Genomic DNA, 57671 nt, shown 5'->3' with positions numbered 1-57671 from the left:
GCCCCCGCACGGTCGCCGCGAACATCGTCGGCGAGACCCCCGAGGCGTACGACCCCGTGCCGTACTTCTGGTCCGAGCAGTTCGGCCGCTTCGTCCAGTACGCCGGGGACCACGCCTCGGCCGACACCACCCTCTGGCGCGGTGACCCCACCGGCGCCGCCTGGTCGGTGTGCTGGCTCCGGGAGGGCCGGCTGGTCGCCCTGCTGGCGGTGGGCCGCCCCCGGGACCTGGCCCAGGGGCGCCGGCTGATCGAGGCGGGCACCCCGATGGACCCGGAGCTGCTGATGGACCCGGCGAGGCCCCTGAAGGCGGCGACGGCGTAGACCGGGCGCCTCGGCTACCCACTGTCAGTCCCAGATGGCAGTCTTGGAGATGTGACCGAGATTGACGCAAAGATCGATGCTCTCGTCCCCGCGTGGCTGACCCTCCCCGACATCGCAGAGATGCTGGACGTCGAGGTGACCCGGGTACGGCAGCTGGTGAAGGAAGGCCAGCTCATCGCCGTACGCCGTGGTGAGAACCGCGCGCTGCACGTCCCCGCCGCCTTCATCGACGAGGACAAGGTGGTCAAGGGCCTCACCGGCACCCTGACCCTGCTGAGGGACGACGGCTTCACCGACGAAGAGATGCTGGAGTGGCTCTTCACTCCGGACCCCAGCCTGCCCGGCACCCCGGCCCAGGCCCTGAGCGAGAATCGCGGCACGGAGGTGAAGCGCCGCGCCCAGGCGCTCGCCGTCTGACCCGACCTGCCTGAACACCCGCAACAGGTGCGAGACCTGTAGATCCGCACCGCAGCCGCCTGTGCGGCGCACGGGAGCCGGGGCCCGCGAGGGGCGCCGCTCCGTGCGCCGTATCGACCACGCACCGTCAACGGGGGATCCACGCATGCCCGACGCCGCCGCACAGCTCGCCGACGCCCGGCTCTACCTCTGCACGGACGCCCGCAAGCGCCAGGGCGACCTGCCGGAGTTCCTGGACGCCGTCCTGGCCGGCGGCGTGGACATCGTGCAGCTCCGCGACAAGGGCATGGAGGCCGCCGAGGAGCTGGACCACCTCCGGGTCCTCGCGGACGCCTGCCGCCGGCACGGAAAGCTGCTCGCGGTCAACGACCGCGCGGACGTCGCGCACGCCATCGGCGCGGACGTGCTGCACCTAGGCCAGGGCGACCTCCCCGTCCCCGCCGCCCGCGCCATCCTCGGCCCGGACGTCCTCATCGGCCGCTCCACGCATGCCGAGGAGGAGGCCGCCGCGGCGGCCGTCCAGGAGGGCGTGGACTACTTCTGCACCGGCCCCTGCTGGCCCACCCCCACCAAGCCCGGCCGCCACGCCCCCGGCCTGGACCTCGTGCGGTACACCGCCGCCCTCGGCACCGACCGCCCCTGGTTCGCCATCGGCGGCATCGACCTCGGAACCCTCGACGAGGTCGTCGAGGCGGGCGCCCGCCGGGCCGTCGTCGTCCGGGCGATCACCGAGGCCGACGACCCCGGAGCCGCCGCGGCGGAGTTCGCCAAACGCCTGCGTGCCCTCTAGGGGCGTTTCGGGAGTCCCGCACCGGCCGCGCACCCGCCGCGCACCGGCCCCGTCCGTCCAAGGCGTGGACAACAGATCGGCAAAACGGACAAAAAGCCCGGGTCTGGTTGGGGGACGGCCCCGACCTGACTAACCTGCCGGTATGGCCCTAGGAACCGCCTCCACCAGGACGGATCGCGCGCGCACCGTGCGCGACATGCTCGCCACGGGCAGGACCACGTACTCCTTCGAGTTCTGGGCGCCCAAGACGGAGAAGGGCGAGCGGAACCTGTGGAACGCCCTCCGCAGGATCGAGGCGGTCGCCCCGAGCTTCGTCTCCGTGACGTACGGCGCGGGCGGCTCCACCCGGGCCGGCACGGTGAGGGCGACCGAGCAGATCGCCGCCGACACCACCCTCACCCCTGTCGCCCACCTCACCGCGGTCAGCCACTCCATCGCCGAACTGCGCAACATCATCGGGCAGTACGCGGACGCCGGGATCCGCAACATGCTCGCGGTCCGCGGCGACCCACCCGGCGACCCCATGGCCGAGTGGGTCGCGCACCCGGAGGGCCTGACGTACGCCGCCGAACTCGTGCGGCTCATCAAGGAGTCGGGCGACTTCTGCGTGGGCGTCGCGGCCTTCCCGGAGATGCACCCGCGCTCCCCGGACTGGGACAGCGACGTGGCCCGCTTCGTCGACAAGTGCCGGGCCGGCGCCGACTACGCGATCACGCAGATGTTCTTCCACCCGGACTCGTACCTGCGTCTGAGGGACGCCGTAGCCAAGGCCGGCTGTGAAACCCCTGTCATTCCCGAGGTCATGCCCGTCACCAGCGTGAAGATGCTGGAACGGTTGCCGCAACTCAGCAACGCCGCCATCCCGAACGCCCTGAAAGAGCGGATCGTCACAGCCAAAGACGATCCGGCCGCTGTACGCTCCATTGGCATCGAGTTCGCCACGGAGTTCTGCGCGAGGTTGCTGGACGAAGGAGTCCCCGGACTTCACTTCATCACCCTGAACAACTCCACCGCGACTCTGGAAATCTACGAGAACCTGGGCCCGCACCATCCACCTCGGGCCTAGACCGGTCGCACTCGCGTACGACACACTGCGTAGCGGCCACAGGGAGAGGGGCGTACATGGGCTGGACGGTCCTCTACATCGCGTTCGGCGTCGTCGCGTTGTGGCTGCTGGGTGAGGTGCTGCTGCAGTACAAGGCACGCCTGCGCTGGCGGCTGCTCGCCTTCGCCGGATTCCTGTGCGTCGTCCTCGGGGTGCTCATCCCCAATGTGATCGTCATCGCGCTGGGCGCGATCGCGTTCGCCGTCGGACAGACCTATGTGACCCTCTCCTTCCGCCGCGGCTTCGAGGCGGGCTGGGCGGTCCGCCCGCGTTCCGGTGAGGACGAGGACGGCGGCAGGCTCCCCAGACTCCCCAAGGCCGGCAAGAAGCGGCGGCGCGGCGAACCGGACCGCCAGGACCCGACCCTGGAGGTCACGGACCTGGAGTCCACGGCCGGCGGCACGTACCGCCGGGACGACGACCGGCTCGACGACGACCGCGACGACGACGTGTTCGTCCGCCCGCAGTCCACGCCCGCCGCGGCCACCGTCTACTCGCCGGAGCCCATGCCGGACGACACCAACACCTACGGCGTCTACAGCGAGGACAACGCCTCCGCGGGCACGGCGGCCGGCCAGCCCTACGCGACCGCCGACCAGCAGTCCGCGCAGGACGAGGCCTTCGCCTACTACGGCTACGACCAGCAGGGTTACGGCTACGACCCGAACCAGCAGCAGTACGCCGCCTACTCCGACCCGTACATCGGCACCCAGACGTACGACGCCACGGCCTCCTACGACCAGTCGTACGGCCAGCAGGGGTACGGGCAGCAGGGCTATGGCCAGGACCAGTACGGCAACGCCGGGTACGGCGCCGAGACCCCGCCCGGCGGTGTCTGGGTGCCGCAGCAGCGCAGCACCGACGACTCCTTCGACCCGTTCGGCAACGACCAGCCGGCCGACCAGCAGTACCCGTACCAGGGCCATGGCAACGGCAATGGCCAGAACGGTTACGACGAGCAGCAGTACCGTTTCTGAAGGCTCACCCGGGCCTCGGTGAGCCTCACTGCGAGCCGCGGAAGCCCGGGCCCTCCACGATCAGTCCGGCCACCAGCGCGCCCGACATCCCCGCGTGCGGGAGGCCGCCGCCGGGGTGGGACCAGCCGCCGACGGTGAACAGGCCTGGGATCGCGGTGGAGTTGGCCGGGTGCAGCCAGCGCCCGTCGGCCGCGGCGAGCGCCGGGGCCGGGATCGCGCCGCCCTGCGCACCGGTCGTCCGCGCGATGTCGGCAGGGGTGCGGACCTCACGCCACAGCAGGCGGTCCCGCAGGTCGGGCACGGCCCGCTCGGCGGCGTCGATCAGCTGCTCCACCTGTCGCTCGCTCGCCTCCGACCCGGCCCCGCTGCCGCCGGAACCGGCCGGAACCGCGCAGCTGACCGTGACCGCCTCGTGCCCGGAGTCCGGCACCAGCGCCGGATCGTCGGGGCGCAGCACCGTGACCGTGGGCCCCGCGACCGTCCCTGCGGACGGCCCGAACAGCGCGTCCAGCTCGGCGTCGCGGTCCTCCGCGTGCACCACCGTCCGGTGCGCCGTGCCCTGAGGACGGCCACCGCGCAGCGCCAGCAGCACGGTCAGCCGGCTCGTGGCCCCCCGCCGGGCCGGGACGTCGCCCTCACCCCGGACGGCCGGACGCCGCGCCAGGCGGCCCAGCACCTCGGGCACGACCCCGGCGACCACGAAGTCGGCGTCGGCCACCGAGCCGTCCGCCAGCTCCACCCCGGCCGCCCGGCCGTCCTTCTCGACGATCCCCGTGACCTCGGCACCGAAGACGAACCCGACCTTCCGGGCCAGACACCGCTCGTACAGCGCCCGCGCCAACTCCCGTGTCCCGCCCCGGACGTACCAGACGCCGAAAGCGTGCTCCATGTACGGCAGCACCGCCGCGCTCGCCGGGACCGTCCTCGGGTCCAGGCCGTACGCGAGGGCGTGGCTCTCCAGCAGGGCCGTCAGCCGGGGGTCGCGCAGCTCCCAGGCGCCGACCTCGGTGAGGGTGGCGGCGCGACGGGTGCGCAGCAGGCGCTTGTGGGGCACCGAGGGGTACGGCTCGCGCTCGGCGAGGACCTTCCAGTCGGACCACAGCGGCTCCTCCAGGAGGGGCCGGCGGGTGCGGTCCCAGGCCTCGCGGGCCCGCACCAGGAAGTCGCCCCAGCGGTCGCCGGCGCCCGAGCCGAGCGCGGAGTTCAGCGTGGCGACCACGCCCGCACGCGAGGCGCCCGGCAGCGGGAGGTCGGTGCCGTCCGCGAAGACGTGCCGGGCGGCCGGGTCCACCTGGACCAGGTCGACGCACTTCTCCAGCGGTTCCCTGCCGGTCTTGAGGAACAGATCGCGGTAGACGGCGGGCAGGGGCAGCAGCCCCGGGCCCGTGTCGAACACGAAGCCGTCGCGCTCGAAGCGGCCCACGGCTCCGCCGTAGGTCGCCGTGCTCTCGTGCACCACCACGCGGTGGCCCGCGACGGCCAGCCGGGCGGCGGCCGCCATCGCGCCGAGGCCGGCGCCGATCACCGCGATCTCTGCCATGTGAGCGACCTTATCGGCCGCCGCTGACATCTCTTGTTTCGCGGTCGGGCACGGGGGGTTCGGTCGGTTCGGCGGGTGCGGGTCGGTGGGGGCTGGTCGCGCAGTTCCCCGCGCCCCTGAGTGGCGGCTGCGCCGCCGACCAGGGGAGTACGAACGCGGGCGTGGTTGTCACCAGTCGGCAACAGGGTGGGGTGGGGCTGAGTGCGCAGGGCTGAGTACGCGTACCTATGCGGTGAGTTGAGTATCCGTACGGATGGGCTCCCACCTGCGTGAACGGGAGAGTGGAGGTACGGGAAGGGGCGCGGATCCGGTACCGCCGACACGGGGCGGCGGAACGGTTCCCGCTCTTACCGCTCCTTCCGTCGACGGCAGTCGGCGGGAGCGAGGCACGGGGGAGTACGGGGGAGTACGGGGGAACAGGGAAGCGCCGGTTCGAGGTGGCCCGCGGGGGACGCGGCCAGTTCGGACCGGCGCTCCCGTGTGTCAGCGGTGGCCGCTCACGCGGCCCTGGAGCAGCCGGGACAGTGCCGCGTGGACGTCGTCCAGGGTGCGGTGCGGCTGGAAGGCCTTCCAGTCCAGGGCGGCCACCAGGACCATGCCGACCAGGGCCGCCGCCGTCAGGCCGACATCGATCTCGTCGCTCAGCTCGCCCCCTTCGACGCCCTCGCGCAGTACGCCCTCGACGACCGCGACCGCCTCCTTCCGGACGACCATCAGCGTGGACTGCCAGGCCCGGTTGGTGCGCCACAGTTCGGCGACGTAGAGCTGGGTGAAGGACGGATAGCGGTCGATGAAGACGAGTCCGGCCCGGATCATCGCGTCCAGGGAGTCGACCCGGCTGCCGCCCTCCTTCGCCGTCCGCTCGGCGGCCTCGCGGAGGGAGGCGGTGAGGAGGCCCACGCCGTGCCGCAGCAGCTCCTCGAAGAGGACGGACTTGCTCGCGAAGTTGTAGTAGACCGTGCCCTTGGCGACACCGGCCCGCTCGGCGATCTCGTCCACCGTGGTCGCGGAGAACCCCTGCTCCGCGATGAGGGTGACGGCCGCTTCGTAGAGTTTCTGCCGGGTCGCCTCACGGCGGCCCCCGCCTGCGCCGCCGGGGGCGTTGCTGCTTTCCATGGCCTTGATTGTCACAGGAACCGCGCGGTGCGCGGGAACCATCCGGTGCGCGGTCACAGACTCAGCTCCGGGTGCAGCCGGTCCAGGGTCCACACCTGCTTGCGGCGGGCCGACAGGGCGGTCAGCGCGAGGGCGCCGGCGGTGAAGGCCACCAGCACCGCGCACGCCTGCCACACCGGGCCGAGGCCACCGCCCGTGATGAGCCGGCGCAGCGCGTCGACGACATGGCTCATCGGCAGGAAGGGGTGCACCGCGTTGAAGAAGTCCGGGCTGGTCTGCACGGGGTACGTGCCGCCCGCCGACGTCAACTGCAGCATCAGGAAGGCCAGGACGAGGATGCGGCCCGCTGCCCCGAAGCGCGCGTTGAGCCACTGCACGATCGCCGCGAAGCATGCCGTCACCAGGAACAGGAAGCCCACCGTCCCGGCCGCCCGCGCCATCTCCAGGCCGACCGCCCAGTGCAGTACGGCCATCAGCGCGACCGTCTGCAGCACGCCCAGCGCGGCCACCGGCAGCCAGCCCGCCAGCGCGATCCGCCACGCCGAGGCGCCCGCGGCGAGGGCCCGCCGGTTGAGCGGCTGGATCAGCATGTACGCCACCATCGCGCCCACCCACAGGGACAGCGGGATGAAGTACGGGGCGAACCCGGTGCCGTAGTTGGGCGCCTTGTGCAGGTCCCTGGTCGCCAACTCCACCGGGTCGGCCATCACTTCGGTGCGCCGGTCGCGGTCCTGCTCGTCGTAGTCGGGGATCTGCTCGGCCCCGTCGTGCAGCCCGCCCGCGAGCTTCCCGGAGCCGTCGGCCAGCTGGTACATACCGCCCTTGAGGTCGACCGCGCCGGTCCTGAGGTCGCCGACGCCCGTGTCCAGGTCCTCCGCGCCGGTCTTCGCGGTGCCGAGGCCCGTGTGCAGCGTCCTGGCGCCCTTGGCGACCTTCTCGGCGCCCTTGTCGAGGGCGTTCACCTTGGCGACGGCGTTGTCGAGGTCCGTGGAGAGGGTGGGCGCCGCCTTCGCCAGGGCGCGGGCCTGCTGCTCCAGGGTCTGGAGGTCCTTGTCGAATGCCTTCAGATCACCGTCGTAGTTCTTCACCACGGTGTTCACGTCCTCGGCGAGCACGGCCGCCTCCGCCGCCGCGTCCTTCGCCTTCTTCAGGTCGGTGCAGGCCGCGTCGGGCAGTACGGCCTCCTCACAGCGCCTCTTGTGGACGTCGTCCAGCGTGTCCGAGGCGGCACGGGTGCCGGTCGCGGCGGCCGGCGCCGTCGTCACGAACGCGTCGAGGTGGTCCCGGATCGTGGCCGCCGAGTCGGCGACCAGGGTGGCGGTGTCGGCGATCGTGCCGCCGTTCTCCTTCAGGAAGGGCCGCACCTGGTCCGCCGCCGCGCCGACCTTGTCGGCGAGCTTGCCGGTGCCGTCCGCGACCTGCCGGGCGCCGTCCTCCAGATCGCCCGCGCCCTCGTCCAGGTCCTTCAGCCCGCCGGACAGCTTCCCGCTGCCCTTCTTGGCCTCCTTCAGCCCGTCCGCGAGGTCCTTGGAACCCTGTTCCGCCTTGTCGATACCGCCCTTGAGGTCGTCGGCGCCGTCCGCCGCCTCCTCGGTCTTCCCGTGGATGTCCGAGAAGGAGATGAAGATCCGGTCCAGGAACGACCGCGACGCCTTCGTGGACGCCGCCGTCCGCACCTCCGAGAACACCGTCCGCGAGATCTGCCCGACGATGTAGTTGTTGGCGTCGTTCGTCCGCACCTGGAGGGCGCCCGTCTCCGGCACGTCCCCCGAACTGGACGCGATCCGCTCGCTGAAGTCCTCCGGCATCGTCAGCGACAGGTAGTACGTGCCGTCCTCTACGCCCGCACGGGCCTCGGCGGCGCTCACCGGGTGCCACTCGAAGGTGTCGCTGTCCCGCAGCCCCTTCGCGATGTCGTCCCCCGCCGTCAGCCGCTCCTTGCCGACGGACGCCCCCTTGTCGTCGTTCACCAGGGCCACGGGGATACGGTCCAGACGGCCGTACGGGTCCCAGAAGGACCACAGGTACAGGGCGCCGTACAGCAACGGCAGCAGCAGGAGCGAGATCAGCGCGGCGCGCGGCAGCTTCCCCCGCCCGAACCGCCTCAGCTCAAGCGCGGCGAGTCGCGGCGAGCGCATCGGCCGTCTCCTTGTCGTCGTCGGAGTTCTTGTCGTCCGCCGGTTCTCCGGGCGCCGTCGACACCACGACGGCGTCATCCGGGGCCTCGCTGCACACCGCCACCACCGTGATCCCGGACTCGGTGAGGGAGCGCAACAGGGCCCACATCGCGGCCCGTTCGGTGTCGGAGAGCTTCAGGTCGCAGTCGTCCACGCCGAGCAGACGGGGGCGGCCGACGAGGGCGAGGGCGACGGACAGCCGCAGGGCCTCCATCCGGTCCAGGTCGCGTACGGCGGTCCGGGAACCCTTCGGCAGGGCCTCGCGGTCGAGCCCGGCGGCGGTCAGCGCGGCCTCGATCCGGTCCTTCGCCTCGGCGGCGCGCTCGGCCCGGGGCCGCAGCAGCCCGCGCAGGGTGCCGTCGAACCGCCGCTGCAGCAGCGCCCGTTCCCGCAGATGCTCCCCGACGGTCAGGGCCGGGTCGAGGTCGGTCACGCCGGGGACATGAGCGAGGGCGCTGATGCGGCGGACGGCGGCCATCCGCTTCGGCAGCGGGAGCGAACCGACCGTGGCACGGCCCTCGCTCGGCTTCATCCGCCCGGTGAGCGCGAGCAGCAGAGAGGTCCGGCCCGACCCCGACGGCCCCTCGACCGCGACCAGCGAGCCGGCCTCCGCCTCGAAGCCGACACCCCGGAACGCCCAGCCGCGCGGCCCCTTCAGCCCGAACCCCTCGGCGCCGAGGGCGACCCCACGGGCCGCACCCCGCCCCGCGCCCGCCTCCTCTGGCTCCGCCATGCCCCCGACCCCTCTGGACTCACTGCCGTTTTTGAACTGACTGGTCAGTGCAAAAACTACTCCGAACCTCTGATCGAAGCAAAAGTGCAGGTCAGAACGGATTGTCAGTGGCATACCGCACGATGGGCACATACGGCACTTCGCGTCAGCGCGTGCCGTCCGCAGACGACAGGAGGTTCGTCATGGCCAGCTACCACGCAGCAGCCGCAGGCCGGCGCCGCGCCCCCGGCCCTGCCCCCTCACTGACCGGCCCGGCGAGCGATGTGCACCCCGTGCTGCGCCGGGCCACGGCCCCGCCCGCCGCCCTCGACCTGCTCGCCCAGGCCCGCTCCGGACTCGACGAGGCGACCGCCCTCGCGATGCCCAACGAGCGGTACGCCACCGCCCACCTCGCCGCCCTGCGCACCGCCGCCGCGGTGCTCGCCGCCCGGGGTCGCCCCGAACTCACCCCGAAGCGCCGCGCCAAGATCCGGAGCGCCTGGGAAGTGCTCCCCGAGATAGCGCCCGAACTCGCCGAGTGGAGCGCGCTGTTCGCCTCCGGCGCCGCCCGCCGCGCGCGGGCCGAGGCCGGCATCCAGGGCGCGGCGAGCGTGCGCGACGCCGACGACCTCATACGCGACGTGGCGATGTTCCTGCGCCTGGTCGAACGGATGCTGGTGCTCCAGCCGGTGCTGCCCCAGCCCCGGCAGGACGGCGACCCCGGAGTCCCGGACGCGGGCTGACCGAGCGCCCCGGCGGCGCCCATTAGGGTTGGGGGCATCAGCACCCTCCGTCACGGCCACCCGGCCCGGCGGAGACGCAAGCCCATCGCTCCGCCGCACACCAGGCGGTGCCGCGCCGAGGAGTTACTGCCGTGTCGGACCCGATGCGACCCCGCGCCGCCCTCCGTACCGCCGTGGTCTGGGAGGTCCTCCAGGACGCCCTCGACCGCCGGGTGAAGGCCACCGGGCGCGAGTCGCTCGATGTGCTGGACACCGGGGGCGGCAGCGGCCGGTTCGCGGTGCCCGCCGCCCGTCTCGGCCACCGCGTCACCGTCGTCGACCCCAGCCCGAACGCGCTGTTCGCGCTGGAGCGCCGGGCCGCCGAAGCCGGTGTCGCCGACCGCGTGCGCGGCGTCCAGGGCGACGCGCACGGCCTCTTCGACGTCGTCGAGCGCGGCGGGTACGACGCCGTGCTCTGCCACGGCGTCCTGGAGTACGTGGACGACCCCGCCGAGGGCATCGGCAACGCGGTCGCCGCGCTGCGTGCCGAGGGCGTCCTCAGCCTGCTCGCCGCCGGCCTGGGCGGCGCGGTGCTCGCACGGGCCCTCGCCGGGCACTTCAAGGAGGCCCGGCAGGCCCTCGACGACCCGAACGGACGCTGGGGCGAGGGTGATCCGGTTCCCCACCGCTTCACCGCCGAGCAGCTCACCGCGCTCGTCGAGGGCGCGGGCCTCGCGGTCGCCGCCGTGCACGGCGTCCGGGTCTTCGCCGACCTGGTCCCCGGGGTCCTCGTCGACACCGAGCCCGGCGCCCTGGAGGCCCTGATCCAGCTGGAGGCGGCGGTCGCCGAACTGCCCGCCTTCCACTCCGTGGCCACGCAACTTCATGTGCTGGGCGAGACGCGAGGGACCACCGAGTCCTGAGTCGTCCCCCGGTGCGGAGGGGGTGACCCGCTGATCAGGGGCTCGGCGGCGGATGGAGTACGCCACAGGCCCCCCGATCGGGCGCTCGGAGCCGTATGATCGAGGGAGACCGTTCCGGCATGACGGGCCGTCCGCTGGGGAATTCACACCTCAGCGGATCGGAGTGCCATGGCGGGTTCCGGTTGGCGAATTGGCGTAGAGGGGCGGGTTTCAAGGGGGCGATTCCCTGCCTATCCTGAAGAGGACCCCCCGGGTCGCTCCGGCGACCGCACAATGAGGAGGACTCCGTGCCGCTCTCAGAGCACGAGCAGCGCATGCTCGAGCAGATGGAGCGAGCGCTGTACGCCGAAGATCCCAAGTTCGCGTCAGCGCTTGAGGGAAGCGGGCTGCGTACGTACACCCGGCGGCGGGTCTACCAGGCGGTCGCGGGCTTTCTGGTGGGTATCGCGCTCCTCATGGCCGGAATGGTCGCACAGCAGATCTGGGTCAGTGTGGTGGGATTCCTCGTCATGCTGGGCTGCGCCGTGCTCGCCGTCACCGGTTGGCGCAAGGCCCCCAAGCCGGGTGAGCAGCCCACCGGTGCCGCAGGCTCCGCCGGTGCGCGTCGTCAGACACGGCAGCGCCGCTCCATGATGGACCGAATCGAACAGCGCTGGCAGCGCCGTCGTGACGAGCAAGGCGGCCACTGAGCTCTCCGGACCGCCGATTCGACAGCCACAGCTGAACAGCTGAAGACGGACGAAGGGTGACCACCTGAGCGGCGGTCACCCTTCAGTCATGCCCCCAATCAGACCTGCCCGCAAATCGAACAGCCGCGTCTCGCGGAACGGCCGCGTCTCACGGAACGCCGGGCTTCGCCGGGTGGCTGCGTCTCGCGGAAGGGCTGGGCTCGCTGAGTGGCCGCGTCTTGTCGAAGGGCTGGGCTTTGCCGGGCGGCGTCTTGCCGAAGGGCCGGGCTTTGTCGGGCGGCGTCTTGCCGAAGGGCCGGGCTCGCTGGGTGGCCGCGTCTCGCCGAGAGGGCTGGGCTTTTCCGGGTGGCTGCGTCTCGCCGAGAGGCTGGGCTTCGTCGAACGGCTGCGTCTCGCCGAGGGCCGGGCTTTACCGAACGGCCGTGTCTCGCCGAAGGGCCGTGCGAGAGCCTGGGCCCCGCGTACGCCGAGCACCCCGAGCACTGGCCCCCGCGCGCTGCGTCGGTGCACCCCCGCGTCCGCGCACCCCCGGCGTCCGCGCGGCACCCGTCCGCGCGGCACCCGTCCACGCACGCGTCTGCCCCCGCCGGGCGAACCCGGCGGGGGCAGACGCGTGCGCAAGCCGCAGCCGCAGCCGCTAGCCGTTCTGGCCCGGTGAGGGGCGTCGCCAGGGCAGCCGTGGTGTCGGGAGCCGGGAGAGCAGCTCGTCCCTCGTGTCCGACCAGCGGGCGGCGAGCGCCCAGGCCACCCGGACGGTGGAACGCGGCAGCAGCAGCGCCCGCAGCTTCGTCCGGCGCCCGGCGTGCGCCCGCAGGCCGACCTCGACCTGGTGCGCGTCCCGGGCGAGACCCGCCGGGACCTGCGGACGCGGAGCGTAGAGGACTTGCTCCACCGCCGCCGCCACCCGGTGCACCGCCTCCGCGGCCGACGGTTCCAGCTCGCCGAGCCGCACGATCCGCGCGGCGGCCTTGCGGGGCGTCTGCGACTCGTCCGGCGCGATCCCGTAGTCCCACGCCGTGTCGGCCACCTCCTGCCACGCGGCCAGCGCATGGGCCGCCGCGGCCTCCGTACGGCCGTACCCGGCGGCTCTGCCCGCTGGGGCCGGGGCGCCGTCGAACCCGCCGCCCTCTGCCTCGTCGGTCACGTCCCGGGCGAGAGCCGCCTCGCGGGCCCCCTTGGGCACCGTGCCGTCGTGCGCGCCCAGCCGTACGGACCGGACCCGCAGCCGCCACAGCATCGGCAGCAGAGGGATCGCCAGGACCAGGAGCGCTCCCGGGAGGATCAGCAGAGTCCAGGGCGAGAAGAACAGCAGGCCCCAGAACGAGCGCGGGTCGTCGTCCGACCCCGCGACCGCCGCCGCGGACTCGCTCGCGCAGGCGCCGAGCTTCGCCTCCTGCGGAGTGCAGCTCGCGCTCGCCGACGGCTCCGCAGGCGCATCCGTGGGCGCCGACTGCGAGGGCCGGGGCACCTCGGGCAGACCGCCCGTGCCGGTGTCCTCGGGCACCGTGTACGGGGGAGTCGAGCCCCGGTTGGGGGTCGGCTCGAAGCGGGTCCAGCCCACACCCTCGAAGTACAGCTCCGGCCAGGCGTGCGCGTCGCGCAGCCCCACCGACATCGTGCCGTTCGTCTGCGGGGTGCCGGGAGTGAAGCCGACGGCCACCCGGGCCGGTATGCCCAGCGTGCGGGCCATGGACGCCATGGCGAAGGAGAAGTGGACGCAGAAGCCCTCCTTCTCCTCCAGGAACCGGGCTATCGCCCGAGCGCCCGTACCGGACCGCACCTCGGTGTCGTACGTGAACTCGCCGCTGAACGCGAACCAGTCCTGCAGCTTCACCGCCCGCTCGTAGTCGTTCGTCGCGCCCTTGGTGACCTCCCGCGCGGTCTGCGCCACCACCGGCGGCAGCGAGGCCGGCACCTTGGTGTACTCCCGTCGCAGCGACGGCGGGGGCTCCGGCGCCGAGGAGAGCTGCTCCGCGGTGGGCTGCACGATCAGGCTCTCGACCGTGTACTGGGCACCCTTGGTGTCCTGGTCGTGATCGCCGACGAGGGTGCGCCCCACCGGCTCGTACCGCCAGTCGCCGTCGATGTCCACGCCGGTCACCGGGTACGGCATCGGAAGCCAGTCCTGCGAGTAGTTCTCCGCCGCGACGATCCGGGTCGTGATCGTCGTCCGCTTGACGTCGGTGCTGAGGCCGGTCGGAGTGCCGAAGTCGTCCGGCACCTCGGTGATGGAGCGCTCGGTCGGCGTCCACGCGGTGCCGTCGAACTTGTCCAGGGAGACGATCCGCAGATACATCTCCTGCACGTTGTCCGTGTTGGTGCGGTACGACAGGACCTGGCGGTCCTCGTCCACGTTCAGGCTGTCGCCCAGCTGCACCACGGGGTTCACCGCGGAGATCGTGCCGCCGCCCCCCGAGCCCCGGCCGATACCGGCGCCCGTGGCGTCCAGCAGCCCGCCGTCGAGGGAGGGCAGCCCGAGCGGCACCACCAGGGCGATGCCCAGCGCGACCGCGCCGATGCGCCGCCCCGTGCGCACCGGGGCCACGGCGCCGCCCGCGGACTCCGGGCGCGGGCCGCCCGGCGCGCCGCCGAAGACCCGGCCCCACTGCGAGAGCCGGTCCCGGCTTTCGGTCAGGAGCAGCAGCAGATAGCCGGCGGAGGCCAGCACGAACCACAGCCACGCGGCGCCGTCGGAGAGCCCCGCGGCGACCGAGTACAGCGCGAGCAGCGGCAGACCGGCCGGGGCCGCGCTGCGGAACGTCACCGCGAGCGCGTCCACCAGCAGACCTATCACCAGCACACCGCCGATGATCATCAGCCGGATGCCGTCGCTCAGCGGCGCCGGGATGGCGTACCGGCCGATGTCCTCGGCGCCCGTCTGCAGCAGCGTCCCGAAGTACTGGAACGCCTCCGGGCCGGGCACGATCCCGGCCACCGCCTGCTCCCGGGCGAAGACCAGTGTCAGCATCATCAGCGTGACCAGCGCCTGCGCGGCCACGGTCAGCGGCCGGGCCAGCGGCACCCGCCGGGTGAGCGCTCCCACGCCGGTCTGCACACCCAGCATCAGGGCCGCCTGGAAGATCCAGGTCGCCGGGGCGACCAGGGGCAGCAGTGCGCACGCCGCCATGATCGTGGCGGCCCAGGCGCACAGCGCCAGCCTCGCCCGCCCGCTCATGACCGTCCCTCCATGCCGCTCCCGGACATCACGCCCGTGCGCTGCTGGTCCGCCTGGCGCCACAGGTCCGTCAGCGAGGCGCCGCGCGGCACCGCCAGCGCCGTCCAGCCCGCCTCGTGCAGCAGCCGCAGCGACTCCTCGCTCGCGCTCCCGGCACCGGGCACCTCGCCCGGCTCGGTCGTCCACGCCTCGCTGTCCAGCAGGAAGGCGACCGCCCCGCCGCTGCGCTGACGCATCTTGCCGATCACCGTCGCCTGCTCCTCGTCGAGGTCGCCGAGGAAGGCGACCAGCAGCCCCTCGTTCCCGCCGCGCAGCACGTCGTACGCGGGCGACAGACCCGTGCCGTCGGAGTGGTCGATCACCGCCAGGGTGTCCATCATCAGCCCGGCCGCGTCGGCGGACCCCTGGCTGGCGCCCGCGAACCCGTCCGCGCCCTCACCGGGCACCGAACTGCCGGTGTCCGTCAACAGCCGTACGGAGAAGCCCCGTTCGAGCATGTGGACCAGCATGGAGGCGGCGCCGGAGACGGCCCACTCGAAGGCCGAGTCGGGGCCCGCGCCGAGGAAGGCCTCGCCCCGGGTGTCCAGCAGCACCGTGCAGCGGGCGCGCTGCGGCTGCTCCTCGCGGCGCACCATCAGCTCGCCGTAGCGCGCGGTCGAACGCCAGTGCACCCGGCGCAGATCGTCGCCGTGCCGGTAGCCGCGCGGGATCACGTCGTCGTCGCCGGCCAGCGCCAGCGAGCGCTGCCGCCCGTCGCCGTACCCCTTCGCCTCCCCGCCCAGCCGCACCGACGGGAGCGCCTCCACGCGCGGGACGACCGTCAGGGTGTCGTACGTCGAGAAGGACCGGGTCAGCTCGCACATGCCGAACGGGTCGGTCAGGCGCAGCTGCAGCGGGCCCAGCGGATAGCGGCCGCGCAGATCGGAGCGGACGCGGTACGACACCTCGCGGCGCCCGCCCGCCTCCACCCGGTCGAGGACGAACCTCGGGCGCGGACCGAGCACGTACGGCACCCGGTCCTGGAGCATCAGCAGCCCGGTGGGCAGCCGGGAGACGTTGTCCATCCGCAGATGGACGCGGGCCTCGCTGCCGGCGGGCACACGCGCGGGGGAGAGGCGGCGGCTGCCCGCGACCCGGTAGCGGGTGCGGTACAGCACGGTCGCGCAGACCAGCGGCAGCACGGCCAGCAGCAGGCCCACCCGCAGCAGATCGCTCTGCCCGAGGACGTACGCGCAGACGGCCGCGGCCACGCCGGCGGCCAGGAAGGACCGCCCGCGCGTGGTGAGGCCGGCGAGGGCCGTGCGCAGCCCGCCCTTGTCCTGCTCCGGGGCCGGTGCCGGCCCGGCGGTGCTCATCCAAGCCTCCGCGGCGGCTGCTGCGGATACGCGGGCGCGGAGTGCACCGAGCCGAAGCCGCTCTGCGCCTGCGGTGCCTGCGGTACCGGCGTGCGCTGCAGGATCTCCTGCACGACCTGCTCCGGCGTACGCCGGTTGAGCTGGGCCTGGGCGGTGGGCAGCAGCCGGTGGGCGAGGATCGCCACGGCCAGCGATTGGATGTCGTCCGGCAGGGCGTACTCCCGGCCGCTCAGGGCGGCGGTCGCCCTCGCCGCGCGCAGCAGATGCAGCGTCGCGCGCGGCGAGGCGCCGAGTCTGAGATCCGGGTGGCTGCGGGTGGCACCGACCAGGTCCACCGCGTACCGCCGGACCGTTTCCGCGACGTGCACATTGCGGACGGCCTCGATCAGCTTCACGATCTCGTGCGCGTGCGCCACCGGCTGCATGTCCTCCAGCGGCGAGACGCCGCCGTGGACGTCGAGCATCTGCAGCTCGGCCTCCGGGCTCGGGTAACCGACGGAGACGCGGGCCATGAAGCGGTCGCGCTGGGCCTCCGGCAGCGGGTAGGTGCCCTCCATCTCCACCGGGTTCTGCGTGGCCACCACCATGAAGGGGCTCGGCAGCTCGTACGTCGTGCCGTCGATCGTGACCTGGCGCTCCTCCAGGGACTCCAGGAGCGCGGACTGCGTCTTCGGCGAGGCACGGTTGATCTCGTCGCCGATCACGATCTGCGAGAAGATCGCGCCCGGCTTGAACTCGAACTCCTTGCGCTGCTGGTCCCAGATGGACACACCCGTGATGTCCGACGGCAGCAGGTCCGGCGTGAACTGGATACGCCGCACCGAGCAGTCGATGGACCGCGCCAGTGCCTTGGCCAGCATGGTCTTGCCGACGCCGGGCACATCCTCGATCAGAAGATGTCCCTCGGCGAGCAGCACTGTCAGCGAAAGCCGTACGACCTCAGGCTTGCCCTCGATCACTCCTTCGACCGAACTGCGGACTCGCTCCACAGTGCTGGTCAGATCAGTGAGGCTCGCTCGATCGTCATAGGTCGTCACCCGGCCCTCCTCGGCCCGTTCTTTCTCCGGGCCGTCGCTCTGCGATGCGGACCGGCCCACCCCGAAACACGGACACCACGCGCGAACTGCTCAGCGTGACGTCACACCAGCATTCTTGCTGCCGTTACCAATCCGTGTCACTCGCCTGTGGATAACAGTCCGCGATATGCCGGTTTTGCTGTGTTTTGAAGGGCGAGATGCCAGCAGATTGACAGGAAACCAGGGCTGCGCGGGACCGCCCCGGGGCGGTAGGAAGGCGGTCCCGAAGGCGCGGTTCGACGGGGGTCAGGCCGGGTCGATCTCCCGGAGCAGGCCCGTCTTCACATCGAAGACGAAGCCGCGGACGTCGTCGGAGTGCAGCAGGAACGGGTTGGTGCGCACCCGCTGCATGGACTGCCGTACGTCCTGGTCCACGTCCCGGAACGACTCCACCGCCCAGGCCGGGCGCTGGCCGACCTCGGCCTCCAGCTCGGTGCGGAAGTCCTCGGTGAGGGCCTCCAGGCCGCAGCCGGTGTGGTGGATGAGGACGACGCTGCGGGTGCCGAGCTTGCGCTGGCTGATGGTGAGGGAACGGATCACGTCGTCGGTGACCACGCCGCCCGCGTTGCGGATCGTGTGGCAGTCGCCCAGCTCCAGGCCGAGCGCGTCGTGCAGGTCGAGGCGGGCGTCCATACAGGCCACGACCGCGACCCGGAGGACGGGGCGGGCGTCCATCCCGGGGTCGGTGAACGCGGCGGCGTACCGCTCGTTCGCCTCGACGAGGCGGTCGGTGACGGTGCCGTCGGATATGGCGCCTTCGGGCCCGGTGGGAACTGCTGCGGAGGTCGTCATGGCAAAGACGGTACTGGTCACGGGCGCCGGGGGCGCTCTGTGAGAGAGGACAAAGAACTCCATTGAGGCTTGTTGTGAGGTAACCCACAGGAGTGGCGGGATCACGGCCGTACGGGTGATTTCTCCGGATTCGCGGCATCGACCCGGGCGGGCGTCGCGACGCGCAGGCCGGTTGATTGACCGCGCGGGGCCGTGGACTAAAGTGACGCCGAGCGGGGGCCAGGTCCTGTCGGCCCGACCCCCTGCTGGACCGAAACCCCAAGGAGAACCGGCGAGAGCCCGGCGTCTCCCCGCGTGCGCGGCGCGTACGTGCGGCTCGCGCCGGACCTGAGAGGGCCCCTTGAGCAACAGCCGCCACGTCCCCGTCATGCTCCAGCGGTGTCTGGACATGCTGGCCCCGGCCCTCTCGGAGCCCGGCGCGGTGGTGGTCGACTGCACCCTCGGCCTCGGCGGCCACAGCGAGGCCCTCCTCACCCGGTTCCCCGACGCACGGCTCGTCGCCCTCGACCGCGACAAGGAGGCCCTGCGCCTCTCCGGCGAGCGGCTCGCCCCCTTCGGCGAGCGCGCCACCCTGGTGCACGCCGTCTACGACGAACTCCCCGACGTCCTCGACCGCCTGGGCCTCCCGCGCGTCCAGGGCGTCCTGTTCGACCTCGGCGTCTCCTCCATGCAACTCGACGAGGCCGACCGGGGCTTCGCGTACGCCCAGGACGCCCCGCTCGACATGCGGATGGACCAGACGACCGGCATCGGCGCGGCCGAGGTCCTCAACACCTACCCGCCGGGCGAACTCGTCCGCATCCTCAGGGCGTACGGCGAGGAGAAGCAGGCCAAGCGGATCGTCTCCGCGATCGTGCGCGAGCGCGACAAGGAGCCCTTCACCAACAGCGCCCGCCTCGTCGAACTGATCCGCGACTCCCTGCCGCAGGCCGCCAAGCGCACCGGCGGCAACCCCGCCAAGCGCACCTTCCAGGCGCTGCGCATCGAGGTCAACGGCGAACTCACCGTCCTGGAACGGGCGATCCCCGCCGCCGTGAAGTCCCTCGCGGTCGGCGGCCGGATCGCCGTGCTGTCGTACCACTCGCTCGAAGACCGCCTGGTGAAGCAGGTGTTCGCGGCGGGCGCCGCCACCACCGCGCCCCCCGGACTGCCCGTCGTCCCCGAGCGCTATCAGCCGAGACTCAAGCTCCTCACCCGTGGTGCCGAACTTCCCACCGAGGAAGAGGTCGCCGAGAACCGGCGCGCCGCCCCCGCACGACTGCGCGGGGCGGAACGCGTACGGGAGGACGTCGAATGAGGGGTGCGGGAGACGCGTGAGCAGGAAACCCGAACTGAGGGGCCGGGCCGCCCGTCTCGCGCGGCTGCTGCCCACGAGGCCCAAGGGGGCCGCCCGCACCCCGTTCGTCCTCCTGGTCGTCCTGCTGCTCGGTGGCGGTCTCATCGGCCTCCTCGTGCTGAACTCCGCGCTCAGCGAAGGGTCGTTCAAGCTCGACGACCTCCAGGACGACGTGAAGAACTACACCGACGAGGAGCAGGCGCTCCAGCGTGACGTGGACGCCTACTCCGCGCCCGACGCCCTCCAGCGCCGCGCCCGCGAACTGGGCATGGTCCCCGGCGGCGACCCGGCCTTCCTGAACCCCGACGGCACGGTCAAGGGCGTCCCCGGCGCCGCCCAGCCGTCCGTGGTCCGGATGCCGCTCGTCCTCGCGCCCGAGATCCTCGACCCCGGCCCGCCCACGAGGCCGAAGCCCACCCCGAGCCCCACCCCCTCGGCCACGGCGACGCCTACACCGACGCCGTCCTCGCCGTCGCGGGCCCCGGAGCCCGCGGGCGCCCCCGGCCTCGCCTCCGCCCCCGCACCGACCCCCACCCCCGCGTCCGTACAGTCCACCCAGCTCCCGACGACCCCCGGCAGGTGACGGAAGTGGCCGATTCAGGCAGGCAGCCCCCGCGCCGCCGCGTACCCGGACCCGCCCGGCCCGTACGACCGGGCGGCCAGCAGCGCCGGCCGGGCCCCGGCGGACGCCCCGCCGCGCAGCGCCGCCCGGCCACGCCCAGGCCACCGGCCGGCCGCACCATCCGCCTGGGCAGCCCGCGACCCCGGCTGCGCATGGTGAGCCTCGCGCTGACCCTGGTGATGATCGCCTTCGTCGTACGGCTGCTCCAGGTGCAGGCCGTCGACGCCAGCGAGTACGCGGCCAAGGCCGACCAGAACCGGTACGTCGGCCGGGTGCTGGCCGCCGAGCGGGGCGGGATCACCGACCGCAACGGCGTCGCCCTGGCGATCAGCACCGACGCCAACGACATCACCGCCGACCCGACGATGTTCACCCGCGAACAGCTGAAGGTCGACGACGGACCCGAGCAGGCCGCCGCGCTCCTCGCACCGATCCTCGGCGCGGACCAGGCGACGCTCACCGAGAAGCTGCGCACCAAGAACACGCGCTATGTGCTCCTCGCCCGCCGCCAGACCCCCCAGGTCTGGAACCAGATCAGCGACCTGAAATCCGCGCTCGTCGAGCGGTCCAGGCAGGAGAAGGGCACGGTCAACGTCCTGGCGGGCGTCTTCCAGGAGCCCAGCACCAAGCGCGTGTACCCCAACGGCGACCTCGCCGCCGGGATACTGGGCTGGGTCAACGCCGAGGGCAAGGGCGGGGGCGGCATCGAGCAGCAGCTGAACAATCGTCTGGCAGGCAAGGACGGCAAGATCCGCTACGCCCAGTCCGGCGGCCGTCTGGTGCCCACCGCGGGCTCCACCGAGACGCCCGCCGTGGCCGGCTCCGATGTGGAGCTGACCATCGACCGCGACATCCAGTGGGCCGCGCAGAACGCCATCACCGAGCAGGTGAAGAAGTCCAAGGCCGACCGCGGCTACGTGATAGTGCAGGACACCCGCACCGGCGAGATCCTCGCCATGGCCAACTCGCCCGGCTTCGACCCCAACGACCTCACCAAGGCGAACCCGGACGCGCTCGGCAACGCGGCCCTCCAGGACGCCTACGAGCCCGGCTCCACCGCCAAGGTCATGTCGATGGCCGCCGTCCTGGAGGAGAACGTCGCCACGCCGGGCACCCATGTCACCGTGCCCAACCGGCTGCACCGCGGCGACCGGCTCTTCAAGGACGACATCGACCACCCGACCTGGTTCCTGACGCTCAACGGCGTCCTCGCCAAGTCCAGCAACATCGGCACCATCCTCGCCACCGGCGAACTCGGCAGGAACCAGCAGGAGTCCAACAAGATCCTCTACAACTACCTGCGCAAGTTCGGCATCGGCGACTACACCGGCCTCGGCTTCCCCGGCGAGACCAAGGGCATCCTCGCCGCACCCGGCGACTGGTCGACCTCACAGCAGTACACGATTCCTTTCGGCCAGGGCGTGTCGGTCAACGCCATGCAGGCGGCCTCCGTCTACTCGACGATCGCCAACGGCGGCGTACGCGTCGAGCCGACCCTCATCCGGGGCACCAAGGGACCGGACGGCCGCTTCGCCCCCTCGGCCAAGCCGGAGAAGACCCGGGTCGTCAGCGAGAAGACGGCGAAGACCCTCGCCCGGATGCTGGAGTCCGTCGTGGACGACGAGGAGGGCACGGGCACCAAGGCGCGTATCCCCGGCTACCGGGTCGCGGGCAAGACGGGTACGGCCAACCGTGTGGATCCGGCCACCGGCAGATACCGCGGCTACACCTCGTCGTTCGCCGGGTTCGCGCCCGCCGACAAGCCGAGGGTCACCGTCTACTGCGCGATCCAGAACGCCACCAAGGGCAACTACTTCGGCGGCCAGATCTGTGGACCCATCTACAAGGAGGTCATGGAGTTCGCCCTGAAGACCCTCCAGGTCCCGCCCACCGGGGCGAAGCCCGCGAACCTGCCCGTCGCCTTCACGCCCTGACCGCCTCCTGCCCGACCCTGATCCACCCGTCGATCAGCGCAACCAGCCAGGAACCGACTCGTGACCATGATCACTCCCGACCCCGGGAACCGCGCATCACAAGCCAGCTCGCACAAACCCTCGCTTCGCCCCGGCAGGGGTGTGCCCGGTACGCTCACCGCCGTGCCACACGCTGATCAGTCCCAAACCACCCAGAAGGGCGTTCCTGTGACATATCCGGGACCGCCCAGGCCGACCCAGGTCTCCGCCACACCCCTCGCGGAGCTCGCCGGCCAGGTGGGTGCCGAGCAGCCGGGGAGCACCGCGGAGGTCACGGGCATCACCCATGACTCGCGGGCCGTCCGCCCCGGCGATCTGTACGCCGCCCTGCCCGGTGCCCGTCTGCACGGCGCCGACTTCGTGGACCAGGCGGTCGGCCTGGGCGCCGTCGCCGTGCTCACCGACCCCAGCGGCGCCGAGCGCGCCGCCGCCACCGGGCTCCCCGCGCTCGTCGTGGAGAACCCGCGCGCGCGGATGGGCGAGCTGGCGGCCACGATCTACGGCCGGCCGGGCCGCGAACTGCTCCAGATCGGCATCACCGGCACCTCCGGCAAGACCACCACCGCGTACCTCGTCGAGGGCGGTCTGAAGACCGTCCGCTCCACCGGCCTCATCGGCACGGTCGAGATGCGGATCGGCGACGAGCGCATCAAGTCCGAGCGGACCACCCCCGAAGCCACCGACCTCCAGGCCCTGTTCGCCGTCATGCGCGAACGCGGTGTCGACTCGGTCGTCATGGAGGTCTCCAGCCACGCCCTGGTCCTCGGCCGGGTCGACGGCTGCGTCTTCGACGTGGCCGTCTTCAACAACCTCAGCCCGGAACACATGGAGTTCCACTCCGACATGGAGGACTACTTCCGGGCCAAGGCACAGCTCTTCACCCCCGAGCGCAGCAGGCTCGGCGTCGTCAACCTCGACGACGAGTACGGCCGCCGCCTCGTCGACGAGGCCGGCGTCCCGGTCGTCACCTTCTCCGCCGAGGGCCACCCCGACGCCGACTGGCGCGCCGAGGACGTCCGGGTCGGACCGATGGACTCGACGTTCACCGTGGTCGGCCCCAAGGGCGAGCGGATCACCGCCAGGTCGCCGCTGCCGGGCTCCTTCAACGTCGCCAACACCCTGGCGGCCGTGGCCGCGCTGGCCGTCGCCGGGATCGACCCGCAGACCGCCGCCGACGGCATCGCGGCCGTACCGGGCGTACCGGGCCGGCTGGAGCGCGTCGACGCCGGGCAGCCGTATCTCGCGGTCGTCGACTACGCCCACAAGACGGACGCCGTCGAGTCGGTCCTCAAGGCGCTGCGCAAGGTCACCGAGGGCAGCCTGCACGTGGTGCTGGGCTGCGGCGGCGACCGGGACACCACCAAGCGCGCGCCGATGGGCGCCGCCATGGCCCGGCTCTCCGACACCGCCGTACTGACCTCCGACAACCCCCGCTCCGAGGATCCCCTCGCGATCCTCGCCACCATGCTCGAAGGCGCGGCCTCGGTGCCCTCGCACGAGCGCGGCGAGGTCCTCCTCTTCGAGGACCGGGCCGCCGCGATCGCCGCGGCCGTGGCCCGCGCGCGCTCCGGCGACACCGTGCTGGTCGCGGGCAAGGGCCATGAGCAGGGCCAGGACATCGCCGGCGTGGTCCGTCCCTTCGACGACCGCCAGGTGCTCCGCGAAGCTATCCAGCAGACCCAGGGATGAACTTGTGATCGCCCTCTCTCTCGCCGAGATCGCAGAAGTCGTCGGCGGGCAGACGCACGACATACCGGATCCGTCGGCGCAGGTCACCGGACCGGTCGTCCGGGACTCCCGTGAGGTGGAGCCCGGCAGCCTCTTCGTCGCCTTCGCGGGCGAGCGTGTGGACGGACACGACTTCGCGGCCGCGGTCGTCGAGGCGGGTGCGGCAGCGGTGCTGGCGTCCCGTCCCGTCGGCGTGCCCGCGATCGTCGTGCCCGACGTCCAGGCGGCGCTCGGCGCCCTCGCCCGGCACGTCGTCAGGAAGCTGGGCACGACCCTCGTGGCCCTCACCGGCTCGGCGGGCAAGACCAGCACCAAGGACCTGATCGCCCAGGTGCTCCGGCGCAAGGCGCCGACGGTGTTCACGCCCGGCTCCCTCAACAACGAGATCGGGCTGCCCCTCACCGCGCTCAGCGCCACGGAGGAAACCCGTTTCCTGGTCCTGGAGATGGGCGCCCGGGGCATCGGTCACATCAAGTACCTCACCGATCTGACCCCGCCGAAGGTCGGCCTCGTGCTGAACGTCGGCACCGCCCACATCGGCGAGTTCGGCGGCCGTGAGCAGATCGCGCAGGCCAAGGGCGAGTTGGTGGAGGCCCTTCCGCCGGCGAGCGAGGGCGGCGCCGCGATCCTCAACGCCGACGACCCCCTGGTCCGGGCCATGGCGTCGCGTACGAAGGCGAAGGTGCTCCTCTTCGGCGAGTCCGGCGAAGCGGACGTACGCGCCGAGAACGTGACGCTCACGGACGCCGGACAGCCCGCGTTCAGGCTTCACACACCCTCCGGTGCAAGCGATGTGACCATGCGCCTGTACGGTGAGCACCACGTGTCGAACGCGCTCGCCGCGGCCGCCGTCGCCCATGAGCTGGGCATGTCCGCAGACGAGATCGCCACCGCGCTCTCCGAGGCGGGCTCCCTCTCCCGCTGGCGCATGGAGGTCACCGAGCGCCCGGACGGCGTGACGGTCGTCAACGACGCCTACAACGCGAACCCCGAGTCCATGCGAGCCGCTCTGCGCGCGCTCGCGGCGATGGGCAAGGGGCGGCGGACCTGGGCGGTGCTCGGCAAGATGGCCGAGCTCGGGGACGAATCGCTCGCCGAGCACGACGCGGTCGGACGGCTCGCCGTCCGGCTCAATGTCGGCAAGCTCGTCGCGGTCGGGGGCAGGGAAGCGTCCTGGCTGCAACTGGGCGCATATAACGAGGGTTCGTGGGGTGAGGAGTCGGTGCACGTGTCCGACGCACAGGCGGCGGTCGACCTGTTGCGCAGTCAGTTGCGCCCGGGAGACGTCGTACTCGTGAAGGCGTCCCGGTCGGTCGGGCTCGAGAGCGTGGCGCAGGCGCTGCTCGACAGCGGCAACGAGGGTGAGGTTGCCGCCCGATGATGAAGCAGATCCTGTTCGCGGGAGTCATTGGCCTCTTCCTGACCCTGGTCGGCACCCCGCTGCTGATCAAGCTGCTGGCCCGCAAGGGCTACGGCCAGTACATCCGCGACGACGGCCCGCGCGAGCACGCCAGCAAGCGCGGTACGCCGACGATGGGCGGTATCGCCTTCATCCTGGCGACGATCGCCGCGTACTTCCTGTCCAAGCTGATCACCGGTTACACACCGACCTTCTCCGGTCTGCTGGTGCTCGGTCTGATGGGTGGCATGGGCCTCGTCGGCTTCCTCGACGACTACATCAAGATCGTCAAGCGCCGTTCGCTCGGTCTGCGGGCCAAGGCGAAGATGGCCGGCCAGCTGATCGTCGGCATCGGCTTCGCGGTCCTCGCGCTGCAGTTCCCGGACGCCCGCGACCAGACGCCGGCCTCCACCAAGATCTCCTTCGTCCAGGACTTCGGCTGGACCATCGGCCCGGTGCTGTTCGTCATCTGGGCGCTGTTCATGATCCTCGCCATGTCGAACGGCGTGAACCTGACCGACGGTCTGGACGGCCTCGCCACCGGCGCCTCCGTCCTCGTCTTCGGCGCGTACACCTTCATCGGTGTCTGGCAGTTCCAGGAGTCCTGCGCCAACACGCTGACGCTGACCAACCCGGCCGCCTGTTACGAGGTACGAGATCCACTCGACCTGGCGATCGTGGCCTCCGCGCTGATGGGCGCCTGCCTCGGCTTCCTGTGGTGGAACACCTCGCCGGCCAAGATCTTCATGGGGGACACCGGTTCGCTGGCCCTCGGCGGCGCGCTCGCCGGTCTCGCGATCTGCTCCCGCACCGAGCTGCTGCTCGCGCTCCTCGGCGGTCTGTTCGTCCTCATCACCATGTCGGTCGTCATCCAGGTCGGCTCGTTCAAGCTGACCGGCAAGCGGGTCTTCCGCATGGCCCCGCTCCAGCACCACTTCGAGCTCAAGGGATGGTCCGAGGTCCTTGTCGTGGTCCGCTTCTGGATCATCCAGGGCATCTGTGTGATCGTCGGACTGGGCCTCTTCTACGCGGGATGGGCGGCCGAGAAGTGACCGACTGGCAGGGCAGACGCGTCACCGTCGCCGGACTCGGCGTCTCCGGCATCCCGGCGGCCAAGGTCCTGCGGGACCTCGGCGCGACCGTCACCGTCGTCAACGACGGCGACGACGAACGCGCCCGCGCACAGGCCGCCGATCTGGAGGCGCTCGGCATCACCGTGCGCCTCGGCGACGGCGCGACCCTGCCGGAGGGCACCGAACTCGTCGTCACCACCCCGGGCTGGAAGCCCGACAAGCCGCTGTTCGCGGCGGCCCGCGCGGCCGGTCTGGAGATCTGGGGCGACGTCGAACTGGCCTGGCGGCTACGGGGACCGGACGCGGCCCCCTGGCTGGCCGTCACCGGCACCAACGGCAAGACCACGACCGTCCAGATGCTCGCCTCCATCCTGACGGCGGCGGGCCTGCGCACGGCCGCCGTCGGCAACATCGGGGTCTCACTGCTGGACGTCGTCCTCGGCGACGAGCCGTACGACGTGCTCGCCGTGGAGCTGTCCAGCTATCAGCTGCACTGGGCGCCCTCCCTGCGCGCCCACTCCGCCGCCGTCCTCAACCTCGCCCCCGACCACCTCGACTGGCACGGCTCCATGGAGGCGTACGCCGCCGACAAGGGCCGTATCTACGAGGGCAATCGGGTCGCCTGCGTCTACAACGCCGCCGACAAGGCCACCGAGGACCTGGTGCGCGAGGCGGACGTCGAGGAGGGCTGCCGGGCCGTCGGGTTCACGCTCGGCACCCCGGGGCCCTCCCAACTCGGCGTCGTGGACGGCATCCTGGTCGACCGCGCCTTCGTCGAGAACCGGCAGAAGAACGCGCAGGAACTCGCCGAGGTCTCCGACGTCACCCCGGCGGCCCCGCACAACATCGCCAACGCCCTCGCGGCGGCGGCCCTCGCCCGGGCCTTCGGGGTGCCCGCGGCGGCCGTACGGGACGGGCTGCGGGCCTTCACCCCGGACGCGCACCGCATCGCGCACGTGGCCGACGTGGACGGCGTGGCCTACATCGACGACTCCAAGGCCACCAACACCCATGCGGCGCAGGCCTCGTTGGCGGCGTACGAGTCGATCGTGTGGATCGCCGGCGGGCTCGCCAAAGGCGCGACCTTCGACGAAATCGTCGCCGGTGCGGCCGGGCGGCTGCGGGGCGTCGTACTGATCGGCGCGGATCGCGCGCTGATCCGGGAAGCGCTCGCGCGACACGCGCCCGAGGTGCCGGTCGTCGACCTCGACCGGACCGACACTGGGGCGATGTCCGCCGCCGTCCGCGAGGCGCGGACGCTGGCGCGGGCGGGCGACACGGTCCTGCTGGCGCCGGCCTGCGCGTCGATGGACATGTTCGTCAACTACAACAAGCGCGGGGACGCGTTCGCGGAGGCAGTGCGCGAACTCTCCCCCGCGGACGGCTGACCCGGCCCGGCTTCGCCTGGCGGCGCCGGGTGAGACTGGGAGGGACGTGTGACACGGATGTGGTCGGTCGGCGGCGAAGGCGCCCCCGATGCCGAGTAGCCGTACGAGCCGTGCGCCCCTCCAGCGCGTCACCCGGCGGCCGCCCGTCTCCCGGCCGCCGCGCGAGAACCCCCTGCGGCGGTTCCTCACCCGGGCGCGCAAGGCCTGGGACCGCCCGCTGACCGCCTATTACCTGATCCTCGGCGGCAGCCTGCTGATCACCGTGCTGGGGCTGGTGATGGTCTACTCGGCCTCCCAGATCACGGCACTGCAGAAGTCGCTGCCCGGCACCTTCTTCTTCCGCAAACAGTTCCTCGCCGCCACGATCGGCACCGTGCTGCTGCTCCTGGCCTCGCGGATGCCGGTCAAACTGCACCGGGCGCTGGCCTATCCGATCCTGGCCGGCTGTGTGTTCCTGATGGCCCTGGTTCAGGTGCCCGGAATAGGGCAGTCGATCAACGGCAACCAGAACTGGATCGCCGTCGGCGGCTCCTTCCAGATCCAGCCCAGCGAGTTCGGCAAGCTGGCGCTGGTGCTGTGGGGTGCCGATCTGCTGGCCCGCAAGGAGGACAAGCGGCTGCTGACCCAGTGGAAGCACATGCTGGTGCCGCTCGTTCCGGTGGCGTTCATGCTGCTCGGGCTGATCATGCTCGGCGGCGACATGGGCACCGCGATCATTCTCACGGCGATCCTGTTCGGCCTGCTGTGGCTGGCCGGGGCGCCGACACGGCTGTTCACGGGCGTGCTGTCCGTCGCCGGGCTCATCGGATTCGTCCTGATCAGGACCAGCGACAACCGCATGGCCCGGCTGGCCTGCATCGGAGCCACCGAACCCCGGACGGACGGCGCCGACTGCTGGCAGGCCGTGCACGGGATCTACGCCCTGGCCTCGGGCGGAATCTTCGGCTCCGGGCTCGGCGCCAGTGTGGAAAAATGGGGTCAACTCCCGGAAGCGCACACCGACTTCATCTTCGCCGTCACCGGTGAGGAACTGGGCCTCGCGGGGACGCTGTCGGTGCTCGCCCTCTTCGCGGCTCTAGGCTATGCGGGTATCCGCGTGGCCGGACGCACGGAGGACCCCTTCGTCAGGTATGCCGCGGGAGGCGTGACCACCTGGATCACCGCTCAGGCGGTGATCAACATCGGTGCGGTGCTCGGTCTGCTGCCGATCGCCGGAGTCCCGCTCCCGCTGTTCTCCTACGGGGGTTCCGCCCTGCTGCCGACCATGTTCGCCATCGGGCTGTTGATCGCGTTCGCGCGTGACGAGCCCGCCGCACGGGCGGCGCTTGCCATGCGGCAACCCCGCTTTGGTAGAAAGCGTGGCGGCGGCCCTTCGGGGCCCGGGAGATGGAACACGATGCGACGGCGTGTCTCGGCACGTTCGTCCGGAGAGCGGTGAATTTCGGTGCATGTCGTACTCGCCGGTGGCGGAACCGCCGGTCACATCGAGCCCGCGCTCGCCCTCGCGGACGCCCTGCGCAGGCAGGACCCGACCGTGGGCATCACGGCCCTGGGCACCGAGCGCGGACTGGAGACCCGCCTCGTCCCCGAGCGCGGCTACGAACTCGCGCTGATCCCCGCCGTACCACTGCCGCGCAAGCCCACCCCCGAGCTGATCACCGTGCCCGGCCGGCTGCGCGGCACGATCAAGGCGACCGAGCAGATCCTGGAGCGCACCAAGGCGGACGCCGTGGTCGGCTTCGGCGGCTACGTCGCCCTGCCCGGCTACCTCGCCGCCAAGCGCCTCGGCGTGCCGATCATCGTCCACGAGGCCAACGCCCGCCCCGGCCTCGCCAACAAGATCGGCTCCCGGTACGCCGCCCAGGTCGCCGTCTCCACCCCGGACAGCAAGCTCCGCGACGCCCGCTACATCGGCATCCCGCTGCGCCGCGCCATCGCCACCCTGGACCGGGCCGCCGCCCGCCCCGAGGCCCGCGCCCTGTTCGGCCTCGACCCGAACCTGCCGACCCTGCTGGTCTCCGGCGGCTCCCAGGGCGCCCGCCGCCTCAACGAGGTCGTCCAGCAGGTCGCCCCCTACCTCCAGCAGGCCGGGATCCAGATCCTGCACGCCGTCGGCCCGAAGAACGAACTGCCGCAGGTGCACCAGATGCCGGGGATGCCCCCGTACATCCCGGTACCGTACGTGGACCGGATGGACCTCGCGTACGCCGCGGCCGACATGATGCTCTGCCGCGCGGGCGCGATGACCGTCGCCGAACTCTCCGCCGTCGGGCTCCCGGCCGCCTACGTCCCGCTGCCCATCGGCAACGGTGAACAGCGGCTCAACGCCCAGCCGGTGGTCAAGGCCGGCGGCGGACTGCTGGTCGACGACGCGGAACTGACGCCCCAGTGGGTGCAGCGACACGTCCTGCCCGTCCTCGCCGACCCGCACCGGCTGTACGAGATGTCGCGCGCGGCCAGCGAGTTCGGCCGCCGGGACGCCGACGACCTGCTCGTCGGGATGGTGTACGAGGCGATCACGTCGCATCGCCGTTAGGACCGGGTGACGGAGGGCTGGAAGCGTGGCCGGAGCGACCACCGCCGAACGCGGGGCGGACGAGGACCTGGACCCCGGCCCGCCGTCGCGGCGGCGGCTCCCCGGCCCCCGGGCGCTGATCGCCGCCGCGGTCGCCCTGGTGCTGATCGCCGGCGCCACGGTCTGGACCCTGTACGGCTCCTCCTGGCTGCGGGCCGAGCGGGTCTCGGTGTCGGGCACCCGGGTGCTGACCGAGGCCCAGGTGCGCGAGGCCGCCGGCGTGCCGCTCGGCGATCCGCTGATCTCCGTCGACCTCGACGGGATCGAGGCACGGCTGCTGGAGAAGCTGCCCCGAATCGACTCGGTCGAGGTGGTTCGTTCCTGGCCCGACGAAATCGGGCTGAAAGTGAGCGAGCGCACCGCGGTCCTGCTTGTCGAAGCGGCCGGGAATTCGGGCAAGTACGTCGAAGTGGACGCGAAAGGTGTGCGTTTTGCCACGGTTTCGCGCGCCCCGGACGGCGTTCCCCTCCTGGAATTGGCGATGCCCCGATCGGGTTCGTCCGCCGCCAGTCTGCGGCGATTCGACGAGGACCGGCTCGTACGGGAGGCCGTGCGGGTCGGCGGTGCCATTCCGGCCGCGATCGCGCACGAGACCCTGGTCGTCAAGGTCCGTTCCTACGACGCCATCTCGCTGGAGTTGAGCGGGGACCGTACGGTCGCGTGGGGGAGTGCGGAGAAGGGGCGCGCGAAGGCCCGCGCGCTCACCGCCCTGATGAAAGCCGCCCCGAACGCCGGGCACTTCGACGTGAGCGTCCCCACCGCGCCCGCGTCATCAGGGAGTTGACGCACATCCGCGCAGGCCAGCACCCTGGTTGGGCAGCGCTATGGCTGATCACATAGGGTGAAAAGAAAAACGGGAGGTTCGGCGTGTTCGTTGAACGTGCGCCACTTGTCGACTTAGTGTCCTGTTCGGAAGAGTCCAAGGAACAGTCACACTGGTAACCCTAAACTTCAGCGTTAGGGTTCGGGTCGGCGTTCGGACCGTCCCACTTCGGCATCAGTCGTCGCGTCGCGGGTCCCTCGCGAAGCGGCGACACGTAACTCGAGGCGAGAGGCCTTCGACGTGGCAGCACCGCAGAACTACCTCGCAGTCATCAAAGTCATCGGTGTCGGCGGCGGTGGTGTCAATGCCATCAACCGGATGATCGAGGTCGGTCTCAAGGGCGTCGAGTTCATCGCCATCAACACCGACGCGCAAGCTCTGTTGATGAGCGACGCCGACGTCAAGCTCGACGTCGGCCGTGAACTCACCCGCGGACTCGGCGCCGGCGCCAACCCGGCCGTCGGACGCAAGGCGGCCGAGGACCACCGCGAGGAGATCGAGGAGGTCCTCAAGGGGGCCGACATGGTCTTCGTGACGGCCGGCGAGGGCGGCGGCACCGGCACCGGCGGCGCGCCCGTCGTGGCCAACATCGCCCGCTCGCTGGGCGCCCTCACCATCGGCGTGGTCACCCGCCCCTTCACCTTCGAGGGCCGCCGCCGCGCCAACCAGGCCGAGGACGGCATCGCCGAGCTGCGCGAAGAGGTCGACACCCTCATCGTCATCCCGAACGACCGGCTGCTGTCCATCTCGGACCGCCAGGTCTCCGTCCTGGACGCGTTCAAGTCGGCCGACCAGGTCCTGCTCTCCGGTGTCCAGGGCATCACCGACCTCATCACCACCCCCGGTCTGATCAACCTCGACTTCGCCGACGTCAAGTCCGTGATGTCCGAGGCCGGTTCGGCCCTCATGGGCATCGGCTCGGCCCGCGGCGACGACCGCGCGGTGGCCGCCGCCGAGATGGCGATCTCCTCGCCGCTCCTGGAGGCGTCCATCGACGGCGCGCGGGGCGTGCTGCTCTCCATCTCCGGTGGCTCCGACCTCGGCCTGTTCGAGATCAACGAGGCCGCCCAGCTGGTCAGCGAGGCCGCCCACCCCGAGGCCAACATCATCTTCGGCGCGGTCATCGACGACGCCCTCGGCGACGAGGTCCGGGTCACGGTCATCGCGGCCGGCTTCGACGGCGGCCAGCCCCCGGCCAAGCGGGACAACATCCTCGGCTCGGCCGCGGCCAAGCGTGAGGAGCCCGCGCCGGTGCGGCCCGCCGAGAGCCGCCCGTCCTTCGGCTCGCTCGGCAGCGTCAAGCCCAAGGAGGAGCCGGCGCCCGCCCCGGAGCCGGTGAACGACGTGCAGGTAGCCCCGCCCGTCCCGCCGTCCCGGTCCTACACGGACAGCGCGGCGGAGGAGCTGGACGTGCCGGACTTCCTCAAGTGATAGGACGGCGCGGATCCGTGAGCGGCGCGCACTTCGCCTTCACCGACAGGTGGGGCGGGGTGAGCGCCGCTCCGTATGAGGAGCTCAATCTCGGCGGGGCGGTCGGGGACGCCGCCGACGCCGTCCTCACCAACCGGGAGCTGGCGGCCAAGTCGCTGGGCCTGGAGCCCGACCGGGTCGTCTGGATGAACCAGGTGCACGGCGCGGACGTGGCGGTGGTCGACGGCCCGTGGGGTTCGGCCTCGGGCCCCGGGTCCGCCCCGGGTCCCACCACGGGTTCCGGTTCCGGCGACATCCCCTCCGTCGACGCGATCATCACCACCCGGCGCGGTCTCGCGCTCGCCGTCCTCACCGCCGACTGCGTCCCCGTCCTGCTGGCCGACCCCGTCGCCGGGGTCGCGGCCGCCGTTCACGCCGGCCGGCCCGGCATGATCGCCGGGGTCGTTCCCGCCGCCGTACGCGCCATGACCGAGCTGGGCGCCGACCCCGCCCGGATCGTCGCCCGCACCGGACCCGCCGTCTGCGGCCGGTGTTACGAAGTGCCCGAAGCGATGCGCGCCGAGGTGGCCACCGTCGAGCCGGCGGCGTACGCCGAGACCAGTTGGGGCACGCCCTCCGTGGATGTGTGCGCCGGAGTGCACGCACAGCTGGAGCGCCTCGGGGTGCACGACCGGGAGCAGTCGCCGGTGTGCACGCTGGAGTCGCCCGACCACTTCTCGTACCGCCGCGACCGCGCCACAGGGCGACTCGCGGGATATGTCTGGCTGGACTGATGGACATGACAGATATGGCGGTCCGCAGGGCGCAACTCGCCGGGAACCTGGCGAAGGTGGAGGAGCGCATCGCCGCGGCCTGCGTGGCCGCCGGCCGCAAGCGCGACGAGGTGACCCTGATCGTGGTCACCAAGACCTACCCCGCGAGCGATGTGCGGATCCTGTCGGAACTCGGTGTACGGCATGTCGCCGAGAACAAGGACCAGGACGCGGCACCCAAGGCTGCCGAATGTTCGGATCTGCCCCTTGTGTGGCACTTCGTGGGGCAGTTGCAGACCAACAAGGTCCGTTCTGTGGTGCGTTACGCGGATCTCGTGCAGTCCGTCGATCGTTCCAGGCTTGTCACGGCTTTGTCGAAAGAGGCCGTTCGGGTCGGGCGTGAGGTGGGATGTCTCATCCAGGTCGCGCTCGACGCCGACGAGAGCGGCCGGGGTGAGCGGGGAGGTGTCGGTCCGGGCGGAATCGAAGAGCTGGCCGACCTCCTGGCGGAGTCGCCGGGTCTGCGGGTCGATGGTCTGATGACCGTCGCGCCGCTCACCGGGGAGTACGCCGGACGCCAACGGGCCGCGTTCGGGCGGTTGGTGGATTTGTCGACCGACCTGCGCCGAGCCCATCCGGCTGCCACCATGGTCTCCGCAGGGATGAGTGCGGACCTCGAGGAGGCCGTGGCTGCCGGAGCGACACATGTACGCGTCGGCACTGCGGTACTCGGAGTCCGTCCCGGGCTCGGGTAACGTCGCCAAGAAGTCGGACCACAGCAGAAAATATGGTCATTCCGTCGAGAGGCGGGCGCAACGACCTCGTGGATCGCGGGCACTTGGGAAGTCGTCAGTCGATCCACCACAGAGCGGAGGACTCAGAGCATGGCCGGCGCGATGCGCAAGATGGCGGTCTACCTCGGCCTCGTGGAGGACGATGGGTACGACGGCAGGGGATTCGACCCCGACGACGACTTCGAGCCCGAACTCGACCCGGAGCCCGAGCGGGACCACCGCCGGCATGAGCCGGTGCACCAGTCCCACCAGTCACATCAGTCACATCAGTCCCAAAGGGATGAATCGGTACGAGTGGTGCAGCCCCCGGTGCAGCGCGAACCGGTGTCGCACGCCACTTCGCTCCCCGCGGAATCGGTGCGACCCGCCCGGATCGCGCCCGTGGCGTCCATCACACAAGAACGTTCGAGTCTGGAGAAGAACGCACCGGTGATCATGCCCAAGGTCGTGTCCGAGCGAGAGCCTTACCGGATCACCACGTTGCACCCGCGGACCTACAACGAGGCCCGTACCATCGGGGAACACTTCCGTGAGGGCACCCCGGTGATCATGAATCTGACTGAGATGGACGACACAGATGCGAAGCGACTTGTCGACTTTGCGGCCGGTTTGGTGTTTGGTCTTCACGGCAGCATCGAGCGGGTGACGCAGAAGGTGTTCCTGTTGTCGCCTGCTAACGTCGATGTCACGGCGGAGGACAAGGCCCGTATCGCAGAGGGCGGGTTCTTCAACCAGAGCTGAGACACAGGACCGGAGCAAGGCGTGGAACAGGGGAGAGGGAAGCACGGATCATGAGCGTGGTTTGGCAAGTGCTCTGGATCGCTCTGATGTGTTTCCTCATCGTGCTGATCTTCCGGTTGGTCATGGACTACGTGTTCCAGTTCGCCCGCTCGTGGCAACCCGGCAAGGCCATGGTGGTCGTTCTGGAGGCCACCTACACTGTCACTGATCCACCGCTCAAGCTTCTGCGGCGGTTCATCCCGCCGCTGCGTCTCGGGGGCGTGGCGCTCGACCTGTCCTTCTTCGTACTGATGATCATCGTCTACATCCTGATCAACATCGTGGGTGGACTTGCGAGTTGACTGTGGACGATCCGGTCTTGCCGACTGCCGATGACTACGTTGAGGTGAAGAGATGCCGTTGACCCCCGAGGACGTGCGGAACAAGCAGTTCACGACCGTCCGCCTCCGAGAAGGCTATGACGAGGACGAGGTCGATGCCTTCCTCGATGAGGTCGAAGCCGAACTGACGCGCCTGCTCCGCGAGAACGAGGACCTGCGCGCCAAACTGGCCGCGGCCACGCGTGCTGCTGCCCAGAACCAGCAGAACATGCGCAAGCCTCCGGAGCCGCAGGACCAGCAGCAGGGCGGTATGCAGCAGGGCGGCATGCAGCAAGGTGGCATGCAGCCGGGCGGTATGCAGCAACAGGGCGGTATGCAGCAGCAGGGTATGCGCGGTCCCGGTGGACCCGTACCCGCCGGCATATCGGGCCCGCCGCAGCAGATGGGGGGCCCCATGGGTGGCCCGCCCCAGCTGCCGAGCGGCGCCCCGCAGCTGCCCGCGGGCCCCGGTGGCCAAGGGCAGCAGGGTCCCGGCCCGATGGGTCAGGGACCGATGGGCCAGGGCCCCATGGGTCAGGGCCAGATGCAGCCGCAGATGGGCCAGGGCCAGATGGGCCAGGGTCCCATGGGCGGCCAGCCTCCCATGCAGCAGATGGGTGGCCCGATGGGCGGCCCCATGGGCGGTCCGATGGGCGGCCCCGGTCAGGGTCCCGGTGGCGACAGCGCCGCGCGGGTGCTCTCGCTGGCCCAGCAGACCGCCGACCAGGCGATCGCCGAGGCCCGTTCCGAGGCCAACAAGATCGTCGGTGAGGCCCGTAGCCGCGCCGAGGGTCTGGAGCGGGACGCCCGTGCCAAGGCCGACGCGCTGGAGCGGGACGCGCAGGAGAAGCACCGCGTCGCGATGGGCTCCCTGGAGTCCGCCCGCGCCACGCTGGAGCGCAAGGTCGAGGATCTGCGCGGCTTCGAGCGCGAGTACCGTACGCGTCTGAAGTCGTACCTGGAGTCGCAGCTGCGTCAGCTGGAGACCCAGGCGGACGACTCGCTGGCTCCGCCGCGCACCCCGGCGACCGCGTCTCTGCCGCCGTCCCCGGCGCCTTCCATGGCCCCGGCCGGCGCGAGCGCCCCGTCGTACGGCGGGAACCCGGGTGGCATGGGTGGAGGCATGGGCGGCGCCCCCGCTCCGGCCGCGCCCTCCTACGGCGGTCAGCAGCAGATGTCGCCGGCCATGACCCAGCCGATGGCTCCGGTCCGGCCGCAGGGTCCCTCTCCGATGGGGCAGGCTCCCTCGCCGATGCGTGGGTTCCTCATCGACGAGGACGACAACTGACGAATACTGGTACGCCGTAGGCGTCGGCAGCGTTCAGGGCGGGGCCCCGGATTTTGATCCGGGGCCCCGCCCTTTCGCTGCGCTGGCTTGAGCCGGGCGCCTACGGGGGTGCCGTGTTGTGTCTGGTGGCGGGTGCGGGTGCGGGTGCGTTGTGGCTGGTCGCGCAGTTCCCCGCGCCCCTGGGAGGGCGCGGGGAACCGGGGGTCATGCCTTGCGCAGGCGGAACGTCAGCGACAGGCCCTCTTCGGCGAAGGGATCGCCGTAGGTGCCGTCCGCCTCTCCCTGGGCGAAGTCCGTCGCGAGGACCTCGTCCGCGATCAGGGTCGTGTGCTCGGTCAGCGCCGCGGTCACCGCCGGGTCCGTGGCCGTCCAGCGGAGCGCGATGCGGTCGGCGACGTCGAGGCCGCTGTTCTTGCGGGCCTCCTGGATGAGGCGGATCGCGTCACGGGCCAGGCCCGCCCGGCGCAGCTCCTCCGTGATCTCCAGGTCCAGCGCGACCGTGGCGCCCGAGTCGGAGGCCACCGACCAGCCCTCGCGAGGGGTCTCGGTGATGATGACCTCGTCGGGGGCGAGGGTGACGGTCTCGCCGTCGACCTCGACCGAGGCCGTGCCCTCGCGCAGGGCGAGGGACAGGGCGGCGGCGTCGGCGTTCGCCACGGCCTTGGCGACGTCCTGGACGCGCTTGCCGAACCGCTTGCCCAGAGCCCGGAAGTTGGCCTTGGCGGTGGTGTCCACCAGGGAGCCGCCGACCTCGGAGAGCGAGGCGAGTGAGCTGACGTTCAGCTCCTCCGTGATCTGCGCGTGCAGCTCGGGGTTCAGGGCGTCGAAGCCCGTCGCGGCCACCAGGGCGCGTGAGAGGGGCTGGCGGGTCTTGACGCCCGACTCCGCGCGCGTGGCGCGGCCCAGCTCCACCAGGCGGCGCACGAGGACCATCTGCCTCGACAGCTCGGGGTCGATCGCGGAGAGGTCGGCCTCCGGCCAGGCGGCCAGGTGCACCGACTCGGGGGCGCCCGGGGAGACGGGCACGATCAGGTCCTGCCAGACCCGCTCGGTGATGAACGGGGTCAGCGGGGCCATCAGCTTCGTGACCGTCTCGACGACCTCGTGCAGGGTGCGCAGCGCGGCCTTGTCGCCCTGCCAGAAGCGGCGGCGCGACCTGCGGACGTACCAGTTGGACAGGTCGTCGACGAACGCCGAGAGGAGCTTGCCGGCGCGCTGGGTGTCGTAGGCCTCCAGGGCCCCGGTGACCTGGTCGGTGAGGGCGTGCAGCTCCGAGAGCAGCCAGCGGTCCAGGACCGGGCGGTCGGCCGGGGCCGGGTCCGCCGCGCTGGGCGCCCAGTTCGACGTACGGGCGTACAGGGCCTGGAAGGCGACCGTGTTCCAGTACGTGAGGAGCGTCTTGCGGACGACCTCCTGGATGGTGCCGTGGCCGACGCGGCGGGCCGCCCAGGGGGAGCCGCCGGCCGCCATGAACCAGCGGACGGCGTCGGCGCCGTGCTGGTCCATGAGCGGGATGGGCTGGAGGATGTTGCCCAGGTGCTTGGACATCTTGCGGCCGTCCTCGGCGAGGATGTGGCCGAGGCAGACGACGTTCTCGTACGACGACTTGTCGAAGACCAGGGTGCCGACGGCCATCAGCGTGTAGAACCAGCCGCGGGTCTGGTCGATGGCCTCGCTGATGAACTGGGCCGGGTAGCGGGACTCGAAGAGTTCCTTGTTCTTGTACGGGTAGCCCCACTGCGCGAACGGCATCGAACCCGAGTCGTACCAGGCGTCGATGACCTCCGGGACGCGCGTGGCCGTGCCGCCGCAGCCGTCCTGGGGGCAGGGGAAGGTGACCGCGTCGATGAACGGGCGGTGCGGGTCCAGCCCGGACTGGTCGGTGCCGGAGAGCCGGGACAGCTCCTCCCGGGAGCCCACGCAGGTGAGGTGGTTCTCCTCGCAGCGCCAGATCGGCAGCGGGGTGCCCCAGTAGCGGTTGCGGGACAGCGCCCAGTCGATGTTGTTGGTCAGCCAGTCGCCGTAGCGGCCGTGCTTGACCGAGTCCGGGAACCAGTTGGTCTTCTCGTTCTCCTGGAGGAGACGGTCCTTGACGGCGGTGGTGCGGATGTACCAGGACGGCTGCGCGTAGTAGAGGAGCGCGGTGTGGCAGCGCCAGCAGTGGGGGTAGCTGTGCTCGTACGGGATGTGCTTGAAGAGCAGGCCGCGCTGCTGGAGGTCCTCGGTGAGCTGTTCGTCCGCCTTCTTGAAGAAGACGCCGCCGACCAGGGGGACGTCCTCCTCGAAGGTGCCGTCGGGACGGACCGGGTTCACCACGGGCAGGCCGTACGCGCGGCAGACCTTGAGGTCGTCCTCACCGAAGGCGGGGGACTGGTGGACCAGGCCCGTACCGTCCTCGGTCGTGACGTATTCCGCGTTGACGACGAAATGCGCTGCTTCCGGGAACTCCACGAGCTCGAACGGACGTTGATAGGTCCAGCGCTCCATCTCGGCGCCGGTGAAGGTCTGACCGGTGGTCTCCCAGCCCTCGCCGAGCGCCTTGGCGACGAGCGGCTCGGCGACGACGAGCTTCTCGCTGCCGTCCGTGGCGACCACATAGGTGACCTCGGGGTGGGCGGCGACCGCGGTGTTGGACACCAGCGTCCACGGCGTGGTCGTCCACACCAGGAGCGCGGCCTCACCGGCGAGCGGACCGGAGGTGAGCGGGAAACGGACGAAGACCGAGGGGTCGACGACCGTCTCGTAGCCCTGCGCCAGCTCGTGGTCCGACAGGCCGGTGCCGCAGCGGGGGCACCAGGGGGCGACGCGGTGGTCCTGGACGAGCAGACCCTTGTCGAAGATCGTCTTCAGCGACCACCAGACCGACTCGATGTACTCGGGGTCCATGGTGCGATAGGGGTCCTGGAGGTCGGTCCAGTAGCCCATGCGGGTCGTGAGCGCCTCGAAGGCGTCGGTGTGCCGGGTCACGGACTCGCGGCACCTGGCGTTGAACTCGGCGATGCCGTACGCCTCGATGTCCTTCTTGCCGTTGAAGCCGAGCTCCTTCTCGACCGCCAGCTCCACGGGGAGGCCGTGGCAGTCCCAGCCGGCCTTGCGGGCCACGTGGTAGCCGCGCATCGTGCGGAAGCGGGGGAAGACGTCCTTGAAGACGCGCGCCTCGATGTGGTGGGCGCCCGGCATGCCGTTGGCGGTGGGCGGGCCCTCGTAGAACACCCACTCGGGGCGGCCCTCGGACTGCTCCAGGCTCTTGGCGAAGATCTTCTGCTCGCGCCAGAAGTCGAGCACCGCGTGCTCGAGGGCGGGCAGGTCCACCTGGGCGGGTACCTGGCGATACGTCGGCTCTGTCATGAGCGGGCTTCCTCCAACGGACGTGCTGCCTTCCGTCGGAGGGACGAGAGCTTCGATCCTTCGTACGCCGTGTGCGGCGCGCTCCCGCGGTACCACCCTCCTTGGCTCCCCTGTGCGCCGTACGCGCCGGTGAGCCCCCTCATTGGGGTCGCGATACCGGGTCTACTCGCCGTGCCCCAGGGCGTGCGGCAGGGGCTGCGGCTTTCTTCCGGCGGCTCCGGGGTGATCTTCACATCGCGCTCGCCCCCGGGCTTCCACCGTCCCCGGGTCGCTCTGGGCTGCGTCCGACGCTACTCGTCCCCATCCACGCTTCTCGCTCCGCCCAGTGTACGGCGCCGCACGGACGGCGGCGGACCGGTTTTCCGGGGGCCGTGGGAGGGGTGGGGCGGGCCTTTCGGCGGGGTCGGCGGCCGGGGGCGCGGTGACCTGCGGGGTGACCCGAATGGAGCGGGTCGGGCGTCCGGATCCTGGGACGACCGGCGGGGCGGAATACCCGGCGGGGAGCTGGGCACAACGCTTGCAGGCTCGCCGCGCGCGGTCGTGGGGCGGGTGGAATGGGTGGTCCGCCCCGTTGCCGCGGGACTCGGGTCGATTTATCGTCCCAGCACGATTCGCGTGCAAGATCACAATATGTGAAGGGGCCGCGGCCATGGTGGCGAAGAAGACCGCCGTACAGCAGTCGGCGTCCGGCAGATCCGCGGTGGCCGCCGGCGGCGGGGACGGCGGCGACGAGGGCGAGAAGGCCGCGGTGGTGAAGGCGGCCGGCAACAAGACGGTGGCGAGGAAGGCGACGGCGAAGAAGACGGTGGCCGAGAAGGCGGCGGCGAAGAAGGCGACGACGAAGAAGGCGGTGGCCGGGACGGCCGCGGCCGAGGGGGCGGTCGCCGGGAAGGCGCCTGCGAAGAGGGCCGCGCCAAAGAAGGCGACGGCGGCCGGGAAGAGTACGACGGCCGGGAAGAGTACGACGAAGAGCGTGGCCAAGAGCCCCTCTGCCAAGAAGAGCACGGTCAAGAAGGCGGGCGCGGCCGAGGCCGCCGAGACGACGGGAGCCACGACGGTGGTTGCGAAGAACACTCCTGGTACGGCTACGGCGGCGAAGAAGAAGCCCTCCGCCGTCCCCAAGGCACGGCCCGCCGCGGTGGAACCCGGCGAGCTGGCGGTACGCCCCGGCGAGGACCCCTGGAGCCCGGACGAGGTGGCCGAGGCCCGCACGGAACTGCAGTCCGAGGCGATGCGGCTGCGGACCGAGCTGGAGGCCTCCGAGCGCGCCCTCACGGGCCTGATGCGGGACTCCGGGGACGGTGCCGGCGACGACCAGGCCGACACCGGGGCGAAGAACATCACCCGTGAGCACGAGCTGTCGCTCGCCCACAACGCGCGCGAGATGCTCGACCAGACCGAGCGCGCCCTGGAACGGCTCGCCTCGGGCACCTACGGGCTCTGCGAGAACTGCGGCAATGCGATCGGAAAGGCACGGATGCAGGCATTCCCCCGGGCCACACTCTGCGTGGAGTGCAAGCAGAAGCAGGAACGCCGCTAGCGATCTCCGCCTGAGCCCCTGGTCCGCGCAGGTCGTGTCGTACCTTTGTCCTCAGTCAGGAACCTAGGTTGAGGGACTCACGTGGCAGAGGCGGAGCGCATCATCGGTACGCCGGACATTCCAGACGCGACGGGGGCCGACCCGGAGCAGTCCGACGGCGGGAACGGCGCGGTGGAGGAGCGGGCCGACGCGGGCGCGCGCCCGCGCGGCAAGCGCCGGATCGCCGTGCTGTTCGGGGTCGCCGCGCTGGCGTACGCGCTCGACCTGGTCAGCAAGATGATCGTGGTCGCGAAGCTGGAGCACCACGAGCCGATCGAGATCATCGGGGACTGGCTGAAGTTCGAGGCGATCCGCAACGCGGGCGCGGCCTTCGGCTTCGGCGAGGCCTTCACGATCATCTTCACGGTGATCGCGACGATCGTGATCGTGGTGATCGCCCGGCTCGCCCGCAAGCTCTACAGCCTGCCCTGGGCGATCGCCCTCGGACTGCTGCTCGGCGGTGCGCTGGGCAACCTCACCGACCGGATCTTCCGCTCGCCGGGCGTCTTCGAGGGCGCGGTCGTCGACTTCATCGCGCCCAAGGGCTTCGCGGTGTTCAACCTCGCGGATTCGGCCATCGTGTGCGGCGGCATCCTGATCGTGCTGCTGTCGTTCCGCGGGCTCGACCCGGACGGGACCGTCCACAAGGACTGACGCCGGTCCACAAGGACTGACGCCGCTCGTGCGGGGCCGGTGGGCGCCTTGAGTTTCGGTGGGCACCTTGAGTTATCCACAGGCGCGGTCAGGGGTGAGTCACCCGTCCGGCATACTCGACGGGTGAGCACGATTCCCGAGATCCGTACCCTGCCCGTGCCCGACGGCCTGGAGGGCGAGCGTGTCGACGCCGCCATCTCCCGCATGTTCGGCTTCTCCCGTACCAAGGCCGCCGAGCTGGCCGCCGCGGGGAAGGTCACGGTCGACGGGTCGGTGGTCGGCAAGTCGGAGCGGGTGCACGGCGGGGCCTGGCTGGAGGTCGAGATGCCGCAGGCGCCCGCGCCGGTGCAGGTCGTCGCCGAGCCGGTCGAGGGCATGGAGATCGTGCACGACGACGACGACGTGGTCGTGATCGTCAAGCCGGTCGGTGTGGCCGCGCACCCCAGCCCCGGCTGGTCCGGGCCGACCGTCATCGGCGGGCTCGCCGCCGCCGGGTACCGGATCTCGACGTCCGGCGCCGCCGAGCGCCAGGGCATCGTGCACCGGCTCGACGTGGGCACATCCGGCCTCATGGTGGTCGCCAAGTCGGAGTACGCGTACACGTCCCTGAAGCGCCAGTTCAAGGAGCGGACCGTCGACAAGCGGTACCACGCGCTGGTGCAGGGCCACCCCGACCCCACGAGCGGCACCATCGACGCGCCCATCGGACGGCACCCGAACCACGACTACAAGTGGGCCGTCACCGCCGAGGGCAAGCCGTCGGTCACGCACTACGACCTGATCGAGGCGTTCCGCGCCGCCTCCCTGCTCGACATCAAGCTGGAGACCGGGCGCACCCACCAGATCCGCGTCCACATGTCTGCCCACCGGCACCCGTGCGTCGGCGACCTGACGTACGGCGCCGACCCGACGCTCGCCAAGCGGCTCGGCATCACCCGCCAGTGGCTGCAGGCCGTCCGGCTCGGCTTCGAGCACCCCGGGGACGGCAGCTGGGTCGAGTTCGAGAGCGACTACCCCGCGGATCTGCAGAAGGCCCTCGACAAGGTGCGCGAGGAGACGTACGCGTGAGTCCCGCGCCGGTGCCCTACGAGGTGCGCGTCGCCGATGACCCCGGCGACCGCGAGGCGTGCTTCGCGGTGCGCAAGGAGGTCTTCGTCGTCGAGCAGGGGGTGCCGGAGGACCTGGAGTACGACGCGTACGACGCCGGGGCCGTGCACGTCCTCGCGGTACGGGACGACGGGGTGCCCCTCGGGGCCGGGCGGCTGCTGTACGGGGAGGCCGCCGCGGGCAAGACCGGTGGGGCGTCCGGGGTGGGGTCCCTGGGGCGGCTCGCGGTCGTGGCGGAGGCCCGGGGGCTGGGCGTCGGGGTCGCGCTGGTGCGGGCCGTCGAGGAGGCGGCCCGGGAGCGTGGGCTGACCGCGGTGGACCTGGGGGCGCAGACACACGCGCTGGGTTTCTACGAGCGGTTGGGGTATGCGGCGTACGGACCGGAGTTCCTGGACGCGGGGATACCCCACCGCGCGATGCGGCGGAGGCTTTAGCGTTCGGCGGTGCGGGTGGGGCACCCTGGGCATTCGGTCGTTCGTGATCGTCTAGCACCAGCGGAGCGCCCCCATGGATCAGTTGGCCCTGTTCTTCGTCCTGTTGGTCGGGGCCGTGGTCAGTGTGCCGGTGGGGGAGCGGCTGAAGCTGCCGGCGCCGGTGCTGATGACGTTGCTCGGTATCGCGCTGGCCATCCCGGGGTTCGTGCCCAATGTGGAGATCCCGCCCGACCTCATCCTGCCGCTGCTGTTGCCGCCGCTGCTGTACGCGGCGGTCCGGCGGACCTCGTGGCGGCAGTTCACGGCGAACGTGCGGCCGATCCTCCTGCTGGCCGTGGCACTGGTGTTCGTGACCACCGCCGCGGTGGCCGCCATGGCGCAGGCGATCGTGCCCGGCCTGCCGATCGCGGCGGCCGTGGCGCTCGGCGCGCTCGTGGCGCCGCCCGACCCGGTGGCGGCGACGGCCGTGGCCGGGCAGCTCGGGCTGCCGCGCCGGCTGGTGTCGATCCTGGAGGGCGAGGGACTCTTCAACGACGTCACCGCCATCGTGCTGTACCACGTCGCCATCGCGGCCGTCGTCAGCGGATCCTTCTCCTGGCCGAAGGCCGCGCTGCAGCTGGTGCTGTCGGCGGTCGTCGCCCTCGCCGTGGGGTTCGCGCTCGGCTGGGCCGCCAACAAGCTGATGGACTTCCTGGAGGACGCGACGCTGCAGATCGGCCTGACCCTGCTCGTGCCGTACGCGTCGTACGTGATGGCCGAGGAACTGCACGGGTCGGGGGTGCTCGCGGTGCTCACGACCGCGCTGTTCCTCGCGGAGTACGCGCTCGGCGCGGACGACGTCCTGACGCGGCTCGCCGGGCACACCGTCTGGGACGTCGTGGACACACTGGTCACCGGCGTGGCGTTCGGGCTGATCGGGCTGGAGCTGCACAACGCGATCCGTACGGCGTCCGGGCGGTGGCCCGAGATGCTCGGCTGGGCGGCGGCCGTGGTGGCCGTCGTGGTGCTCGTACGGCTGGTGTGGCTGCTGCCGGCCGCGTGGCTCGCGCGGCGGTGGCACGCGAAGCGGGACTACGACGAGGAGATCCCGATGTCGTGGCGCGAGACCGTGGTGATGTGGTGGTCGGGGATGCGGGGGGTGGCGTCCGTGGCGCTGGCGCTGGCGGTTCCGCTGGAGACGGACAGCGGGGCGCCGTTCCCGGACCGGGACGAGATCGTCTTCATCGCGTTCGGGGTGATCATGGCGACGCTGGTGCTGCAGGGGCTGACCCTGCCGCGGCTGGTGCGGTGGCTGGGGGTGCGGGCGGACGAAGGGGTGGAGAAGGAGTTCGAGAAGGAGTTGGCCGTGCGGGCGGCGAAGGCGGCGAAGCGGCGGCTGAAGGAGATCGAGGAGGTGGAGGAGCTGCCGGAGGAGATGTCCGAGCGGTTGCTGCGGCGGGCCTTCGAGATCGGGGTGCGGATCAGTCCGGAGGTGGGGGAGGACGAGCGGCGGGAGGGGCATGAGCAGCGGGTGCGTCGGCTTCGTCGGCTTCGGCGGATCCAGGGGGAGATGTTGAGTGCGGCTCGGCACGAGGTGCTGGCGGCGCGGAGTGAGCCGGGGGCGAATCCGGAGGTGGTGGATCGGGTGCTTCGGCATCTGGATGTGCGCAGCTTGCGGTGAGTTGGTGGGTGCGGGTTGTGGGGGGTGGCCGTTGAGTGGTCTCCCACCCGCGCACCGCCCGTCACTCCCTGGTGGAGGAGTGCGGGTTTCCTGTGGGGGTTCGCCTCGTCGGCGGCTGCGGATCGTGGGTGGTCCCGGCGGCGGGGGAACCGGGTGGGTGAACGTCGTGGCGCCCGGCTGTGTGGAGGACACCGAGTTCTTGGGCGGGCCGGTGGAAGGCGCGCGGCCGGCCCGGCTCGTCGGGGAGACCTCGACGGGGCGGGCCGGTGCGCCTGCGGACGTCGGCGAGACGCTGTACTGGCTTGCCTCACCCGGTGCCGGACACGTCATCGCGCAGGTCGTCCAGGTCAACGGGGGCGCGGAGCGCGGACGCTGAGGTTCCGTGGGCCCCGCGCGCCCCGTTGCATCCCCGGCTCATCCCCGGCCCGTCGACCTCGGTGGCTCGTGGACGCGGCTTCGGTTGGCGCGGGGGATCGTGCCGTCCCGGTGGGCGTTGGGGTGGGTCGGGGGCAGGACCGCGTCGGCGGTGTTGACGCGGGGGAGGGCGTAGGGGTGGGTCTCGGTGAGCCAGTGGATGAGCTGTTCGCGGACGGTGACGCGGACGGTCCACAGGTCGTCCGGGTCCTTGGCGGTGACCAGGGCACGCACCTCCATGGTGGAGGGCGTCGAGTCGGTGACGGTCAGGTCGTAGTGGCGGCCGTCCCAGGCGGGGCAGGAACGCAGGATGTCGCGGAGCCGGTCGCGCAGCGCGGGCAGCGGCGCGGCATGGTCGACGTGCAGGAAGACCGTGCCCGTCATCTGGGCGCCGCCCCGGGACCAGTTCTCGAACGGCTTCGAGGTGAAGTACGAGACCGGCATCGTGATGCGGCGCTCGTCCCAGGTGCGGACCGTCAGGAAGGTGAGGGTGATCTCGTCGACCGTGCCCCACTCGCCCTCCACGACGACCACGTCACCGAGGCGGACCATGTCGCCGAAGGCGATCTGCAGCCCGGCGAAGAGGTTGCTCAGCGTGGACTGCGCGGCGATACCGGCGACGATGCCCAGCAGCCCGGCCGAGGCCAGCAGCGAGGTACCGGCCGCGCGCATCGCCGGGAACGTCAGCAGCATCGAGGCCACCGCCACCACACCGACGATCGCCGCGACCACCCGCATGATCAGCGTCACCTGGGTCCGCACCCGGCGTACCCGGGCCGGATCGCGGTGCGCGCGGGCGTAACGGCTGTACGTCGTCTCCACGACCGCCGCCACGATCCGGATCACCAGCCAGGCCGTCGCGCCGATCAGCACCAGCGTCAGGGTGCGGCCGACGGCGGTCCGGTGCTGCTCCAGCAGCTGCGCCTCGTCGTACGACGCTCTGAGGAAGGCCGCGCACAGGACCAGCTGGTAGGGGATGCGACCACGGCGCAGCAGGCCCCACAGAGGTGTCTCGTGGTGGCGCTCGTCCGCTTTGCGCAGCAGCAGGTCGGTCGCCCAGCCGATGAGCAGCGTGAGGACGACCGAGCCGCCGATGACGATCAATGGCCGGAGTAGATTCTCCATGCCTTCGAACGTAACCGGCCGCGCGGGGTCATGAACATGTGACTTCGGCCGCCCTCTGGGTACGCGCGCGGTGCCGGTCGCCGGACCGGTCGCCGGACGCGTTGTCGGACCCGGCTGGCACCATGGCCCCATGAACATCGTGCTCTTCCACTCGACCTACGGTCTGCGGCCCGCGGTGCGCGCGGCGGCCGACCGGCTGCGCGCCGCCGGACACGAGGTGTGGACCCCCGACCTCTTCGCCGGACGGACGTTCGACACGGTCGAGGAGGGCATGGCCTTCAACCAGGAACTGGGCAGAGAGGAACTGCTGAAGCGGGCGGTGCTGGCCGCCGCGCCCTACTCGGAGCGAGGGCTCGTCTACGCCGGGTTCTCGCTCGGTGCCGCCACCGCGCAGACCCTCGCCCTGGGCGACAAGAACGCGCGCGGGCTGCTGCTTCTGCACGGCACGTCGGACATCGCCGCCTCCGCGTCCGTGGACGAGCTGCCCGTGCAGCTGCACATCGCCGAGCCCGACCCCTTCGAGCCGGACGACTGGCTGAGCGCCTGGTATCTGCAGATGCGCAGGGCGGGCGCGGACGTCGAGGTCTACCGGTACGCCGGCGCCGGTCATCTCTACACCGACCCCGAGCTGCCCGACTACGACGAGGAGGCCGCCGAGGCCACCTGGCGGGTGGCCCTCGGCTTCCTGGAGACTCTGTAGCCGCCCTTGATCTATACGGGGTCGTACGTCCGTTCCACCTTCTGGGTCCCGGTCCGCGTGCGGTACGAGCGCGCCCAGGAGGACGTCGCGCCGGCCTTCGTACGGTCGGACAGGACGTAGAAGTCCATCTGCGCCCGCGCGGCGGTGATGTCCAGGACGCCGTAGCCGTGCCGGTCGGTGTCGACCCAGTGGACGTGCCGGTTGGCGGCGCGGATCAGCGGGGAGGCCAGCGCGGAGACCGTGCCCTCGGGGACCTTGACGAGGTCGTCGAGGTTGTCGGAGGTGACCGAGGTGACCACGAACTCGGTCGCGGCGGAGGCCGACAGCGGGTACGTACCGGCGTTGACCGGTACGTCGTTGGCCCATGCCATGTGGATGTCGCCGGTGAGGAAGACCGTGTTGCGGATCGCGTTCTCCCGCAGATGGGCGAGGAGTTCGCGGCGGTCGTCGGTGTAGCCGTCCCACTGGTCGGGGTTGAGGGCGAGGCCCTCCTTCGGCAGTCCGAGCAGCTCGGCGAGGGGTTCGAAGAGGTCGGCGGTGAGGTTGCCGAGGGCGAACGGGGCGATCATCACCGAGTTGCCGACCAGCCGCCAGGTCGTGTCGGAGGACTTCAGCCCGGCCTTCAGCCAGTCGAGCTGGGCCCGGCCGGTCAGCGTACGGTCCGGGTCGTCGACCTCGCCGTCGCCGACGCCCACCTGCTGCGAACGGTAGGAGCGCAGGTCGAGGAGCGAGAGGTCGACGAGCTTGCCGAAGCGCAGCCTGCGGTAGGTGGTGCCCGCGAGCGCCGGGCGCACCGGCATCCACTCGAAGTACGCCTGCTTGGCCACCGACTGACGGGCCGCCCAGCTGCCCTCCGTGCCCTCGGTGTGGTTCTCGGCGCCGCCCGACCAGGCGTCGTTGGCGATCTCGTGGTCGTCCCAGATGGCGACGACCGGCGCCGCCGCGTGCAGGGCCTGGAGGTCCGGGTCGGTCTTGTAACGGCCGTGCCGGACGCGGTAGTCGGCGAGGGAGAGGATCTCGTGGGTCGGCGCGTGCGGCCGTACGACCTTGTCGCGGGTGCCGTACTCGCCGGTTCCGTACTCGTAGATGTAGTCGCCGAGGTGCAGCCACGCGTCCAGGTCGCCGCGCGCCGCGAGATGGCGGTAGGCGGCGAAGTAGCCGCCCTCCCAGTTGGCGCAGGAGACCACGCCGAAGCGGAGGCCGGTGGTGGCGGCGTCGGGGGCCGGGGCGGTGCGGGTGCGGGCGGCGGGCGAGTCGGTGCCGCCGGCCGAGAAGCGGAACCAGTAGTCCGTGGCGGGCGCGAGGCCGCGTACGTCCGCCTTCACGGTGTGGTCGGACGCGACGGACGCGGTCGTCGAGCCCTTGGCGACGATGTTCGTGAACGCCTTGTCCCGGGCGATGGTCCAGCCGACCTCGATGTCCGGGCCGAGCCCGGAGCCGGGTATCGCGGCGGCGGTGGGCGTCACCCGGGTCCACAGCAGGACACCGTCGGGCAGCGGGTCACCGGAGGCGACGCCGTGCAGGAAGGCGGGGGTCTCGGCCGCGCGCGCGGGTATCGCGGCGGCCAGCGGGGCCGCGAGGACGGCCCCGGCCGTGGCCGCCTTGACGACCGTACGGCGGCTCGGGGCGGCCGAACCCGTGGGCCGGGCGGGGGAGTCGGGGCAACCGGAGCTGGAGTGAGATCTGCGACTGGTCACGGCGGATGAGATTACTGATCGGTAGCGTCGGGGGTAAGGCGGTAGCCCGGAATCCGCTCAATGTTCAGGCAGGCGTGCGCTGTTCGTAGGCTAGTCGGCCGGAGAACAGCGCGGCGGCTGGCGCGGGAGCCGGGGGTTCGTGATCGGTCGATGGGCCGCGATGGGGCGGTGGGCCCGCGATGGGGCGGTGGGCCCGCGATGGGGCGGCGGGCCCGCGCGGGTCGGCGGTGGGTGGCTGTCGGTCATCGACCGTCGGTCACGGCTGTCGGTCACCGGCAATCGGCCGCGGCTGTCGGGCACCGGCCGTGCGTCACGGGGCGTCGGCGTACCGCCTGGCCAGGGCGATCAGGGCGGCGCGGTCGGGGCGGCCGGTGCGTTCGCGGAGGCTGGCGAGGTGTTTCTCGACGGTGCGCGGGGAGAGGAACAGGTGCTCGGCGATCTCCTGGTTGCCGAGCCGGGCGCCGAGCAGCCGCAGCACCTCGTACTCCCGGGCGGTCACCCCGGCGCGCCGCAGTTCCGGTGGGATCGTGTCGTGGCCCTGGCGGCGGCGCGGTACGGGGGCGCCCGCGTCGCGCAGCAGGGCCCGGCAGGCGGCCGCCACCCGGGTCGTGCCCCGCTCGTGGAAGAACTGCTCGGCGGTGCGCAGCCATTCGACGGGCCGGCCCCAGCCGTCGGCCAGTGCGGCCTGGGCACCCAGACGCAGACAGAGGTGGGCGGCAAGGGGCGTGGCGGCGGTCCCGGCCAGCGCCTCCTCCGCCGTCTTGGCGGCCTCGGCGGCCCGGCCCTCGCGGCCCAGCAGCACGGCCCGGGACCAGCCGGCGAAGGGCCGGTCCCAGTGGACCTGGGTGAGCCGGTGGGTGCCGGGGCCGTCCAGTTCGGCCCAGTCGGCCGTACCGCGCAGGGTGCGCAGCAGGAGGTACGGGCCGAGGAACCCGGTGACGCCGCCCGTGCTCGGGAGTGCCCGCATCACGCCGTCCGCCTCGGTGAACTCGGCCAGCGCGCGGTCGGCTTCCTCCCGCAGCAGGGAGCAGATGCCCTGGGCCCAGCCCCACACGGAGGTGTCGGCGTAGCCCCAGAGCGCGCCGGCGCTCCGCCCGGCGAGCGCGCGCTCCAGCGTGCGCAGGGTGGCGTCCAGCTTCTCCCGTTCCCCGAGCGAGGCGGCGATGATGCCGTCCACGCCGGCGCCGATCAACTCCACCTCGCGCAGCCGCAGTCGGCGTGCCGTCGACCGGAGCCGGCGCGCGGACTCGGTGGCCCGGTCGTGTTCGTCGCGCAGGATGTGGGCGAGGGTCAGATGCATGTCGGCCCAGGCCGTCATGAGCACCGCGCCGGTCTCCTCGGCGGCCCCGCGCGCGGCGAGCAGCCGGTCGGTGCCGGTGAAGCGGACCCGGTCGAGCACCCCCAGCTCCAGCAGGCCGCGGATCCGCCACACCGGCAGCGCATGGGCCTCGGCGGTGGCGACCAGCCGGGCGAACGCGTCCTCCGCCCCGTCGAGGTCCCGGGGCCGCAGGCAGTAGCCGAGCATGTTCAGCGCCTTGCACGCCACCTCCGGCAGGCCCACCTCCTCGGCGGTCGCGACGGCGCCCTCGGCGAGCGCCCGCGCGCTCTCCAGGCGGTCCGGGCGCTGGGAGTTGAGCACCAGATGGGCGGCGACGGCGTCCAGGGCGGCGCGGGACGCCGGGTCGGGCGTGTCGCCGAGCAGGTCCCTCGCCTGCCGTACGGCGGTCAGGCCCTCCTCCCACTGCTGGGCGGTCGCGGCGGCCCGTGCCCGCGTCAGAAACCCGGCCGCGCGTCGGCCGGCCGGCGCGCCCGACACCGTCAGGACCCGGTCCAGCCGGTCCCCGAGTTCGGGTACGCGCCGTACGTCACCGGTGAGGACCAGCGTGCCGAGCAGTTCCTCCAGCAGCCGGGCCACCGCCTCCGGTGGTGCGTCCGGTGTGTCGGCGGTCAGTTCCAGACCTCGGTCGAGCAGTTCCACGGCGGTGAGCAGAGCCCCGCGCGCGACCGCCTGTCGCCCGGCCCGGGTGAGCAGTACGGCGGCCCGCGCGGGGCGGCCACCGGTGACACACAGCTCCGCCGCGAGCCGGTACAGGTCGTCGGTGGCATCGGTGGCATCGGTGGCATCGGTGGCATCGGTGGCATCGGTGGCGAGGGGGTGGTGCGGGGCGGCGGGGTCCGCCGGGGTGGAAGCGCGGGTGTGGTGCGGGGTCGGCGTGTCGGGGGTCGCGGTGTCGGCCGGTTCCGGGCGTGTCGGGCGGTCGATCGCGTCCGCCGCCGCCAGACAGAGGGAGGCCCGTTCGGCGGGGAGGAGGCGGTGGGTGATGGCGTCGGCCGTGAGGGCGTGGCGGAAGGTGTGCCAGCCGGGGTCGGACGGGGTCGTGGCGTCGGAGACGAGGTGGGCACGGGCCGCGTGGCGAAGCTGGGTGAGGGCGGTGGTGTGGTCCAGGCCGGCGGCGCGGGCGGCGATGTCCACGGGGAAGCGTCTGCCGAGGACCGCCGCCGCCTCCAGCAGGGCGATGCCCGCCGGGTGCAGCTGGTCCACGCGTTGCAGCACGGCGGCGGCGACGGTCGCGGGCACCCCGGCGTCCAGCGAGCCCGTCACCGTCCAGCGGCCGGCCCCGTCCCGGACGAGACCGCCGCCGTCGACCATCGCGCGCAGCAGTTCCTCCACCACGAAGGGGACACCCTCGGAGACGGTGTGCAGCCGGTCCAGCACCGCCGCCGGGACGTCCTCGGCGGTGTCATGCCCCAGACACCGCGCCGCCAGCTCGGCGGTGCCGGCCGGTCCGAGCCGGGCGAGCCGGACCGTACGGGCCGTACGACGGGAGGTGGCGGCCCCGGCGAGGTCGAGCGCCGGGCCGGACTCACCGCGCAGGGTGGCCAGCAGGACGGCCCGCTGACCGGCGAGGTTGTCCGCCAGATAGTCGACGATGGCGAGCGTGTCGGCGTCCGCGTCGTGCAGGTCCTCCAGCACCAGGACACAGCCGTCGCCACGGCCGAGGACGTGCAGGAGCCGCAGCACCGCCTCGGCGTATCCGACGAGCGGTGCGCCGTCCTGGGGTGCCAGCCCGCACAGCCGGGACAGCAGCGGCTCGTAGAGGCCCAGGTCCCCGCCCGAGGGCGCGCCGTCGCCCCGTAATCCGGAGAACACCGCCTCCGCCAGCGGGCGCAGGGGCAGCGCGCGCCCGGCGGACGCGGCCCGCCCGCGCAGCACCCGCGCTCCGGCGTGCGCGGCGGCGGACGCGGCCTCCTCGACGAGCCGGGACTTGCCGATGCCGGGCTCGCCCAGCACGAACACCGACGAGCCGCGCCCCTCCCGGGCCGCCCGGACGGCGGCCGTCAGAAGCTCCCGCTCCGCGGCCCGGCCGACCAGGGCGGGCGACGACAGCGACGAGAACGACGACAACTCCCGGCCCCCTGCGCCCTGTTGGGCTGGTCGTGGCAACCCTCGAATGCGCCTTCGAGGCGCGTAACAGCGTAGCCCCCAGTTTCACAGGGCCCGCACAACTACATGGGGGATCTTCCCCGATACCCGGGGGCCCGGCGTCCGGCACGCTTCTGTCTCGGCAGGGCAGGGGGGACAGGGCATGGCCCGGGGGAACATGCCCTGCCTGCTTCTTCTTCTTTCGGCAGGGAGGTCGTCAATGCAGCGTGCCCGGATATGGGTCGCCGCGGGAGTGCTGGGTGCGGTCCTGTGCGGGTGTTCGTCACCCGGCGGCACCACTGGCAGCGGGAGCAGCAGCGGCAGCGGGAGCGGCGGCGGTTCGTCGTCGGCCGGAGCCGCCGCGGACGCACCGGAGGTGCCGGTGACCACCCAGGACCTGGAGCGGGTCTGCACGGACGGGCTCGGTTTCGCGGGGCTGCCGCCCTACGACCGTACGAAGAAGACCGTGCACCCGGCACAGCTCATGAACAGCACCGGGGACGGCTGGACGAGCGGTGTGCCCCTCGACGGCGACTTCCCCAAGGGCTGGTTCCTCGGCTACGAGGACAAGCCCGAACAGGCCGAACTGGTCGTCTGTGTCGAGCGCACCAAGGCCACCGCGACCGGCAAGGTCTGCGACATGGAGGCCGACGGCAAGCCACTGAAGATCAAGACGTACAACACCTCCTACCGGCTGCGGGTCGTCGAGGCGCGCACCGGCAAGGAGCAGTACAGCCACAGCGGCAAGGTCGAGTCCGACGAGTGCCCGGTCTACATCTTCACCTCGGACGGCGAGGACGCCGACAAGTACTACAACGAGGTCAGGTCCGAGGACTACCGGGGGCGCGTCAAGCCGTACATCGCGCCTTAGGGGGTCCTGACAGACGGACGGGCGGGTGCTCCGGACGGCCTCCGGGAGCACCCGCCCGTTCAGGTGCGTTACTTGGTGACGCCCGCGTCCTTGAGCGCCGTCTCCCAGTCCGCGACCGAGGACGGGTTGGTGATCGTCTTGTCGTTGATCTTGATGGTGGGGGTCGACTCGACCCCGTCGGCGTCGTCGAAGGACTTGCTCATCCTCATCGCCCAGGCGTCGTAGGTGCCCTTCTCGACGGCGTCCTGGAACTTCTTGTTGTTCTTGAGCGCGTCGACCGTGTTCGCCACCTTGATCAGATAGCTGTCCTCGGCGAACTCGTCGGTCGACTCCTCCGGGTGGTACTTCGCCGAGTACAGCGCGGCCTTGTAGTCGAGGAAGGCCTCGGGGCTGACGTTCAGCGCGGCGCCCATCGCGCTCAGCGCGTTCTTCGAGCCCTCACCGGTGAGGTTGCCGTCGAGGAAGGTGCCGAGGGTGAAGGAGAGCTTGTAGTCGCCGTCCTCCATGCCCTTGTCGACCGTCTCCCCGACGGTCTGCTCGAAGCTGGCGCAGGCCGGGCAGCGCGGGTCCTCGTACAGGTGGACCACGTTCTTGGTCGTGGAGTCGCCGATCAGCACCGTGGTGCCGTTCTTGCCCGAGGTGTTGGCCGGGGCGACCACCGTGGCGTCGGCGGCCTCCTCCCACTTGGTGGGCTTGTTGTTCTGGACGACGGCGTAGCCGATGCCGCCGGCTATCGCCAGCACCGCGACGATCGAGGACGCCACGATCGCCTGCCGCCTGACCTTGGCGCGCTTGGCCTGGCGCTCGCGCTCCAGACGCAGCCGCTCACGGGCCGCCGACTTCGCCGCGTTGCTGTTCCGCTTGCTCATGGTGGGTGAACTCCCTGCAGGACGCGCACACGTGGTGCGCGGAGAAATGGGTGGTGGAGGACGTGCTCGTGCTCAGCAGGCGGTCACGCGAAGGCGACCGGGGTCACGCGAAGGTGACCGAGCACGGCGGTCCACGCCGTCCCAGGGAGTGCGCGAAGAGAAGGGTGCGCGCGCCGGCCGTACGGTGCGAGGTGCGCCTCGGCCGCTGCTCCGCCGGGGCGGGCCGCACCATGACCGCGGCGACCGCGATCAGCAGCGGCCGGAAACCGGCGGCGACCGCGGCCTCCAGCAACTGGGCCAGCGCCCGCTCGCCCCGCCGCAGCCAGGCGGCGGCCAGCAGGCCCACGGCGATGTGCGCGGCGAGCAGCAGCCAGACGGCGGCCGGACCGGCGCCCGCGAGCAGCACCCCCGCCCGCTCGGAGCCCCCGGCGACCCGCGCCAGCGGAGCGCCGACACTGCCGCCGCCGCACAGCATGTCCAGCCCGACCTGCCGCAGCGGACCCGTGACGGGGCCGCCCGCCTCGCCGTAACAGGCGTGCTGTCCCGCGGTGAAGACCGTGTCGGCGGCCAGCTCCAGCGGGATCAGCACCCCGGCGATCCGCCCGAAGCCGCGTTCGCGGCCGGCCAGCGCGTAGGCGACGAGGAAGACGGCGGCGGCGATCACGGCGACGGTGGTGAACGGCAGCGGGACCCCGGACAGCAGCACGTGCGACGCGGTGCCGAGCGTCACGACGACCGCCGTGAACAGCGCCGCGCGTACGGCTCTGAAGTGGGTCCCGGATATGTCCATGGCGTCGAAGAGTCTCCCACGCCCACCCGTAAGGGACCCCTAAAAGGTCCCTGTGAGTGGGCGATGCCTCATTTCCCGGCGGTGGTCCGCCGCGGGGGTCAGTGGTTGCGCAGACCGGGGATCCGGCCGTTGCGGAACAGGTCCACGAAGATCTGGTGGTCCGCACGCGCGCGTGCCCCGTACGCGTGGGCGAAGTCGACCAGGAGCGGCGCGAAGCCCTCCTCGTCGGCCGCGATCGCCGCGTCGATGGCCCGCTCCGTGGAGAACGGCACCAGGGACTGCCCCGTCAGGTCGTCCGCCGCCGCGTGCATCGTGGCCGTGGCCCGGCCGAGGTCGGCGACGACCGCCGCGATCTCCTCCGGGTCGTCGATGTCGCTCCAGTCCAGGTCCACCGCGTACGGCGACACCTCGGCGACCAGCTGCCCGGCGCCGTCCAGCTCGGTCCAGCCCAGCCACGGGTCCGCGTGCGCCTGCAGCGCGCGCTGGGAGATCACCGTGCGGTGGCCCTCGTGCTCGAAGTAGTCACGGATCCGCTGGTCGGTGATGTGCCGGGAGACGGCCGGGGTCTGGGCCTGCTTGATGTAGATCACCACATCGTTCTCCAGGGCGTCGCTCTGCCCCTCCAGCAGGATGTTGTACGACGGCAGGCCCGCCGAGCCGATACCGATGCCCCGGCGGCCGACGACGTCCTTCACCCGGTACGAGTCCGGGCGGGTCAGGGACGACTCCGGGAGTGTCTCCAGATAGCCGTCGAAGGCGGCCAGCACCTTGTAGCGGGTGGCCGCGTCCAGCTCGATGGAGCCGCCGCCCGGCGCGAAGCGGCGCTCGAAGTCACGGATCTCCGTCATCGAGTCCAGCAGACCGAAACGGGTCAGCGAGCGGGCGTCGCGCAGCGCGTCCAGCAGCGGGCCCTGGGCGGTGTCCAGCGTGAACGGGGGCACCTCGTCCCGCTTGGCGCCGGTCGCTATGGCGTGGATCCGCTCGCGGTAGGCGGCCGCGTAGGTCTCCACCAGCTCGGTGATCTGCTCGTCGCTGAGCGCCTTCGCGTACCCGATGAGCGCCACGGAGGCCGCGAAGCGCTTCAGGTCCCAGGTGAAGGGGGCGACGTAGGCCTCGTCGAAGTCGTTCACATTGAAGATCAGGCGGCCCGTGGAGTCCATGTACGTGCCGAAGTTCTCCGCGTGCAGATCGCCGTGGATCCACACGCGCGAGGTGCGCTCGTCGAGGTAGGCCCCGTCGGCCTTCTCCTCGTCCAGGTCCTTGTAGAACAGGCACGCCGTGCCCCGGTAGAACGCGAAGGCCGAGGCCGCCATCTTCCGGAACTTCACGCGGAACGCGGCCGGGTCGGCGGCCAGGAGCTGGCCGAAGGCGGTGTCGAAGACGGCGAGGATCTCCTCGCCGCGTCGCTCGTCGTTGAGCTGCGGAACCGACATCGCTGGGTGCCTCCTGGTGGATCACGGGTGGGTCGACTTCTCAACGTGCGAGGGCGCGCGGTAGTGCCCGCGACTCCTCCCCGAAAGGTACGGGGGAGACCCCTCGCGGTGTCAGTCCCGAGGCATAGACTTCGACGCTGTCCCCCAGACTGTCCGCAGCCCGTGGGGAAGTCGTTCACGCCTGTTTCCCCTGTGTCCCCTGGAGGCCGAAGCCGTGTCAAAGCCGCCGTTCACGCACCTGCACGTCCACACCCAGTACTCGCTGCTGGACGGTGCCGCGCGGCTCAAGGACATGTTCAACGCGTGCAACGAGATGGGCATGACCCATATCGCCATGTCCGACCACGGCAACCTCCACGGGGCCTACGACTTCTTCCACACCGCGAAGAAGGCCGGCGTCACCCCGATCATCGGCATCGAGGCCTATGTCGCCCCCGAGTCCCGGCGCAACAAGCGCAAGATCCAGTGGGGCCAGCCGCACCAGAAGCGGGACGACGTCTCCGGTTCGGGTGGTTACACCCACAAGACGATCTGGGCGGCGAACAAGACGGGTCTGCACAACCTCTTCAAGCTCTCCTCGGACGCGTACGCCGAGGGCTGGCTGCAGAAGTGGCCCCGGATGGACAAGGAGACCATCTCCCAGTGGTCCGAGGGGCTCATCGCCTCCACCGGCTGCCCCTCCGGCGAGCTCCAGACCCGGCTGCGCCTCGGCCAGTTCGACGAGGCGGTGAAGGCGGCCTCCGAGTACCAGGACATCTTCGGCAAGGACCGCTACTTCCTGGAGCTGATGGACCACGGCATCGACATCGAGCACCGGGTCCGCGAGGACCTGCTCCGGGTCGGCAAGAAGCTCGGCATCCCGCCGCTGGTCACCAACGACTCGCACTACACGTACGCGCACGAGGCGACCGCCCACGACGCCCTGCTGTGCATCCAGACCGGCAAGAACCTCTCCGACCCGGACCGCTTCAAGTTCGACGGCACCGGCTACTACCTGAAGTCCACCGACGAGATGTACGCCGTCGACTCCTCGGACGCCTGGCAGGAGGGTTGCGCCAACACCCTGCTGGTCGCCGAGCAGATCGACACCTCCGGCATGTTCGAGGCCAGGAACCTCATGCCGAAGTTCGACATCCCCGAGGGCTTCACGGAGGTCACCTGGTTCCGCGAGGAGACCATGCGCGGTATGCACCGCCGCTTCCCGGACGGCATCCCGGACGACCGCATGAAGCAGGTCGAGTACGAGATGGACACCATCATCTCGATGGGCTTCCCGGGATACTTCCTCGTGGTCGCCGACTTCATCATGTGGGCCAAGAAGCAGGGCATCGCCGTCGGCCCCGGCCGAGGTTCCGCCGCCGGCTCGATCGTCGCGTACGCCATGGGCATCACCGA

The 57671-nt window shown here is 71.5% G+C and carries 47 protein-coding genes and 1 pseudogene (1 of these 48 cut by a window edge); 33 read left to right on the top strand and 15 right to left on the bottom strand.

Translation table 11 applies throughout. The features are described 5' to 3' along the window. From ACZ7MG_RS33170 to ACZ7MG_RS33150, 5 genes are all read left to right on the top strand, one after another. Positions 1-323: the final stretch of an NAD(P)/FAD-dependent oxidoreductase gene (locus tag ACZ7MG_RS33170; RefSeq protein ID WP_471394388.1), read on the top strand. It extends 910 nt beyond the left edge of the window; 323 of the gene's 1233 nt are visible here — the last part of the coding sequence; its start codon lies beyond the left edge, outside the window; it ends in the stop codon at positions 321-323. 51 nt (positions 324-374) lie between these two features. Continuing rightward, complete coding sequence (locus ACZ7MG_RS33165; protein WP_013004329.1) at positions 375-740, top strand: Rv2175c family DNA-binding protein; 366 nt, start codon at positions 375-377, stop codon at positions 738-740. A gap of 145 nt (positions 741-885) precedes the next feature. Further along, positions 886-1530 carry a thiamine phosphate synthase gene (gene thiE, locus ACZ7MG_RS33160; protein WP_471394393.1) on the top strand — a complete coding sequence of 215 codons (645 nt, stop codon included), beginning with the start codon at positions 886-888 and terminating at the stop codon, positions 1528-1530. A gap of 142 nt (positions 1531-1672) precedes the next feature. After that, the gene (metF, locus tag ACZ7MG_RS33155; protein ID WP_471394396.1) at positions 1673-2596 is read left to right on the top strand and encodes a methylenetetrahydrofolate reductase [NAD(P)H]; all 924 of its coding nucleotides are present in this window, start codon (positions 1673-1675) and stop codon (positions 2594-2596) included. 56 nt (positions 2597-2652) lie between these two features. Further along, positions 2653-3612: an SCO2102 family sporulation regulator gene (locus ACZ7MG_RS33150; RefSeq protein WP_471394399.1), complete on the top strand. Its 960-nt coding sequence runs from the start codon at positions 2653-2655 to the stop codon at positions 3610-3612. A gap of 25 nt (positions 3613-3637) precedes the next feature. Here the strand turns inward: ACZ7MG_RS33150 and ACZ7MG_RS33145 are convergent, their stop codons facing one another. The 4 genes from ACZ7MG_RS33145 to ACZ7MG_RS33130 all read right to left on the bottom strand — a co-directional run bounded on the left by ACZ7MG_RS33145 (position 3638) and on the right by ACZ7MG_RS33130 (position 9178). Then, positions 3638-5152 (bottom strand): phytoene desaturase family protein, encoded by a 1515-nt coding sequence (locus ACZ7MG_RS33145; RefSeq protein WP_471394402.1) that lies wholly within the window; start codon positions 5150-5152, stop codon positions 3638-3640. A gap of 483 nt (positions 5153-5635) precedes the next feature. After that, positions 5636-6268 (bottom strand): TetR/AcrR family transcriptional regulator, encoded by a 633-nt coding sequence (locus ACZ7MG_RS33140; RefSeq protein ID WP_471394405.1) that lies wholly within the window; start codon positions 6266-6268, stop codon positions 5636-5638. A 53-nt stretch (positions 6269-6321) separates the two neighbouring features. Next, positions 6322-8406, bottom strand: coding sequence for a YhgE/Pip family protein (locus ACZ7MG_RS33135; RefSeq protein WP_471394407.1), 2085 nt, complete (start codon positions 8404-8406; stop codon positions 6322-6324). Further along, positions 8378-9178 carry an ATP-binding cassette domain-containing protein gene (locus ACZ7MG_RS33130; RefSeq protein ID WP_471394410.1) on the bottom strand — a complete coding sequence of 267 codons (801 nt, stop codon included), beginning with the start codon at positions 9176-9178 and terminating at the stop codon, positions 8378-8380. The genes ACZ7MG_RS33135 and ACZ7MG_RS33130 overlap by 29 nt, the downstream gene beginning before the upstream one ends. 182 nt (positions 9179-9360) lie before the next feature. On the opposite strand from ACZ7MG_RS33130, the gene ACZ7MG_RS33125 reads away from it, so the two are divergent. From ACZ7MG_RS33125 to ACZ7MG_RS33115, 3 genes are all read left to right on the top strand, one after another. Further along, positions 9361-9900 carry an SAV_6107 family HEPN domain-containing protein gene (locus ACZ7MG_RS33125; protein WP_471394413.1) on the top strand — a complete coding sequence of 180 codons (540 nt, stop codon included), beginning with the start codon at positions 9361-9363 and terminating at the stop codon, positions 9898-9900. A 131-nt stretch (positions 9901-10031) separates the two neighbouring features. After that, a complete protein-coding gene (locus ACZ7MG_RS33120; protein WP_471394415.1) occupies positions 10032-10802 on the top strand; it encodes a class I SAM-dependent methyltransferase in 771 nt (256 codons plus the stop codon). A 287-nt stretch (positions 10803-11089) separates the two neighbouring features. Beyond that, entirely contained in the window at positions 11090-11491 is a 402-nt protein-coding gene (locus tag ACZ7MG_RS33115) for a DUF3040 domain-containing protein (RefSeq protein WP_086761755.1), read from the top strand. 637 nt (positions 11492-12128) lie between these two features. Here the strand turns inward: ACZ7MG_RS33115 and ACZ7MG_RS33110 are convergent. From ACZ7MG_RS33110 to ACZ7MG_RS33095, 4 genes are all read right to left on the bottom strand, one after another. Next, complete coding sequence (locus tag ACZ7MG_RS33110; RefSeq protein ID WP_471394418.1) at positions 12129-14666, bottom strand: transglutaminase TgpA family protein; 2538 nt, start codon at positions 14664-14666, stop codon at positions 12129-12131. Beyond that, entirely contained in the window at positions 14663-16021 is a 1359-nt protein-coding gene (locus tag ACZ7MG_RS33105) for a DUF58 domain-containing protein (protein ID WP_471394420.1), read from the bottom strand. Before ACZ7MG_RS33105 ends, ACZ7MG_RS33110 begins: the two co-directional genes overlap by 4 nt. After that, positions 16018-17058 carry an AAA family ATPase gene (locus ACZ7MG_RS33100; protein ID WP_471394423.1) on the bottom strand — a complete coding sequence of 347 codons (1041 nt, stop codon included), beginning with the start codon at positions 17056-17058 and terminating at the stop codon, positions 16018-16020. Before ACZ7MG_RS33100 ends, ACZ7MG_RS33105 begins: the two co-directional genes overlap by 4 nt. 285 nt (positions 17059-17343) lie before the next feature. Beyond that, positions 17344-17889 (bottom strand): beta-class carbonic anhydrase, encoded by a 546-nt coding sequence (locus tag ACZ7MG_RS33095; RefSeq protein ID WP_351412757.1) that lies wholly within the window; start codon positions 17887-17889, stop codon positions 17344-17346. Between the two features lie 340 nt (positions 17890-18229). Between ACZ7MG_RS33095 and rsmH the strand changes: the two genes are divergently transcribed. From rsmH to ACZ7MG_RS33015, 16 genes are all read left to right on the top strand, one after another. Further along, entirely contained in the window at positions 18230-19186 is a 957-nt protein-coding gene (gene rsmH, locus ACZ7MG_RS33090; protein WP_471394427.1) for a 16S rRNA (cytosine(1402)-N(4))-methyltransferase RsmH, read from the top strand. A gap of 16 nt (positions 19187-19202) precedes the next feature. Next, positions 19203-19808, top strand: a complete 606-nt coding sequence (gene ftsL / locus ACZ7MG_RS33085) for a cell division protein FtsL (RefSeq protein ID WP_471394430.1) — start codon at positions 19203-19205, stop codon at positions 19806-19808. A gap of 5 nt (positions 19809-19813) precedes the next feature. Further along, positions 19814-21781, top strand: coding sequence for a peptidoglycan D,D-transpeptidase FtsI family protein (locus tag ACZ7MG_RS33080; RefSeq protein ID WP_471394433.1), 1968 nt, complete (start codon positions 19814-19816; stop codon positions 21779-21781). 60 nt (positions 21782-21841) lie between these two features. Then, positions 21842-23509 (top strand): UDP-N-acetylmuramoyl-L-alanyl-D-glutamate--2,6-diaminopimelate ligase, encoded by a 1668-nt coding sequence (locus ACZ7MG_RS33075; RefSeq protein WP_471394435.1) that lies wholly within the window; start codon positions 21842-21844, stop codon positions 23507-23509. A 4-nt stretch (positions 23510-23513) separates the two neighbouring features. Next, a complete protein-coding gene (locus ACZ7MG_RS33070; protein WP_471394437.1) occupies positions 23514-24929 on the top strand; it encodes a UDP-N-acetylmuramoyl-tripeptide--D-alanyl-D-alanine ligase in 1416 nt (471 codons plus the stop codon). Then, positions 24926-25999, top strand: coding sequence for a phospho-N-acetylmuramoyl-pentapeptide-transferase (gene mraY / locus ACZ7MG_RS33065; RefSeq protein ID WP_471394440.1), 1074 nt, complete (start codon positions 24926-24928; stop codon positions 25997-25999). The genes ACZ7MG_RS33070 and mraY overlap by 4 nt, the downstream gene beginning before the upstream one ends. Then, the gene (gene murD / locus ACZ7MG_RS33060; RefSeq protein ID WP_471394443.1) at positions 25981-27408 is read left to right on the top strand and encodes a UDP-N-acetylmuramoyl-L-alanine--D-glutamate ligase; all 1428 of its coding nucleotides are present in this window, start codon (positions 25981-25983) and stop codon (positions 27406-27408) included. The genes mraY and murD overlap by 19 nt, the downstream gene beginning before the upstream one ends. An 88-nt stretch (positions 27409-27496) precedes the next feature. Further along, positions 27497-28846, top strand: coding sequence for a putative lipid II flippase FtsW (gene ftsW / locus ACZ7MG_RS33055; RefSeq protein WP_471394446.1), 1350 nt, complete (start codon positions 27497-27499; stop codon positions 28844-28846). Between the two features lie 6 nt (positions 28847-28852). Beyond that, on the top strand, positions 28853-29944 hold the full coding sequence (murG, locus tag ACZ7MG_RS33050) for an undecaprenyldiphospho-muramoylpentapeptide beta-N-acetylglucosaminyltransferase (RefSeq protein WP_471394449.1): 1092 nt from the start codon (positions 28853-28855) through the stop codon (positions 29942-29944). A 25-nt stretch (positions 29945-29969) separates the two neighbouring features. Then, a complete protein-coding gene (locus ACZ7MG_RS33045; protein ID WP_471394451.1) occupies positions 29970-30767 on the top strand; it encodes a cell division protein FtsQ/DivIB in 798 nt (265 codons plus the stop codon). Positions 30768-31046: 279 nt separating this feature from the next. After that, a complete protein-coding gene (ftsZ, locus tag ACZ7MG_RS33040) occupies positions 31047-32237 on the top strand; it encodes a cell division protein FtsZ (RefSeq protein WP_086757870.1) in 1191 nt (396 codons plus the stop codon). Then, entirely contained in the window at positions 32234-33010 is a 777-nt protein-coding gene (gene pgeF / locus ACZ7MG_RS33035; protein WP_471394454.1) for a peptidoglycan editing factor PgeF, read from the top strand. The genes ftsZ and pgeF overlap by 4 nt, the downstream gene beginning before the upstream one ends. Beyond that, on the top strand, positions 33010-33744 hold the full coding sequence (locus ACZ7MG_RS33030) for a YggS family pyridoxal phosphate-dependent enzyme (RefSeq protein WP_471394457.1): 735 nt from the start codon (positions 33010-33012) through the stop codon (positions 33742-33744). The genes pgeF and ACZ7MG_RS33030 overlap by 1 nt, the downstream gene beginning before the upstream one ends. 129 nt (positions 33745-33873) lie before the next feature. Further along, positions 33874-34524, top strand: coding sequence for a cell division protein SepF (locus ACZ7MG_RS33025; RefSeq protein ID WP_471394460.1), 651 nt, complete (start codon positions 33874-33876; stop codon positions 34522-34524). A gap of 50 nt (positions 34525-34574) precedes the next feature. Further along, positions 34575-34865 carry a YggT family protein gene (locus ACZ7MG_RS33020; RefSeq protein ID WP_471394462.1) on the top strand — a complete coding sequence of 97 codons (291 nt, stop codon included), beginning with the start codon at positions 34575-34577 and terminating at the stop codon, positions 34863-34865. A gap of 52 nt (positions 34866-34917) precedes the next feature. Beyond that, entirely contained in the window at positions 34918-36171 is a 1254-nt protein-coding gene (locus ACZ7MG_RS33015; protein WP_471394464.1) for a DivIVA domain-containing protein, read from the top strand. A gap of 204 nt (positions 36172-36375) precedes the next feature. On the opposite strand, the gene ileS is transcribed toward ACZ7MG_RS33015, so the two are convergent. Beyond that, the gene (gene ileS, locus ACZ7MG_RS33010; RefSeq protein ID WP_471394466.1) at positions 36376-39519 is read right to left on the bottom strand and encodes an isoleucine--tRNA ligase; all 3144 of its coding nucleotides are present in this window, start codon (positions 39517-39519) and stop codon (positions 36376-36378) included. A 649-nt stretch (positions 39520-40168) separates the two neighbouring features. Between ileS and ACZ7MG_RS33005 the strand changes: the two genes are divergently transcribed. The 6 genes and pseudogenes from ACZ7MG_RS33005 to ACZ7MG_RS32980 form a co-directional block, all read left to right on the top strand. Then, complete coding sequence (locus tag ACZ7MG_RS33005; RefSeq protein ID WP_471394468.1) at positions 40169-41059, top strand: TraR/DksA family transcriptional regulator; 891 nt, start codon at positions 40169-40171, stop codon at positions 41057-41059. An 81-nt stretch (positions 41060-41140) separates the two neighbouring features. After that, positions 41141-41752 (top strand): signal peptidase II, encoded by a 612-nt coding sequence (gene lspA / locus ACZ7MG_RS33000; RefSeq protein ID WP_471394470.1) that lies wholly within the window; start codon positions 41141-41143, stop codon positions 41750-41752. A gap of 123 nt (positions 41753-41875) precedes the next feature. Then, positions 41876-42820, top strand: a complete 945-nt coding sequence (locus ACZ7MG_RS32995; protein ID WP_060885031.1) for an RluA family pseudouridine synthase — start codon at positions 41876-41878, stop codon at positions 42818-42820. Continuing rightward, a complete protein-coding gene (locus tag ACZ7MG_RS32990) occupies positions 42817-43293 on the top strand; it encodes a GNAT family N-acetyltransferase (RefSeq protein WP_471394473.1) in 477 nt (158 codons plus the stop codon). The genes ACZ7MG_RS32995 and ACZ7MG_RS32990 overlap by 4 nt, the downstream gene beginning before the upstream one ends. 73 nt (positions 43294-43366) lie before the next feature. Further along, the gene (locus ACZ7MG_RS32985; RefSeq protein ID WP_471394475.1) at positions 43367-44953 is read left to right on the top strand and encodes a Na+/H+ antiporter; all 1587 of its coding nucleotides are present in this window, start codon (positions 43367-43369) and stop codon (positions 44951-44953) included. 157 nt (positions 44954-45110) lie between these two features. Beyond that, positions 45111-45329, top strand: a pseudogene (locus ACZ7MG_RS32980) (SDR family oxidoreductase); the annotation flags it as partial. Positions 45330-45367: 38 nt separating this feature from the next. Here the strand turns inward: ACZ7MG_RS32980 and ACZ7MG_RS32975 are convergent. Beyond that, positions 45368-46492 carry a mechanosensitive ion channel family protein gene (locus ACZ7MG_RS32975; protein WP_471394477.1) on the bottom strand — a complete coding sequence of 375 codons (1125 nt, stop codon included), beginning with the start codon at positions 46490-46492 and terminating at the stop codon, positions 45368-45370. A gap of 70 nt (positions 46493-46562) precedes the next feature. Here ACZ7MG_RS32975 and ACZ7MG_RS32970 point away from each other — a divergent pair, with 70 nt between their 5' ends. Beyond that, on the top strand, positions 46563-47192 hold the full coding sequence (locus ACZ7MG_RS32970) for a dienelactone hydrolase family protein (RefSeq protein WP_471394480.1): 630 nt from the start codon (positions 46563-46565) through the stop codon (positions 47190-47192). 11 nt (positions 47193-47203) lie between these two features. On the opposite strand, the gene ACZ7MG_RS32965 is transcribed toward ACZ7MG_RS32970, so the two are convergent. Both ACZ7MG_RS32965 and ACZ7MG_RS32960 read right to left on the bottom strand, forming a co-directional pair. Then, positions 47204-48889 (bottom strand): alkaline phosphatase D family protein, encoded by a 1686-nt coding sequence (locus ACZ7MG_RS32965; RefSeq protein ID WP_471394483.1) that lies wholly within the window; start codon positions 48887-48889, stop codon positions 47204-47206. Positions 48890-49199: 310 nt separating this feature from the next. Beyond that, on the bottom strand, positions 49200-52295 hold the full coding sequence (locus ACZ7MG_RS32960) for a helix-turn-helix transcriptional regulator (protein WP_471394485.1): 3096 nt from the start codon (positions 52293-52295) through the stop codon (positions 49200-49202). Between the two features lie 238 nt (positions 52296-52533). On the opposite strand from ACZ7MG_RS32960, the gene ACZ7MG_RS32955 reads away from it, so the two are divergent. Continuing rightward, positions 52534-53184, top strand: a complete 651-nt coding sequence (locus ACZ7MG_RS32955) for a hypothetical protein (RefSeq protein ID WP_471394488.1) — start codon at positions 52534-52536, stop codon at positions 53182-53184. 68 nt (positions 53185-53252) lie between these two features. On the opposite strand, the gene ACZ7MG_RS32950 is transcribed toward ACZ7MG_RS32955, so the two are convergent. From ACZ7MG_RS32950 to ACZ7MG_RS32940, 3 genes are all read right to left on the bottom strand, one after another. Then, on the bottom strand, positions 53253-54053 hold the full coding sequence (locus ACZ7MG_RS32950) for a DsbA family protein (RefSeq protein WP_471394491.1): 801 nt from the start codon (positions 54051-54053) through the stop codon (positions 53253-53255). Between the two features lie 103 nt (positions 54054-54156). Further along, a complete protein-coding gene (locus ACZ7MG_RS32945; RefSeq protein WP_471394494.1) occupies positions 54157-54843 on the bottom strand; it encodes a hypothetical protein in 687 nt (228 codons plus the stop codon). A gap of 98 nt (positions 54844-54941) precedes the next feature. Continuing rightward, positions 54942-56276 (bottom strand): DUF2252 domain-containing protein, encoded by a 1335-nt coding sequence (locus tag ACZ7MG_RS32940; RefSeq protein WP_471394497.1) that lies wholly within the window; start codon positions 56274-56276, stop codon positions 54942-54944. Positions 56277-56490: 214 nt separating this feature from the next. Between ACZ7MG_RS32940 and ACZ7MG_RS32935 the strand changes: the two genes are divergently transcribed. Beyond that, on the top strand, positions 56491-57671 hold a 1181-nt coding region (locus ACZ7MG_RS32935; RefSeq protein WP_471946340.1), incomplete at its 3' end, for a PHP domain-containing protein.

This window comes from Streptomyces sp. NPDC107538 (assembly GCF_055657445.1).
This window is presented reverse-complemented; position numbering and strand designations above follow the sequence as displayed.

Excerpts from the sequence above, each read along its gene's own strand:
- ACZ7MG_RS32940 (WP_471394497.1), bottom strand. The coding sequence starts at position 56,276 with ATGTCGGTTCCGCAGCTCAACGACGAGCGACGCGGCGAGGAGATCCTC.
- ACZ7MG_RS33030 (WP_471394457.1), top strand. The coding sequence starts at position 33,010 with ATGGACATGACAGATATGGCGGTCCGCAGGGCGCAACTCGCCGGGAAC.
- ACZ7MG_RS33015 (WP_471394464.1), top strand. The coding sequence starts at position 34,918 with ATGCCGTTGACCCCCGAGGACGTGCGGAACAAGCAGTTCACGACCGTC.
- ACZ7MG_RS32985 (WP_471394475.1), top strand. The coding sequence starts at position 43,367 with ATGGATCAGTTGGCCCTGTTCTTCGTCCTGTTGGTCGGGGCCGTGGTC.
- murD (WP_471394443.1), top strand. The coding sequence starts at position 25,981 with ATGGGCGGCCGAGAAGTGACCGACTGGCAGGGCAGACGCGTCACCGTC.
- thiE (WP_471394393.1), top strand. The coding sequence starts at position 886 with ATGCCCGACGCCGCCGCACAGCTCGCCGACGCCCGGCTCTACCTCTGC.
- ACZ7MG_RS33145 (WP_471394402.1), bottom strand. The coding sequence starts at position 5,152 with ATGGCAGAGATCGCGGTGATCGGCGCCGGCCTCGGCGCGATGGCGGCC.
- ACZ7MG_RS32950 (WP_471394491.1), bottom strand. The coding sequence starts at position 54,053 with ATGAGCAAGCGGAACAGCAACGCGGCGAAGTCGGCGGCCCGTGAGCGG.
- ACZ7MG_RS33105 (WP_471394420.1), bottom strand. The coding sequence starts at position 16,021 with ATGAGCACCGCCGGGCCGGCACCGGCCCCGGAGCAGGACAAGGGCGGG.
- ACZ7MG_RS33135 (WP_471394407.1), bottom strand. The coding sequence starts at position 8,406 with ATGCGCTCGCCGCGACTCGCCGCGCTTGAGCTGAGGCGGTTCGGGCGG.
- ACZ7MG_RS33130 (WP_471394410.1), bottom strand. The coding sequence starts at position 9,178 with ATGGCGGAGCCAGAGGAGGCGGGCGCGGGGCGGGGTGCGGCCCGTGGG.
- ACZ7MG_RS33125 (WP_471394413.1), top strand. The coding sequence starts at position 9,361 with ATGGCCAGCTACCACGCAGCAGCCGCAGGCCGGCGCCGCGCCCCCGGC.
- mraY (WP_471394440.1), top strand. The coding sequence starts at position 24,926 with ATGATGAAGCAGATCCTGTTCGCGGGAGTCATTGGCCTCTTCCTGACC.
- ACZ7MG_RS33150 (WP_471394399.1), top strand. The coding sequence starts at position 2,653 with ATGGGCTGGACGGTCCTCTACATCGCGTTCGGCGTCGTCGCGTTGTGG.
- ACZ7MG_RS32945 (WP_471394494.1), bottom strand. The coding sequence starts at position 54,843 with ATGGACATATCCGGGACCCACTTCAGAGCCGTACGCGCGGCGCTGTTC.
- ACZ7MG_RS33140 (WP_471394405.1), bottom strand. The coding sequence starts at position 6,268 with ATGGAAAGCAGCAACGCCCCCGGCGGCGCAGGCGGGGGCCGCCGTGAG.
- ftsW (WP_471394446.1), top strand. The coding sequence starts at position 27,497 with ATGCCGAGTAGCCGTACGAGCCGTGCGCCCCTCCAGCGCGTCACCCGG.
- ACZ7MG_RS33110 (WP_471394418.1), bottom strand. The coding sequence starts at position 14,666 with ATGAGCGGGCGGGCGAGGCTGGCGCTGTGCGCCTGGGCCGCCACGATC.
- ACZ7MG_RS32975 (WP_471394477.1), bottom strand. The coding sequence starts at position 46,492 with ATGGAGAATCTACTCCGGCCATTGATCGTCATCGGCGGCTCGGTCGTC.
- ACZ7MG_RS33020 (WP_471394462.1), top strand. The coding sequence starts at position 34,575 with ATGAGCGTGGTTTGGCAAGTGCTCTGGATCGCTCTGATGTGTTTCCTC.
- ACZ7MG_RS33095 (WP_351412757.1), bottom strand. The coding sequence starts at position 17,889 with ATGACGACCTCCGCAGCAGTTCCCACCGGGCCCGAAGGCGCCATATCC.
- ileS (WP_471394466.1), bottom strand. The coding sequence starts at position 39,519 with ATGACAGAGCCGACGTATCGCCAGGTACCCGCCCAGGTGGACCTGCCC.
- ACZ7MG_RS33025 (WP_471394460.1), top strand. The coding sequence starts at position 33,874 with ATGGCCGGCGCGATGCGCAAGATGGCGGTCTACCTCGGCCTCGTGGAG.
- metF (WP_471394396.1), top strand. The coding sequence starts at position 1,673 with ATGGCCCTAGGAACCGCCTCCACCAGGACGGATCGCGCGCGCACCGTG.
- ACZ7MG_RS33005 (WP_471394468.1), top strand. The coding sequence starts at position 40,169 with ATGGTGGCGAAGAAGACCGCCGTACAGCAGTCGGCGTCCGGCAGATCC.
- ACZ7MG_RS32955 (WP_471394488.1), top strand. The coding sequence starts at position 52,534 with ATGCAGCGTGCCCGGATATGGGTCGCCGCGGGAGTGCTGGGTGCGGTC.